Annotated in this window: 52 protein-coding genes, 1 other RNA gene and 2 pseudogenes (2 of these 55 cut by a window edge); 20 read left to right on the top strand and 35 right to left on the bottom strand. The window is 60.6% G+C overall.

The features are described from left to right. The 7 genes from mhpT to ACOI7Z_RS21820 all read right to left on the bottom strand — a co-directional run. A protein-coding gene (gene mhpT, locus ACOI7Z_RS21850) for a 3-(3-hydroxy-phenyl)propionate transporter MhpT (RefSeq protein ID WP_065881353.1) crosses the window boundary here: on the bottom strand, positions 1 to 915 show its 5' portion. Its footprint begins 282 nt before the window's first position; only the first 915 of its 1197 coding nucleotides appear in the window; it begins with the start codon at positions 913 to 915; its stop codon lies beyond the left edge, outside the window. Between the two features lie 71 nt (positions 916 to 986). Further along, positions 987 to 2003 (bottom strand): 4-hydroxy-2-oxovalerate aldolase, encoded by a 1017-nt coding sequence (gene mhpE, locus ACOI7Z_RS21845; RefSeq protein WP_087849314.1) that lies wholly within the window; start codon positions 2001 to 2003, stop codon positions 987 to 989. Continuing rightward, positions 2000 to 2950, bottom strand: a complete 951-nt coding sequence (mhpF, locus tag ACOI7Z_RS21840) for an acetaldehyde dehydrogenase (RefSeq protein ID WP_087849315.1) — start codon at positions 2948 to 2950, stop codon at positions 2000 to 2002. Before mhpF ends, mhpE begins: the two co-directional genes overlap by 4 nt. Next, positions 2943 to 3749, bottom strand: a complete 807-nt coding sequence (gene mhpD / locus ACOI7Z_RS21835; RefSeq protein ID WP_087849316.1) for a 2-keto-4-pentenoate hydratase — start codon at positions 3747 to 3749, stop codon at positions 2943 to 2945. The genes mhpF and mhpD overlap by 8 nt, the downstream gene beginning before the upstream one ends. A 9-nt stretch (positions 3750 to 3758) precedes the next feature. Further along, positions 3759 to 4625, bottom strand: coding sequence for a 2-hydroxy-6-oxonona-2,4-dienedioate hydrolase (gene mhpC / locus ACOI7Z_RS21830; RefSeq protein ID WP_048297720.1), 867 nt, complete (start codon positions 4623 to 4625; stop codon positions 3759 to 3761). Positions 4626 to 4642: 17 nt separating this feature from the next. Beyond that, positions 4643 to 5587, bottom strand: a complete 945-nt coding sequence (gene mhpB, locus ACOI7Z_RS21825; protein ID WP_087849317.1) for a 2,3-dihydroxyphenylpropionate/2,3-dihydroxicinnamic acid 1,2-dioxygenase — start codon at positions 5585 to 5587, stop codon at positions 4643 to 4645. Between the two features lies 1 nt (position 5588). Then, positions 5589 to 7253 (bottom strand): bifunctional 3-(3-hydroxy-phenyl)propionate/3-hydroxycinnamic acid hydroxylase, encoded by a 1665-nt coding sequence (locus ACOI7Z_RS21820; protein WP_087849318.1) that lies wholly within the window; start codon positions 7251 to 7253, stop codon positions 5589 to 5591. A 177-nt stretch (positions 7254 to 7430) separates the two neighbouring features. Between ACOI7Z_RS21820 and ACOI7Z_RS21815 the strand changes: the two genes are divergently transcribed. Further along, the gene (locus ACOI7Z_RS21815; RefSeq protein ID WP_087849319.1) at positions 7431 to 8243 is read left to right on the top strand and encodes a DNA-binding transcriptional regulator; all 813 of its coding nucleotides are present in this window, start codon (positions 7431 to 7433) and stop codon (positions 8241 to 8243) included. An 87-nt stretch (positions 8244 to 8330) separates the two neighbouring features. Here ACOI7Z_RS21815 and ACOI7Z_RS21810 read toward each other — a convergent pair whose 3' ends face one another. The 3 genes from ACOI7Z_RS21810 to ACOI7Z_RS21800 all read right to left on the bottom strand — a co-directional run bounded on the left by ACOI7Z_RS21810 (position 8331) and on the right by ACOI7Z_RS21800 (position 12430). After that, a complete protein-coding gene (locus ACOI7Z_RS21810; RefSeq protein WP_032453232.1) occupies positions 8331 to 9167 on the bottom strand; it encodes a shikimate dehydrogenase family protein in 837 nt (278 codons plus the stop codon). 15 nt (positions 9168 to 9182) lie between these two features. After that, positions 9183 to 10505, bottom strand: a complete 1323-nt coding sequence (locus tag ACOI7Z_RS21805; RefSeq protein ID WP_087849320.1) for an MFS transporter — start codon at positions 10503 to 10505, stop codon at positions 9183 to 9185. Between the two features lie 71 nt (positions 10506 to 10576). Continuing rightward, complete coding sequence (locus ACOI7Z_RS21800) at positions 10577 to 12430, bottom strand: bifunctional sugar phosphate isomerase/epimerase/4-hydroxyphenylpyruvate dioxygenase family protein (RefSeq protein ID WP_087849321.1); 1854 nt, start codon at positions 12428 to 12430, stop codon at positions 10577 to 10579. A gap of 126 nt (positions 12431 to 12556) precedes the next feature. Here ACOI7Z_RS21800 and ACOI7Z_RS21795 point away from each other — a divergent pair, with 126 nt between their 5' ends. Further along, the gene (locus tag ACOI7Z_RS21795) at positions 12557 to 13195 is read left to right on the top strand and encodes a TetR/AcrR family transcriptional regulator (protein ID WP_044523813.1); all 639 of its coding nucleotides are present in this window, start codon (positions 12557 to 12559) and stop codon (positions 13193 to 13195) included. A 17-nt stretch (positions 13196 to 13212) separates the two neighbouring features. Here ACOI7Z_RS21795 and fumD read toward each other — a convergent pair whose 3' ends face one another. Together fumD and ACOI7Z_RS21785 are read right to left on the bottom strand one after the other, a co-directional pair. After that, positions 13213 to 13425: a fumarate hydratase FumD gene (gene fumD / locus ACOI7Z_RS21790; protein WP_004203074.1), complete on the bottom strand. Its 213-nt coding sequence runs from the start codon at positions 13423 to 13425 to the stop codon at positions 13213 to 13215. Positions 13426 to 13661: 236 nt separating this feature from the next. Continuing rightward, positions 13662 to 13793: a hypothetical protein gene (locus ACOI7Z_RS21785; protein ID WP_032428887.1), complete on the bottom strand. Its 132-nt coding sequence runs from the start codon at positions 13791 to 13793 to the stop codon at positions 13662 to 13664. Between ACOI7Z_RS21785 and ACOI7Z_RS21780 the strand changes: the two genes are divergently transcribed. From ACOI7Z_RS21780 to ACOI7Z_RS21770, 3 genes are all read left to right on the top strand, one after another. Beyond that, positions 13738 to 13923 (top strand): hypothetical protein, encoded by a 186-nt coding sequence (locus ACOI7Z_RS21780; protein WP_420702439.1) that lies wholly within the window; start codon positions 13738 to 13740, stop codon positions 13921 to 13923. The two genes, ACOI7Z_RS21785 and ACOI7Z_RS21780, sit on opposite strands and share 56 nt — an antisense overlap. Positions 13924 to 13930: 7 nt before the next feature. Beyond that, positions 13931 to 15343 (top strand): pyruvate kinase PykF, encoded by a 1413-nt coding sequence (gene pykF / locus ACOI7Z_RS21775; RefSeq protein ID WP_023290071.1) that lies wholly within the window; start codon positions 13931 to 13933, stop codon positions 15341 to 15343. Between the two features lie 313 nt (positions 15344 to 15656). After that, a complete protein-coding gene (locus ACOI7Z_RS21770; protein WP_002908860.1) occupies positions 15657 to 15893 on the top strand; it encodes a major outer membrane lipoprotein in 237 nt (78 codons plus the stop codon). Positions 15894 to 15954: 61 nt separating this feature from the next. Here the strand turns inward: ACOI7Z_RS21770 and ldtE are convergent, their stop codons facing one another. The 8 genes from ldtE to ACOI7Z_RS21730 all read right to left on the bottom strand — a co-directional run bounded on the left by ldtE (position 15955) and on the right by ACOI7Z_RS21730 (position 23242). After that, positions 15955 to 16941 carry a L,D-transpeptidase LdtE gene (gene ldtE / locus ACOI7Z_RS21765; protein ID WP_023290072.1) on the bottom strand — a complete coding sequence of 329 codons (987 nt, stop codon included), beginning with the start codon at positions 16939 to 16941 and terminating at the stop codon, positions 15955 to 15957. Between the two features lie 99 nt (positions 16942 to 17040). Next, positions 17041 to 17457: a cysteine desulfuration protein SufE gene (gene sufE, locus ACOI7Z_RS21760; RefSeq protein ID WP_048297729.1), complete on the bottom strand. Its 417-nt coding sequence runs from the start codon at positions 17455 to 17457 to the stop codon at positions 17041 to 17043. Between the two features lie 11 nt (positions 17458 to 17468). Further along, entirely contained in the window at positions 17469 to 18689 is a 1221-nt protein-coding gene (gene sufS, locus ACOI7Z_RS21755) for a cysteine desulfurase SufS (protein ID WP_044523815.1), read from the bottom strand. Then, positions 18686 to 19960, bottom strand: a complete 1275-nt coding sequence (sufD, locus tag ACOI7Z_RS21750; protein ID WP_087849322.1) for a Fe-S cluster assembly protein SufD — start codon at positions 19958 to 19960, stop codon at positions 18686 to 18688. Before sufD ends, sufS begins: the two co-directional genes overlap by 4 nt. Next, positions 19935 to 20681 (bottom strand): Fe-S cluster assembly ATPase SufC, encoded by a 747-nt coding sequence (sufC, locus tag ACOI7Z_RS21745; RefSeq protein ID WP_032453238.1) that lies wholly within the window; start codon positions 20679 to 20681, stop codon positions 19935 to 19937. The genes sufD and sufC overlap by 26 nt, the downstream gene beginning before the upstream one ends. Before the next feature lie 16 nt (positions 20682 to 20697). Further along, positions 20698 to 22185, bottom strand: a complete 1488-nt coding sequence (gene sufB, locus ACOI7Z_RS21740; protein ID WP_023290077.1) for a Fe-S cluster assembly protein SufB — start codon at positions 22183 to 22185, stop codon at positions 20698 to 20700. A 2-nt stretch (positions 22186 to 22187) separates the two neighbouring features. Beyond that, positions 22188 to 22565: a Fe-S cluster assembly scaffold SufA gene (gene sufA, locus ACOI7Z_RS21735; RefSeq protein WP_004143232.1), complete on the bottom strand. Its 378-nt coding sequence runs from the start codon at positions 22563 to 22565 to the stop codon at positions 22188 to 22190. 479 nt (positions 22566 to 23044) lie between these two features. Then, positions 23045 to 23242: a hypothetical protein gene (locus tag ACOI7Z_RS21730; RefSeq protein WP_004203090.1), complete on the bottom strand. Its 198-nt coding sequence runs from the start codon at positions 23240 to 23242 to the stop codon at positions 23045 to 23047. Between ACOI7Z_RS21730 and ACOI7Z_RS21725 the strand changes: the two are divergent. Next, positions 23241 to 23330: pseudogene (locus ACOI7Z_RS21725) on the top strand (hypothetical protein); the annotation flags it as partial. The gene ACOI7Z_RS21730 and the pseudogene ACOI7Z_RS21725 sit on opposite strands and share 2 nt — an antisense overlap. Before the next feature lie 290 nt (positions 23331 to 23620). Further along, positions 23621 to 24805 (top strand): FMN-dependent L-lactate dehydrogenase LldD, encoded by a 1185-nt coding sequence (gene lldD / locus ACOI7Z_RS21720; RefSeq protein ID WP_087849323.1) that lies wholly within the window; start codon positions 23621 to 23623, stop codon positions 24803 to 24805. A gap of 49 nt (positions 24806 to 24854) precedes the next feature. On the opposite strand, the gene ACOI7Z_RS21715 is transcribed toward lldD, so the two are convergent. The 4 genes from ACOI7Z_RS21715 to ACOI7Z_RS21700 form a co-directional block, all read right to left on the bottom strand. Continuing rightward, positions 24855 to 27956: an efflux RND transporter permease subunit gene (locus tag ACOI7Z_RS21715; protein ID WP_087849324.1), complete on the bottom strand. Its 3102-nt coding sequence runs from the start codon at positions 27954 to 27956 to the stop codon at positions 24855 to 24857. Further along, positions 27953 to 29062 carry an efflux RND transporter periplasmic adaptor subunit gene (locus ACOI7Z_RS21710; protein ID WP_087849325.1) on the bottom strand — a complete coding sequence of 370 codons (1110 nt, stop codon included), beginning with the start codon at positions 29060 to 29062 and terminating at the stop codon, positions 27953 to 27955. The genes ACOI7Z_RS21715 and ACOI7Z_RS21710 overlap by 4 nt, the downstream gene beginning before the upstream one ends. A gap of 74 nt (positions 29063 to 29136) precedes the next feature. Continuing rightward, complete coding sequence (locus tag ACOI7Z_RS21705) at positions 29137 to 29751, bottom strand: TetR/AcrR family transcriptional regulator (protein ID WP_032453245.1); 615 nt, start codon at positions 29749 to 29751, stop codon at positions 29137 to 29139. A gap of 97 nt (positions 29752 to 29848) precedes the next feature. Then, positions 29849 to 30844, bottom strand: a complete 996-nt coding sequence (locus ACOI7Z_RS21700; RefSeq protein ID WP_087849326.1) for an NAD-dependent epimerase/dehydratase family protein — start codon at positions 30842 to 30844, stop codon at positions 29849 to 29851. Between the two features lie 96 nt (positions 30845 to 30940). On the opposite strand from ACOI7Z_RS21700, the gene ACOI7Z_RS21695 reads away from it, so the two are divergent. The 5 genes from ACOI7Z_RS21695 (at position 30941) to ACOI7Z_RS21675 (ending at position 36050) form a co-directional block, all read left to right on the top strand. Continuing rightward, positions 30941 to 31852 carry a LysR family transcriptional regulator gene (locus ACOI7Z_RS21695; protein WP_065881311.1) on the top strand — a complete coding sequence of 304 codons (912 nt, stop codon included), beginning with the start codon at positions 30941 to 30943 and terminating at the stop codon, positions 31850 to 31852. Positions 31853 to 32009: 157 nt separating this feature from the next. Continuing rightward, entirely contained in the window at positions 32010 to 33008 is a 999-nt protein-coding gene (locus ACOI7Z_RS21690; RefSeq protein ID WP_065881309.1) for an ABC transporter substrate-binding protein, read from the top strand. Beyond that, the gene (locus tag ACOI7Z_RS21685; RefSeq protein WP_032453250.1) at positions 33008 to 34045 is read left to right on the top strand and encodes a FecCD family ABC transporter permease; all 1038 of its coding nucleotides are present in this window, start codon (positions 33008 to 33010) and stop codon (positions 34043 to 34045) included. The genes ACOI7Z_RS21690 and ACOI7Z_RS21685 overlap by 1 nt, the downstream gene beginning before the upstream one ends. Beyond that, a complete protein-coding gene (locus tag ACOI7Z_RS21680) occupies positions 34045 to 34806 on the top strand; it encodes an ABC transporter ATP-binding protein (RefSeq protein WP_087849327.1) in 762 nt (253 codons plus the stop codon). The genes ACOI7Z_RS21685 and ACOI7Z_RS21680 overlap by 1 nt, the downstream gene beginning before the upstream one ends. Positions 34807 to 34817: 11 nt before the next feature. Beyond that, positions 34818 to 36050 (top strand): MFS transporter, encoded by a 1233-nt coding sequence (locus tag ACOI7Z_RS21675; protein ID WP_032453255.1) that lies wholly within the window; start codon positions 34818 to 34820, stop codon positions 36048 to 36050. Between the two features lie 64 nt (positions 36051 to 36114). On the opposite strand, the gene ACOI7Z_RS21670 is transcribed toward ACOI7Z_RS21675, so the two are convergent. Next, positions 36115 to 37146, bottom strand: a complete 1032-nt coding sequence (locus ACOI7Z_RS21670; protein WP_087775611.1) for a methionine synthase — start codon at positions 37144 to 37146, stop codon at positions 36115 to 36117. Positions 37147 to 37169: 23 nt separating this feature from the next. Then, entirely contained in the window at positions 37170 to 38147 is a 978-nt protein-coding gene (locus ACOI7Z_RS21665) for a DUF1852 domain-containing protein (RefSeq protein WP_087849328.1), read from the bottom strand. A 598-nt stretch (positions 38148 to 38745) separates the two neighbouring features. On the opposite strand from ACOI7Z_RS21665, the gene ACOI7Z_RS21660 reads away from it, so the two are divergent. Continuing rightward, positions 38746 to 39066 carry a hypothetical protein gene (locus ACOI7Z_RS21660; protein ID WP_064154444.1) on the top strand — a complete coding sequence of 107 codons (321 nt, stop codon included), beginning with the start codon at positions 38746 to 38748 and terminating at the stop codon, positions 39064 to 39066. A gap of 98 nt (positions 39067 to 39164) precedes the next feature. Here ACOI7Z_RS21660 and ACOI7Z_RS21655 read toward each other — a convergent pair whose 3' ends face one another. From ACOI7Z_RS21655 to ACOI7Z_RS21645, 3 genes are all read right to left on the bottom strand, one after another. After that, complete coding sequence (locus ACOI7Z_RS21655; RefSeq protein WP_004203110.1) at positions 39165 to 39413, bottom strand: GlsB/YeaQ/YmgE family stress response membrane protein; 249 nt, start codon at positions 39411 to 39413, stop codon at positions 39165 to 39167. A 203-nt stretch (positions 39414 to 39616) separates the two neighbouring features. After that, complete coding sequence (menI, locus tag ACOI7Z_RS21650) at positions 39617 to 40027, bottom strand: 1,4-dihydroxy-2-naphthoyl-CoA hydrolase (RefSeq protein ID WP_023290099.1); 411 nt, start codon at positions 40025 to 40027, stop codon at positions 39617 to 39619. After that, positions 40024 to 43080: an FAD-binding and (Fe-S)-binding domain-containing protein gene (locus ACOI7Z_RS21645; RefSeq protein WP_087849341.1), complete on the bottom strand. Its 3057-nt coding sequence runs from the start codon at positions 43078 to 43080 to the stop codon at positions 40024 to 40026. Before ACOI7Z_RS21645 ends, menI begins: the two co-directional genes overlap by 4 nt. A gap of 218 nt (positions 43081 to 43298) precedes the next feature. On the opposite strand from ACOI7Z_RS21645, the gene ydiK reads away from it, so the two are divergent. Further along, the gene (ydiK, locus tag ACOI7Z_RS21640; protein WP_023290101.1) at positions 43299 to 44411 is read left to right on the top strand and encodes an AI-2E family transporter YdiK; all 1113 of its coding nucleotides are present in this window, start codon (positions 43299 to 43301) and stop codon (positions 44409 to 44411) included. Between the two features lie 189 nt (positions 44412 to 44600). Beyond that, an RNA gene (gene rprA, locus ACOI7Z_RS21635) (antisense sRNA RprA) lies at positions 44601 to 44708 on the top strand. Positions 44709 to 44794: 86 nt separating this feature from the next. On the opposite strand, the gene ppsA is transcribed toward rprA, so the two are convergent. Then, positions 44795 to 47173, bottom strand: coding sequence for a phosphoenolpyruvate synthase (gene ppsA / locus ACOI7Z_RS21630; RefSeq protein ID WP_087849329.1), 2379 nt, complete (start codon positions 47171 to 47173; stop codon positions 44795 to 44797). Between the two features lie 75 nt (positions 47174 to 47248). On the opposite strand from ppsA, the pseudogene ACOI7Z_RS21625 reads away from it, so the two are divergent. From ACOI7Z_RS21625 to hemP, 4 genes and pseudogenes are all read left to right on the top strand, one after another. Then, positions 47249 to 47365: pseudogene (locus tag ACOI7Z_RS21625) on the top strand (hypothetical protein); the annotation flags it as partial. A 147-nt stretch (positions 47366 to 47512) separates the two neighbouring features. Continuing rightward, positions 47513 to 48346, top strand: a complete 834-nt coding sequence (gene ppsR, locus ACOI7Z_RS21620; protein ID WP_002909061.1) for a pyruvate, water dikinase regulatory protein — start codon at positions 47513 to 47515, stop codon at positions 48344 to 48346. Positions 48347 to 48500: 154 nt separating this feature from the next. Beyond that, positions 48501 to 49547, top strand: a complete 1047-nt coding sequence (gene aroH / locus ACOI7Z_RS21615; protein ID WP_032453261.1) for a 3-deoxy-7-phosphoheptulonate synthase AroH — start codon at positions 48501 to 48503, stop codon at positions 49545 to 49547. Positions 49548 to 49702: 155 nt separating this feature from the next. Beyond that, complete coding sequence (gene hemP / locus ACOI7Z_RS21610; protein ID WP_086076121.1) at positions 49703 to 49882, top strand: hemin uptake protein HemP; 180 nt, start codon at positions 49703 to 49705, stop codon at positions 49880 to 49882. A gap of 29 nt (positions 49883 to 49911) precedes the next feature. On the opposite strand, the gene selO is transcribed toward hemP, so the two are convergent. The 4 genes from selO to ACOI7Z_RS21590 form a co-directional block, all read right to left on the bottom strand. After that, positions 49912 to 51354 (bottom strand): protein adenylyltransferase SelO, encoded by a 1443-nt coding sequence (gene selO / locus ACOI7Z_RS21605; RefSeq protein WP_087849330.1) that lies wholly within the window; start codon positions 51352 to 51354, stop codon positions 49912 to 49914. A 113-nt stretch (positions 51355 to 51467) separates the two neighbouring features. Next, positions 51468 to 51932 carry an NlpC/P60 family protein gene (locus ACOI7Z_RS21600; protein ID WP_002909082.1) on the bottom strand — a complete coding sequence of 155 codons (465 nt, stop codon included), beginning with the start codon at positions 51930 to 51932 and terminating at the stop codon, positions 51468 to 51470. 81 nt (positions 51933 to 52013) lie between these two features. Beyond that, positions 52014 to 52763, bottom strand: coding sequence for a vitamin B12 ABC transporter ATP-binding protein BtuD (btuD, locus tag ACOI7Z_RS21595; protein ID WP_023290105.1), 750 nt, complete (start codon positions 52761 to 52763; stop codon positions 52014 to 52016). Beyond that, positions 52763 to 53314, bottom strand: a complete 552-nt coding sequence (locus ACOI7Z_RS21590) for a glutathione peroxidase (RefSeq protein WP_004203124.1) — start codon at positions 53312 to 53314, stop codon at positions 52763 to 52765. Before ACOI7Z_RS21590 ends, btuD begins: the two co-directional genes overlap by 1 nt. Before the next feature lie 236 nt (positions 53315 to 53550). On the opposite strand from ACOI7Z_RS21590, the gene ACOI7Z_RS21585 reads away from it, so the two are divergent. Beyond that, a complete protein-coding gene (locus tag ACOI7Z_RS21585) occupies positions 53551 to 54351 on the top strand; it encodes a MetQ/NlpA family ABC transporter substrate-binding protein (protein ID WP_004203125.1) in 801 nt (266 codons plus the stop codon). Between the two features lie 45 nt (positions 54352 to 54396). Here ACOI7Z_RS21585 and btuC read toward each other — a convergent pair whose 3' ends face one another. After that, positions 54397 to 54513, bottom strand: partial view of a vitamin B12 ABC transporter permease BtuC gene (gene btuC / locus ACOI7Z_RS21580; RefSeq protein WP_065881301.1) — the 3' end only. It continues 861 nt past the right edge of the window; only the last 117 of its 978 coding nucleotides appear in the window; its start codon lies beyond the right edge, outside the window; it ends in the stop codon at positions 54397 to 54399.

Raw genomic sequence — 54513 nt, 5'->3', positions numbered from 1 at the left:
CAGCATCCCGCTCAGCGACGACGCGCTGCCCAGCGCCAGCAGCGACGCCAGAATGCCGCTGTATATCAGCAGCGACATGCGCAACGGAGTAAGCTTATCCATCAGCGCCCCCAGCAGCAGGGTGCCGCAGGCGGCGCCGATCTGCAGAGAGAACATCACCCCCGCCGCCTGGCTGGCGCTGAATCCCTGGCCTACCAGCAGCATCGGCAGCCAGTTGATCAGCATATAGACCACCAGCAGAGTGAAGAAATAGCCCAGCCACAGCAGCAGCGTGGCGGCGGCATGCCCCGGGGCAAACAGGGTGCGCAGCGGCACGCTGGTCTCCACGCGTTGAAACGCCTGCGATTCCGGCAGCCAGCGCATCAGCAGCGGGATCAGCAGCAGCGGAACCACGCCGCCAATCCAGAAGATGGTCTGCCAGGCCGCGGCAAGGCCAGAGAACCCCAGCGCTGCCGCCAGCGCGGCGCCAATGGGCACCCCGCAGTACATCAGGCTCACCGCCCGGCCGCGAAAACGCGGGCCAGCGGCTTCCGAGGTTAAGGCAATCAGGTTCGGCAATGCCGCCCCCAGCCCGACGCCGGTGAGCAGGCGCGCCAGCAGCAGCGTCGGGAAGCTCCAGGCCACCGCGGTGGCCAGCGAGAACAGGCCAAACAGCAGCACCGAGCCCAGCAGGATGCGTTTGCGCCCGTGGCGGTCCGCCAGCATGCCGCCCACCAGCGCGCCGGGCAGCAGGCCGAGGATCCCGGCGCTGAAGATCCAGCCCATCTGCATTTTATCCAGCGCAAAGGCCTGCGCCATGCCGACGGCGGCGATCCCCGCCGCCTGCAGATCCAGCCCCTCCATCAGGGCCACCATAAAACAGAGCCCGATGGTGACCATCAGGCGCGAGGAGTTTGCGGTCGTTATCTTGGTCATAGGGTACCTTTGCGATAGCCGGACAAACGGAGCAGGTGATGGGCGGCTGATGCATGGTCAGCCGCCCGTTGTTATTTTTGGCGGTTAAGCAGATCCAGCGCGACGTCGACGATCATATCCTCCTGGCCGCCGACCATCCGCCGTTTGCCCAGCTCGACGAGAATATCCACCGCGCTGAGGCCATAGCGCGCCGCCGCCGCTTCGCTGTGGCGCAGGAAGCTGGAGTAGACCCCGGCGTAGCCCAGCGCCAGCGTTTCGCGGTCGACGCGCACCGGGCGGTCCTGCAGCGGCCGCACCAGCTCCTCGGCGGCATTCATCAGCGCGTAGAGGTCGGTGCCATGCCGCCAGCCGAGCTTGTCGGCGGCGGCAATAAATACCTCCAGCGGCGCATTGCCCGCCCCCGCCCCCATCCCGGCCAGGCTGGCGTCGATCCGGTCGCAGCCCTCTTCCACCGCGGCGATAGAATTAGCCACCCCGAGGCTCAGGTTATGGTGGGCATGCATCCCGGTGGCGGTCTCCGGCTTCAGCACCGCCTTCAGCGCGCGGAAGCGATCGCGAATGTCATTCATGTTCATCGCTCCGCCGGAATCCACCACGTAGATGCAGGTCGCCCCATAGGATTCCATCTTCAGCGCCTGCTGCGCCAGCGCCTGCGGGGAGATCATATGGCTCATCATCAGAAAACCGACGGTGTCCATCCCCAGCTCGCGGGCAAAGGCAATATGTTGCGCCGCGACGTCCGCTTCGCTGCAGTGGGTGGCGACCCGCACCACCCGCGCCCCGGCCTGATACGCGGCTTTCAGGTCGTGCAGGGTGCCGATGCCCGGCAGCAGCAAGGTGGCGATTTTCGCCTGGCTGACCGCCTCCGCCGCCGCTTCAATCCAGGCGATATCGCTGTGGGCGCCAAAGCCGTAGTTGAAGCTCGATCCCTGTAGCCCATCGCCGTGGGCGACTTCGATAGAGTCCACCCCCGCCTTATCCAGCGCGCCGGCAATCTGCTGCACCTTCGCCAGGGAATACTGGTGACGAATCGCATGCATACCATCGCGCAGCGTCACATCCGAAATGTAGAGTTTTTTACCATTCATGCTGTCGCTCCCGCCGCGCTGTTCATTGCCCCGGCCATTTGCTCCGCCGTCGCCAGCGCCGCCGAGGTCATAATATCGAGGTTGCCGGCGTACGCCGGCAGATAGTGCGCCGCCCCTTCCACTTCGAGGTAAACCGCGGTTTTCAGTCCGGAAAAACGGCCCACGCCGGGCAGGTTGACCGGATTTTCCTCGGGGATAACCTCAAACTGCACCTGCTGCTTCAGCCGGTAGCCAGGCACGTAAGCCTGCACCGCCGCCGCCATCTCGGCGATCGAGGCGGCAATCGCCTCCTGAGACGCCATCTCGCTCAGCACATACACGGTATCGCGCATCATCAGCGGCGGCTCCGCCGGGTTCAGCACGATAATCGCCTTGCCCTTGCCCGCGCCGCCGACCTTTTCAATCGCCTGCGAGGTGGTTTCAGTGAATTCGTCAATATTCGCTCGCGTCCCCGGCCCGGCGGATTGACTGGCGATGGAGGCCACGATCTCCGCGTAATGCACCTTCGCCACCCGCGAGACCGCGGCGACCATCGGGATGGTGGCCTGCCCGCCGCAGGTCACCATATTGACGTTGCCCTGGTGGAGATTGGCCTCAAGGTTGACCACCGGCACGCAGTACGGGCCAATCGCCGCCGGCGTCAGGTCGATGACGCGGATCCCTGGCTTCGCTTCGCGCAGCGCGGCATCGTTTTTGACGTGCGCGCCGGCGCTGGTGGCGTCGAAGACAAAGTCGATATCGGCAAACTCCGCCATCTGCATCAGGCCGCCCACCCCTTCGTGGGTGGTCGCGACGCCCATGCGCCGGGCGCGGGCCAGGCCATCCGACTGCGGATCGATGCCGACCATCACCGCCATCTCCAGTTGCTGGCCGTGGCGCAGAATTTTAATCATTAAATCGGTGCCGATATTCCCGGAGCCGATAATGGCGACTTTACGTTTACGCATCACGATGTCCTTCTCCGGCGGCGACGAAGCATGCCGCGACTGAGCCAATACCTTCAATATGGGCGACAAAGCTGTCCCCCTCGTTAATCGCCACCATCGGGCCTAACGCCCCGGTCAGCACGATATCCCCCGCCCGCAGCGGTTCTCCGAGGCTGGCCATCTTGCGCGCCAGCCACACCGCGGCGTTCAGCGGATGCCCCAGGCACTCGCTGCCCCGGCCGCTGGAGACCAGCTCCTGGTTGCGGGTCATCTGCATGGCGCACGCTTTCAGATCCAGACCCGCCGGTCGCTGCGCCGGGCCGCCGATGACGTACAGGCCGCAGGAGGCGTTATCGGCGACGGTGTCGACAAAGCCGATTGACCAGTCGCGAATGCGGCTGCCCACCACCTCCAGCGCCGGCAGCACCCATTCGATGGCGTTATACAGCTCATCAAAAGTGGTATCGGCATGGGGCAGATCATGTTTCAGCACCAGGGCGATCTCGGCCTCCACCTTGGGCTGCAGCACGCGGCCAAACGGCACATCGGCGTTGTCGCCGTAGCACATGTCGGCAAACAGGGTGCCGAAATCCGGCTGGTTGACCCCCAGCTGCTGCTGCACTTTGGGATGGGTCAGGCCTACCTTGCGGCCCACCACCCGCCGGCCATGGGCCACGTGGTGCTGAACGTTCAGGCGCTGGATAGCGTAGGCGGCGTCGGCGTTGTCGACGCCGAGGATATCGCGCAGCGGGGCGATCGCCTGGCCGGTTCGTTCGGCGTCGCGCAACAGCTGCGCCAGCGCGTCAAGAGAAATAGTCATCATCACTCCTTAAGCCCGTGCGAGGAAATTGAGCACCAGCTGATTAAAACTGTCGGCATGTTCCCACTGCGCCCAGTGGCCGCAGTCGCGGTAAATGTGCAGCTCAGAGCCGGCGATCCCGGCGAGCAGGCGTAGTCCGGCGTCCATCGGCACGAAGCGGTCATTGCGTCCCCAGACGATGAGAGTTTGCGCAGCGATCTCGCCAAGCCGCGGGCCAAAGTCAGGGAATTGTTTCGGGTTGGCTTCGAGGCTCTTGACGAAGTTGTCCAGATGGTCGCGGCGCGACAGCATATTGTTCAGCCGCGCCTCGAACAGCGCGTCGGTGAGGTCACGGGTGTCGAAGACGAAAATGCTCATCATCTTCTTCAGGTTTTCAATGGTCGGCTCGCGGTACAGGGCGTTCAGCAGTTTGATGCCTTCCGTCGGCATCGGCGTGAACAGGCTCATGCCGCCGGTTCCCCCGCCCATCAGCACCAGCTTCGCCACCCGCTCTGGCCAGCTCAGGGTGAAGGCCACCGCGCTGTGACCGCCCATCGAGTTGCCCAGCAGATGGACTTTATCGATCCCCAGCTGATCGACCACGCTTTTCAAAATGCGGGCGTTAAGATCCGAACGCGAACCGCTGTTGACGATCGAATCGCTCTTCCCCCACCCCGGACAGTCCAGGAGCAGCACGCGATAGCCCGCCTCGACCAGCGGGTCAATGTTGCGGCTGAAGTTGGCCCAGCCGGTGGCCCCCGGCCCGGAGCCGTGCAGCATCACCACGGTCTCTTCCCCGTCGCCGCAGTCATTGATATGGATGCGCAGCGTGCGGCCTCCCTCGTCGACGTTGAGGAATCGGCTGGTGGCGTCTTCGGTTTGCGGTTGATAGCTCATGTTAGTCTCCCGGTTAATCAAATCTCGGTGGTGGCGCTCAGCGAGCCGAATCCGGCGATCCACTCGGGGATCGGCCGGTAATAGCGGCCTTCGCTGCGCCAGTGGCCAAAAGCGGATAGCGCGGCAAAGGCGGCCACCCAGGTCTTAATTTCGTGCGTCGATTTGCCGGCCATCGCCGACAGCTCGTCGTTGCCGATCGCGTCCAGTTCGCTCAGCCGCCCCTGCTCCAGCAGGCTCATAAAGCGGTTGTCCCAGACCGGGTTGAGGGGATGGAGCGAGCGCTGGTCTTCGGTAAACCGTCGGGCGGCGCTGATCACCCGCTGCTGGCGCAGCTCGCGTTCGTCCGGCGGCAGCTGTTTGCCGCTGCCGAGCAGGCGGTCGCGCAGATGGGCGTCCGCCTTCGCCAGCTCCGGCACCGGCGGCTGGTGCGAAAGCCCGCCAGAGCCGAGGATCAGTACCCGCTTATTGAGGGTGTTGAGGAAGCGGCCCATCGCCTCGCCCAGCAGCCGGGTGCGTTGAAAACCCGGCAGCGGCGCGGCGACGCCGTTAATAAACACCGGCAGCACCGGCAGGCGATCCAGCCCACCCAGCAAAAACTCCAGCGGCTGGGCGAAGCCATGATCCACCTGCATGTTGTACGACACCGCCAGGTCGATGCCGCTGTTGATCACGGCGTGGGCGCAGGCTTCCGCCAGCTCGGTGGGCACCGGCAGGTCGCCGGCGGCGCTGGCGAAGTCGCCGATGGCGGTGGCGCCGACGCCCAGGCAGAACGGCGGCATCACGTCATAGAAAAAACCGTTGTAGTGATCGGGGGCGAAGAGCACCACCAGCTCGGGATCGAATTCAGCGATCCGCCGCCGGGCGTCGGCAATCACCCCGTTCACCTCATCGAGGACCGCCTGCTCCGGGTCAACGAATCCCACCAGCGGGGTGTGCGACAGACAGTGTACATAGGCATGCATATCAGGCCACCTTCTCTTCAGCGTGGCCGGTATCCCCGGCCGCAAGGGTCATTTTTTCCGCCAGGGCGGTCAGCTGCGCGCCGAGGGTTTGCGGGATAGCGAGAGCGGCGACAAAGCGGTCCGGCCTGACCACGGCGATGGCGGTGTTATGTTGCGCAAACCAGCTCTTCAGACGGTTTTGCTTATCCCCCACCCGCAGCGTGCCCGGGGCGTTATCCTGCTCGCGATGGATCTGCACCTCCGGCACGACCTGGATAAAGCGCACCCCTATCGCGCGCCAGCGGGCGATCTGCACGGCGTCGAGCCCCCACTGCGGGTTGCAGCCCCAGCCGATAATGGCGAAATTCGCCCCGATAACCTCATCGAGCAGGAGACTCTCACCGTTCTCCAGCGTCACCTGCGGTTGAATAAACATTTTGCCCACCGGCGAGGCTTTGCCTGCGCCGTCGGTCAGCAGCGCCCCTTCGCGATACTGCGGCATCGGCTTAAAGCGCATTTCGAGGAAGTAACGTTTCACCGGCGGCAGGTAGTTCAGCAGCCAGGAGAGGCCATCGCGCGCCGCGCCCTGCCAGCGCTTCGGCGGCGCCAGCACGTGACCGGCGGTGACCGACAGGTCAATCATCGCCTTCGCGTGGTCGCGACGCTCCTGCTGGTAGCTGTCAAGCAGCGCCTCTCCCGCTTTGCCGTTGACCACCAGCGCCAGCTTCCACGCCAGGTTGAAGGCGTCACGCATGCCGCTGTTGTATCCCTGGCCCTGCCAGACCGGCATGATGTGCGCGGCGTCGCCGGCCAGCAGCACCCGGTCAATGCGAAAGCGCTCGGCAAGGCGCGCGTTATGGGTGTAGACCCGCTGGCGGATCAGCTCGACGCGATCCGGGTCCGGCAGCACTTTGCTCAGCAGACGGCGCATATTGTGCGGCTCGCTGAGCTGGGCTTCGGTTTCCCCGGGCATCACCATAAATTCAAAGCGGCGCACGCCGTGGGGCAGCGCGGCGGAAACATAGGGCCGCACCGGGTCGCAGCACAGGTAGACGTGCGGGGTGGCCAGCGGATCGTTGGCGATATCGATGACGATCCACTGGTTCGGCGCGGTCTTGCCTTCGAAAGGGACGTTCAGCGTGCGGCGAATAAAGCTAGCGCCGCCGTCGCAGGCCACCAGCCAGTCAGCGCGCACTGTCTCCCGCTCGCCGTCCGGTCCTTTGATATTTAACGTGACACTGTCACTGCTCTGGCTAAAGGCTTCCACTTCGCGGGAGAAGAGGCAACGGACCTGTGGGAAACGCTGCAGGCCGTGATACATCACCGCATCCACCTGCGGCTGAATAAAGGCATTGCGCCGCGACCAGCCAAACTCATCGGTCATCGGCTGGATGTCGGCAAAGCAGCGGCCCTTCGGGGTCAGAAAGCGCATGGCGTGCCACGGCGTGGTGTGCGGCAGCACGTCATCCACCAGCCCCACCGCCTGCATCGCCCGCAGCGATTCATCGTCAATACCGATGGCCCGCGGGTAATCGATCAGTTTGTCGAGCTTTTCCACCAGCAGCACGCTGATGCCCATCTGGCCAAGGTAGTTGGCCATCATCAGGCCTACCGGACCGGCGCCGGCGATGGCGACCTGGGCGGTATGCTGCACGGCGGGTTGAATATCGGGTGTAGATGTTGTCATTCTCAGCGACCTCACGACTCGGAAACTGCCCGGCTGACAGGCAATTTGTTAATCATGTGTAAACGTATTTTTATAATGGGCTGAGTATAGGGCGGGTGTTTTCGGCTACAATCAAAACATCGCTGAATGTGCACCAGGTGCACATCGCTGTTTATAAAGCATTTTAAGGAAGGATTTATGCGTGATGATGGGGCCACTGAGTACAAAACGGTGCGCGGATTAAGCCGGGGTTTATTGTTATTAAAATTGTTAAATAAATTCGACGGCGGCGCGACGCCCGGCCTGCTGGCGGAGTTTAGCGGCCTGCATCGCACCACCGTGCGCCGGCTGCTGGAGACGCTGCAGGAGGAAGGTTTTGTCCGCCGCAGCCGCTCCGATGACAGCTTTCGTCTGACCATTAACGTCCGCCAGCTGAGCGACGGATTTCGTGACGAACATTGGATTTCTGCCCTCGCCACGCCGCTGCTCGGGGAACTGCTGCGCGAGGTCCAGTGGCCGACGGATATCACCACCCTCGACGTCGACGCCATGGTGGTGCGCGAAACCACCCACCGCTTCAGTCGGCTGTCGTTTCACCGGGCGATGGTAGGACGTCGACTGCCGCTGCTGCTCACCGCCTCCGGTCTGACATGGCTGGCCTTTGCCCCCGACGCGGAGCGCGACGCCATACTCAGCATGCTGGCCGCCCGTCCGGAAGCGGAATATCAGCTGGCTCGCGAACCGGAACGGCTGGCGACGATCCTCGCCCGCACCCGCCAGAACGGCTATGGCGAAAATTTCCGCGGCTGGCGGCAGGAGGAGAAAATCGCCTCTATCGCCGTGCCGGTCTGCAGCCAGCAGCGGGTCATCGGCTGCCTCAACCTGGTCTATATCGCCAGCGCCATGACCATTGAGCAGGCGGCGCAGAAGCATCTCTCCGCGCTGCAGAGGGTGGCGGGCCAGATAGAAGCCCGCATGGAGGATGAAGAAGTGTGGTACGAAATGCCCTGAACGTCCGCTGGCGTGTGAGAAACCGCCTGCAGATAACGTGATGATAAACCCGGCCACACTGCGCGGTGCGGCCGGACGGGCGTCGCGTCAGTAGCGAATTTCCGCCAGCGCCCGCAGCTGTTCGGGGGTGGCTACCGGCAGGTCGAAAAAGCGCAGATAGGCAGGGATCATTTCAAACAGCATGTCGGTCCCGCGCTGGATGTGGCACTGTCGCGCCTGGGCGGCTCTCAGCAGCGGAGTATACTCCTGGGTCATCACCACCTCCCCCACCCAGGTGCCTGGCGCCAGACGGTCAACGTCCAGCGGCAGCGGATCGCTGACCTTCATCCCCAGCGGCGTGGCGTTGACCACCAGCTCGTGTCCGGCAGGATCGTGCTGCATCAGAGTGATATCGAGCTGTGGATAGTGCTGATGCAGCCGTCCAGCGAGGGCGTGCGCCACCTCGGGACGGGTATCGTACAGGGTCAGGGCGCTGACCCCTGCAGCCGCAAGGGAGGCGGCGATAGCCGACCCCACCCCGCCGCTGCCGACCACCAGCGCCCTCGTCCCCTCAGGCTGAAATCCCTTACGGCGCAGGCCCAGCACAAAGCCGTCGCCATCGAACATGTCCCCGGAGAGGCTGCCGTCCGCCTCGCGACGGATGGCGTTGCAGGCGCCGGCGATAGCCGCCGTCGGGCTCAGGCGTTGCACCAGATCGCAGGTGGCGATTTTATGCGGCATCGTCACCAGCGCGCCGATGATATTGGTCATCGTAAACAGCGGCGGAATAAACGCGGCATAGTCCTCCGGCCTGACGCCCATTGGCACCACCTTCACGTCCACCTGCTGGTCGACAAACCACGGGTTGTAGATCATCGGCGCCTTAAAACTGGCGGTCGGATAGCCAAGATGCGCTATCAGCCGCGTATTCCCACTAATCACCATGCCTTGCTCCTTTGCTTACTGCGATAACTCGATACGTTTGACGTCGCCGAGGATAAACAGATAGGCCGCCACGCCCAGCAGCGCGGCGCCGCCGATGTAGATCAACGCGTAGAAGAAATTGCCGAACCCGGCGACGATAAAGCCGATCACCAGCGGAGTGAGGATCCCCGCGAGGTTGGCGCAAAAGTTGAACAGGCCGCCGGTGAGCCCGCCCAGCCCCTTCGGGGCGATGTCGGAGATCAGCGTCCAGCCGAGGCCCACCATCCCCTGGCCAAAAAAGGCAAACGACATCACCAGGATCACCGCCAGGTCGCTCTGCAGCCAGTTGGCGGTGATGATGCAGCTGGCCATCAGCAGGCCGGCGACGATCGGCAGCTTACGCCCCAGGTTGGCCGACCCGGTGGCTTTAAGCAGCTTGTCGGAGATCCAGCCGCCAAACATCACCCCGCCGGCGGCGGCGACAAACGGCAGGATGGAAAAGAAACCGACCTTCAGCCACGGCATATGGCGTTCGGTGGCCAGCCAGGTGGGAAACCAGGTGAGAAAGAACACCAGCACCGTATTGCCGGCAAACTGGCCGATACTGGCGCCGATGATCTGACGTTTGCTTAGCAGCTGGCGGACCAGCGGCCAGCTGAACGCCACCTGCTGGTCGGCTGGGGCGCTCAGGCCGCCGCCGTTTTCGATATGCTCGCGCTCCTGCTGGCTGAGACGAGGGTCTTCATGCGGTTCGCGATAGCAGCGCCACCACACCAGGGCGAACAGAATGCCCACCACGCCGACGCTGACGAACAGCGCCCGCCAGCCGAAGCCGTCCATGATCCAGAACAGCAGCGGGGCAAAGCAGGCCAGCCCGAGGTATTCCCCCACGGTGTACACCGCCGTGGCCTTCGCGCGCTCCTGCTGCGGGAACCAGGCGCTGACCACCCGGCTGTTCACCGGAAAGCACGGCGCTTCGCTGACGCCAAGCCCGAAACGGCACAGCAGCAGCGTCTTCAGCCCCACCGCCATGCCGTGGAACAGGGTAAACAGCGACCACAGGGTCAGCGACAGAAAATAGGTCACTTTGTTGCCAAAACGGTCGAGAAACAGCCCGCCGGGGATCTGCGCCAGAGCGTAGGTCCAGGCGAAAGCGGAGAAGAGGATCCCCATGAGCGCAGGGTCGATCCCCAGCTCACCGGTCAGCTTTGGGGCGGCGATCCCCAGCACGGTGCGATCGAGGTAGTTGATCATGGTGCCGATGGCCAGCAGCGCAAGAATGCCGATGCGCCGCCGGGAGCGGCGCGCGGTGACGGCTGGCTGGGCGGCGGCCGTCGGGTTAGGGCTATATGAGCTCATAGTCGGTTCCTGTCTCGGGTACAGAGGGTGTTGTTATTGTGTTTCAGGCATAATGAACCATTTGATTCAGGCTAACAATACTGCATCGCCGCCAGACGAACGGCCGCATTCGCCGCGCCATAGAGCGCGTAGCCTGCCCGTCGTTCGGTTAATTCAAAGAAGAAGCGCCCGGCGATGAAGGGCCGGGTATACAGATGCAGGAACGCTCCGCCCTGCGGATCGCGGTCGTAGAGGAGCTGCCGCCGCTGGAGCTGCCCGACGTCCAGCTCGCCGCCAAAGCGCGCCAGCAGATCGTCATAGTAATTGGCCGGGATCGGCAGCGCATGATCGGCAACCGCGGCGAGCTGGTCGCAGGTGGCCGGCAGATCGCGGCAGGCAAAGGCGGCATGCTGCAGCCCCGCCCCCTGGTAGCAGGCGACCGAGCGGGCGATCTGCGTCGCCCGGCTCTGGGAGATATTCAGCGCCAGGCGGATCTCCCCCTGCGGGCTGCGCACCGCCAGACTACGCACCAGCCCATAGGGATCCGGCAGCGTCTGCTCATGTTCGAGCGTAAACCCAAACACCGTGCGGAAGAACATTACCCAGTTGTCGCGGCTGTCGGCTTCCATCCCCAGCGCCAGATGGTCGATGCCGAGGTAATCTTCGCGCACCGTCACGCCATCGCGCAGGAGAAAGTCGCGCTCGTAGATCGCCTCCCCGGCGTCGATGAGATAGACCAGGCTGCCGTCAGGGGCGCAGATCGCCGGGATCGGCGTTTCGTTCGGCCCGGCGTCGCCCTGCCAGGTGGCATACCCCAGCGCGCGGGCGCGAGCGACAATCGGCGCACTGCTGTCGACCCGCAGCGCCATCGCGCAGAGCGATACCCCGTGGCGTTGATAAAAGTGATCGGCCCAGCTGTGGGGCTGATGGTTAATCACGATCCGCGCCCCGCCGTTGCGCCACAGCGTGACCTGTTTGGAGCGGTGGCTTCCCTCGTGCTGAAAACCCAGCGCCTGCAGGTGCTGCCCCAGGCGCTGCACCTCGGCGACGCTGGCGGCGAATTCGATAAACTCCAGCCCGTGACAGACCGGCGGTGGCGGCGGTGAAAACAGATCGGCATCGCACGCCGGGAGCCGGCGACGAGTCTGCTCCTCCAGCCACAGCAGCGAACGATAGCCATCTTTGGCCGTCGCGCCGTTCGGCGAGGCGCGAAAACCGTCATTAAAGATCTCCAGCGACCAGGGGCCGCGATAGCCGCAGCGGGTGATCTGCTCGGCAAACGCCTCCAGCGGCAGCTCCCCCTGCCCGGGGAAGCAGCGGAAATGGCGACTCCACTCCAGGAGATCCATTTTCATATACGGCGCATCGGCGAGCTGAACGAAGGTGATTTTCTCCACTGGCACCGATGGCAGCGCGTCGAGGGTGTCGCCCCGGGCCAGGATATGGAAGCTGTCGAGCACCAGGCCCAGCGCCGGGCTGTCCACCCGCTGCACCCGCTCCCAGGCCTGCTGCCAGCGGTTCACATGGGTTCCCCAGGCCAGCGCCTCATAGCCGATAGCGATCCCCTCCTCTTCCGCCAGCGTGGCCAGCGCCCGCAGGTCCGCCACCTGCAGTTCGCTATCCGCCGAGCAGTCCGGCTGCACATTGCTGCACAGCAGCAGCGTGTCGCAGCCCAGCTCGCGCATCAGCGCAAATTTGCGTCTGGCGCGGGCCATATTGGCCGCAAACTGCGCCCGGCTGGCGCCTTCAAAATCGCGAAAGGGTTGAAAAAGCGTGATTTTTAACCCTAAATCGGCGGCCAGCTGGCGGATTTCCGCCGGCGTCCCCGTATAATAGAGCAGATCGTTCTCGAAAATTTCCACACCCTGATACCCCGCCGCCGCAATAGCGTGCAGCTTCTCTGGCAGGGTGCCGGAAATCGAAACGGTGGCGATAGAGCGCAGCATAAGGTCCTCGGGTCAACAGCTGACGTGAGCCTTGAATATGTATCATTTGGTTCATTTGCGCCATACCAGGTTGCTAAATTGTGATCATTATGTGTATTTTTTGTCACCCAAGAAAAAGGAGTTGCCATGACCGCCGTTGCTCATGATGAAGCACAATCTCTGAAGGAGCGGATCTTCAGCGCCGCTATCGCCGTCTTTGCCGAACACGGGCTGTCAGGCGCCCGCATGGAGCAGATCGCCACCGAGGCGCAGACCACCAAGCGCATGGTGGTCTACTACTTCAAAAGCAAAGAGCAGCTCTATCAGGAGGTGCTGCAGCATGTGTATGCGCGGATCCGCGAAACCGAGCAGCAGCTGGGGCTGGAGAATGTACCGCCGGTAGAGGCGCTGGTGCGGCTGGTGCGCTGGAGCGTGCGCTATCACGCCACCCACGCGGACTATATGCGGGTGATTTGCATGGAGAACATGCAGCGCGGCAAGTGGCTGAAGACCTCGGGAGAGCTGAAGCCGCTGAATCGTACCGCCCTGTCGATTCTGGAAGACATTTTGCAGCGCGGCCAGCAGCAGGGGGTCTTTCAGACGGGGCTGGAAGCGCGCGATGTTCACCGGTTAATCAGCAGCTTTAGCTTTTATCAGGTGTCGAATTTCTACACCTTCAGCAGTCTGTACCTTGACGATCCGCTGCCCGCCATTGACGATGAAGCGATGGTGGCCCACCACTGCGACATTGCCGTCCGGGCGGTGGTCCGCTTCGTGATTTCCTGACCCGCCGGCGAAAGGCGTCAGTGTCCGGAGAGGGCGTGAATGACCTTCGCCATTGCCTCCTCGGTGAGCGGTGAACGCTGGATTTTGCTGTTCGCCAGCGAGGTGCGCAGAACGCCGGCGATGACAATGTGTTTCGGCTCCTGGCCAAGGTCACGCATCTCCAGCACCACTTTGCCCACCACGCGGCACATTTCCTGGTACAGCTCGTCGTCTTTCGCTTTATTTCCCATTGAGTCTGGCTCGCATTTTCTCATTATCAATCAAATCATTATTGATAGATTTTTCCGGCAACGCAAATCATCCTCCCGTTACCGGGTCAATGGCGCATTTTACCGCCTCATAACGGGAGAAAATTCCCTTTCCGCCGCCCCTTTTCATCCCGCCTGTTGAAAAAATGTGTTGCATAGTTTTATGCATAACGTGCCGGTTTTGTTACGCGTTTTGTCCATAATTTGAAACGAGGTTTTTATTTTCCTTTTTGATTTCGCCAGCGTATAATGCGCTTCGATTCTTTCTTGAATGGTTTCAGCGCATTGGACTGCATGATAAAACGCATAACACCTTGCCACATTTCATGGGCTGAACCGCCAGCACACATTCTTCTGCACGCTTCGGAGTTGTCACCTATCCTTAGGGCGTGGCTTAGCAACTTTCGTAATACAGGTTTGGCTCCCCGGCAGTGCGCCCGCGGAGCGAGAATTCCATATCCTTCACAACTTAAAGACTAAAACTGTCATGAAAAAGACCAAAATTGTTTGCACCATCGGTCCGAAAACCGAATCTGAAGAGATGCTGACCAAAATGCTGGAAGCCGGCATGAACGTGATGCGTCTGAACTTCTCCCACGGTGACTATGCGGAACACGGTCAGCGCATCCAGAACCTGCGCAATGTGATGAGCAAAACCGGTAAGAAAGCCGCTATTCTGCTGGACACCAAAGGACCGGAAATTCGTACCATCAAGCTGGAAGGCGGCAACGACGTCTCCCTGAAAGCGGGCCAGACTTTCACCTTCACCACCGATAAATCGGTCATCGGCAACAGCGAAATCGTTGCGGTAACCTATGAAGGCTTCACCTCTGACCTGAGCGTCGGCAACACCGTTCTGGTGGACGATGGCCTGATCGGCATGGAAGTGACCGCTATCGAAGGCAACAAAGTTATCTGTAAAGTGCTGAACAACGGCGACCTTGGCGAGAACAAAGGCGTGAACCTGCCGGGCGTCTCTATCGCCCTGCCGGCGCTGGCGGAAAAAGACAAACAGGACCTGATCTTCGGTTGCGAACAGGGCGTGGACTTCGTCGCGGCCTCCTTCATCCGTAAGCGTTCCGACGTCGTCGAGATCCGTGAGCACCTGAAAGCCCACGGCGGCGAAAACATCCAGATCATCTCCAAAATCGAAAACCAGGAAGGCCTGAACAACTTCGACGAAATCCTCGAAGCCTCTGACGGCATCATGGTTGCTCGTGGCGACATGGGCGTTGAGATCCCGGTTGAAGAAGTGATCTTCGCGCAGAAAATGATCATCGAAAAATGTATCCGCGCGCGCAAAGTGGTTATCACCGCGACCCAGATGCTGGACTCCATGATCAAAAACCCACGTCCGACCCGCGCTGAAGCCGGCGACGTGGCCAACGCCATCCTCGACGGCACCGATGCGGTAATGCTGTCCGGCGAATCGGCGAAAGGTAAATACCCGCTGGAAGCGGTCACCATCATGGCGACCATCTGCGAACGTACCGACCGCGTCATGACCAGCCGTCTGGATTTCAACAACGACAACCGTAAACTGCGCATCACCGAAGCGGTGTGCCGCGGCGCGGTAGAAACCGCTGAGAAACTGGAAGCGCCGCTGATCGTGGTCGCCACCCAGGGCGGTAAATCCGCACGCGCTGTGCGTAAATACTTCCCGGATGCCACCATCCTGGCGCTGACCACCAACGAAACCACTGCTCGCCAGCTGGTGCTGAGCAAGGGCGTTGTGCCGCAGCTGGTGGAAGAGATTGCCTCTACGGATGATTTCTATCACCTGGGTAAAGATCTGGCGCTGAAGAGCGGCCTCGCGCGCAAAGGCGACGTGGTGGTGATGGTCTCTGGCGCATTAGTCCCGAGCGGCACCACTAATACCGCTTCCGTGCACGTGCTGTAATAATTTACAGGTTAATTGGTTTTTTTTTAATAAAGCGCCTCTCGGGGCGCTTTTTTTTATTCATCGACTAGCTCTTCCTATTAAAAATGCAAATCGGAATTTACTATTTAATAAGAGATTATCTAAGATGAATCCGATGGAAGCGCGCTGTTTTCACTCGCCTTTTTCAGCGATTTTGACCAATTCGATGCTTCTTTGAGCGAACGATCAAAAATAAGTGCGTTCAGGTAAAAAAAATATTCTCATCCCAAAAAAGTTTGTGTAATACTTGTAACGCTACATGGAGATTAACTCAATCTAGAGGGTATTAATAATGAATCGTACTAAACTGGTACTGGGCGCGGTAATCCTGGGTTCTACTCTGCTGGCTGGTTGCTCCAGCAATGCTAAAATCGATCAGCTGTCTTCTGACGTTCAGACTCTGAACGCTAAAGTTGACCAGCTGAGCAACGACGTGAACGCAATGCGTTCCGACGTTCAGGCTGCTAAAGACGACGCAGCTCGCGCTAACCAGCGTCTGGACAACCAGGCTCACTCTTACCGTAAGTAAGAGTTCTGGTAATAAAAATGGCGCACTCTGTGCGCCATTTTTTTTGCCCTCGCGCTGAGGGCTACTGGGTGAGCAGGCCGTTGTCAGACGAACTGTTCTGCGCCGACAGCGACGTCGCCGCGCTACCCGCCCCCGTCGATACCACCACCGGATAGCCCGCCCTTCTCGACATCGCTTTTTTCAGCTGCAGGTCATCCACCGCTTTATCCTCTGCGAAGGCGTGAAACGCCGCTGGCAGCGTGTAAGCGATGGTCCGGGTGTTTTCCCCTTCCGTCTGCGACAGCGGCCTGTGGACCTCTACGTAACGTTTACCATCCGGCTCGACGGCAAACTTCACCGGCTGATTGATAATCCGCACCGGCGTCCCGGTTTTCACCTGACTGAACAGCGCCTTGATGTCATCGGCGTTCATCCGCATACAGCCCGAGCTGACGCGCAGCCCAACGCTGTCCGGCGCGTTAGTCCCGTGGATGAGATATTCGCCGTTACCGTAGGCAAGACGCAGCGCATAGCGGCCCAGCGGGTTATTCGGCCCGGCCGGCACCACCGCCGGGAGCGTCACCCCTTTCTCCAGCGAGCGCGCGCGGATGCCGGCGGTGGGTGTCCAGGTCGGGTTAGGGATCTTCTGCCCGACGCGGGTGGTCATCTCCGGCGTTTCCAGCCCTAACTGGCCGATGCCCAGGGGATAAACCTGGACCTGATTCTCTCCCGGCGGGAAGTAGTACAGCCGCAGCTCCGCGAGGTTGACGACAATCCCCTCCCGCGGCACGTCGGGCAGCAGCATCTGAGAAGGGATCAGCACCTGGGTCCCGGGCTTCGGCTGCACCGGCGCGATGGTATCGTTGGCTTCAAGGATCAGCATCGCCGCGGTATCGAAATGGCGGGCAATCGCCTGCAGGTTGCGATCGCTCTCCTGAACCGTCCAGTACTGGTTCTGGCCAATCAGCCGGCTGTTGGCCGGAGGCAGCGGGTAATCGACGGCCCAGGCGGCCGGGGTGGCGCCAAGGGCGCCGAGAAGGGCTAAAGCGATCATCGTTTTGCGTTTCATACTGAGATTCCTTCTTTCGCTGATAAAACGCCAGGAGACTGAACGGCGGCAGGGGCAGCGCCCTGCCGGACGTAACAGAATGAAATCTACCTGTTTATTCTAGCTAATATTTGCGGCTTTCGCGCGTATCGCGCGGATCATGGCTTCGAGGCCCTGCGAGCGGGAGGGGGTAAGATGCTGGGTGAGGGCCATTTTTTCAAACCACGGGCGGACGTCGAACTCGGTGATGTCCTGGGCGGTCATCCGGTCATAAAGGATAAACACCACCGCAATCAGCCCTTTGACAATCGCCGCATCGCTGTCGCCGCGCAGGGTGACAACGCCGGAAGGCTCCTGCGCCATCACGATCCACACCTGGCTTTGACAGCCCTGAATAATGTTCTGCGGGCTGTGCTCCTCGGCGCTCAGCGGCGGCAGCCGCTGGCCCAGCTCAATGATATAGAGATACTTCTCTTCCCAGTTGGCGCAACGGCTAAAATTGCGCAACAGTTTGTCTTTGTCCGGTAATGCCGCCATCGTCACGTCCTTTACCCTAATAGTTTGTGGATCCGCTGGAGGCCGGCCACCAGGCGGTCCACCTCTTCCGTGGTATTGTACATCGCCAGCGACGCCCGACACATGGCCGGTACCTGATAGCGGGCCATCAGCGGCATGGCGCAGTGATGCCCGGTCCGCACGGCGATCCCGTAGTTATCGAGGAAGCTGCCGACGTCATAGGCGTGATGCTGGCCGAGGTTAAAGGCAATCACCCCTTTGCGCTGCGCCGGACCGTAGAGGATCAGATCCGGCACCGCGCGCAGGGCCTCCAGCGCGTAGCGCATCAGCGTCTGCTCGTATTCGGCGATCTGGGTCAGTCCCAGCTGGCTGACGTAGCTCAGCGCCGCGCCGAGGCCAATGATCCCCCCGGTATTCGGCGTGCCGGCCTCAAAGCGCCAGGGCGCCTGGTTCCAGGTGGTGCCCTCCGTCAGGCTGACGGTGGCGATCATCGACCCGCCCCCTTCCCATGGCGCCATTGTCTGCAGCAGCTCGGCCCGGGCGTAGAGCACGCCGATCCCGGTCGGGCCGTACAGTTTATGGCCGGAGAAGACATAAAAATCGCAGCCCAGCGCCTGAACGTCCACCGGGTGGTGCATCACCGCCTGGGCGCCGTCCACCAGCACTTTCGCGCCATGCTGATGCGCAAGGGCAATCAGCGCCGACAGCGGGTTTTCCGTCCCCAGCACGTTGGAGACTTCGGTTATCGCCAGCAGGCGGGTACGCTGGTCAAACAGCCCGGGAACCACGTCCAGCTGCAGGGTGCCGTCCGGGTTGAGGGGGATCACCCGCAGCTCAGCCCCTACCCTGGCGCAGAGCATCTGCCACGGTACGATGTTGGCGTGGTGCTCCATCTCGCTGATGATGATGTTATCCCCGGCGCCGACGTTGGCGTTTCCCCAGCTGTTGGCCACCAGGTTAATGCCCTCGGTGGTGCCGCGCACGAATACCAGCTCCTCCGCCGAGCCGGCGTTAAGGAAGATGGCCGCCTGCTGGCGCACCGCCTCCATCCGCGCGGTGGCTTCCGCGCTGAGGGTATGGATCCCACGATGCACCGCCGCGTAGCCGTGGCGATAGAATTCCGCTTCGGCGCCAATCACCGCCTCCGGTTTCTGGGCGCTGGCGGCGCTGTCAAGATAGACCAGCGGCTGGCCGTTGACCTCCCGGCTCAGTACCGGAAAATCGGCGCGAACCCGTTCTACTGAAAATGTCATGCTGTGCCTCCCGGCAAACGCTCTCCAATCCGCGCCAGCACCTGCTCTCTGAGCGCGTCGCTGCGGATAGCTTCGGTAAGCTCGGCGGCGAAGGCGTAGAGGATCATCTGCTGCGCCGCCTGCTGTTCAATCCCGCGCGAGCGCAGATAGAACAGCTGTTCTTCGTCAATGCGCCCTACCGTCGCCCCGTGGCTGCATTTCACGTCATCGGCGTAAATCTCCAGCTGCGGTTTGGTGTCGACCTCCGCCAGCCGCCCGAGCAGCAGATTGTTGTTGGTCATCTGGCCGTCGGTTTTCAGCGCATGCGGCGCGACGTTGATCAGCCCGTTAAACACCGCCCGGCCCTTATCGCTGACAATGGTTTTGTGCAGCTGGCGGCTGGTGCAGTACCCCACCTGGTGGTCCAGCCAGGTGCGGCTATCGCAGACCTCATTTTTCACCGGCATCGCCAGCGAGTTAAGACGCAGGTCGCTGTTTTCGCCGCCCAGACGCGTGCTGGTGTGATGACGCAGCACCTGACCGCCGAGCAGGAAACTGCTGCTGAAAGCCGAGGCGTCGCGGCCCAGCAGCAGGTCGTTATGGGCGAAGTGGTAGCTGTGCGCGTTCTCGAACGCCAGCTTGATGTGCTGCAGGCGCGCGTTGTCCGCCACCGTCATGGTCAGCCGCCCGCCGGTGAAGTGCGGTTGCTCATCAAGGCTAAGATAGTGCTCGACAATCGTCGCCTCCGCCCCGCTCTCCAGCGCCAGATGGTGACGATAGTGGGCGGTATTCAGCGCATCGCCAGCCAGGCCGCGGGTGATATGCATCAGCAGCAGCGGCTTATCCAGGCGGCGGTTGCGCGGCACGCGAAGGCGGGTCACCGTCTGCGCCAGGCTTTCGGTCAGATGGAGAAACACCTCCGGCTGGAGGGCATCCGGCAGATGCTGGCGCTGGTTATCGACACTGACCTCCACGCCACTGGCGGCGAGATCGTCGCTCAGCTCAGGATGATAGCGACCGTCGATAAACACCAGTCGCCAGGCGTCCAGCGGCAGCGCCAGCGCGTCACGCTGTTCGGCGCTGATCGACGCTCCCTCATCGGCGACGAAGCGGCCGTTAATCAGCGCGTCCAGCGGGGTGTATTTCCAGTCCTCCTGCTTGCGCGTCGGCAGACCCAGGCGCAACAGCTGCTGCAGATGCTGGCTGGCCTCCGGCGTACGCTGGTCGCCCTGCGCTTCAAACAGATGGTGCCACTGCTGCAGCGCATTACTGCTGTTCGGTAAGCCAGCCATAGCCCTGCTCCTCCAGCTGTTTGACGAGAGTGAAATCCCCCGACTTCACAATCCGCCCCTGATACAGCACATGGACATAGTCCGGCTTGATATAGTCAAGGATGCGCTGATAGTGAGTGACGATGATGAAGGCGCGTTTGCCGTCGCGCAGCGCGTTCACGCCCTGGGAGACGATTTTCAGGGCATCGATGTCGAGCCCGGAATCCGATTCATCGAGAATGCACAACTCCGGCTCAAGCACCGCCATCTGCAGAATGTCGTTGCGCTTTTTCTCGCCGCCGGAGAAACCCACGTTCACCGAACGGGTCAGCAGATCTTCCGGCATCTGCAGCAACCTGATTTTCTCTTCCATTAAATCCTGAAAGTCGAAGCGATCCAGCGGCTCCTGGCCGCGATAGCTGCGCACGGCATTCAGCGCGGTCTGCAGGAAGAACTGGTTGCTGACGCCGGGGATCTCCACCGGATACTGGAAGGCCATAAAGATGCCTTCCCCGGCGCGATCTTCCGGGGCGAGCTCCAGCAGGTTTTTGCCCTTAAATTCGACGCTGCCGCCGGTAACCTCGTAATCTTCGCGCCCGGCCAGGGTGGCCGAAAGCGTGCTTTTCCCCGAGCCGTTCGGCCCCATAATGGCGTGGACCTCCCCCGGACGCACCTCAAGGTTCAGCCCGCGCAGGATCGCTTTATCTTCGACGGCGACGTGTAAATCTTGAATACTTAACATCTTTTTTCCTTAATTATCAGCCGACGCTATGCTCAAGGCTAATGGCCAGCAATTTTTGCGCTTCGACGGCGAACTCCAGCGGCAGTTCGGAGAAGACGTCTTTACAGAAGCCGTTGACGATCATCGAGATGGCATCATCTTCGCTGATCCCGCGCTGCAGGCAGTAGAACAGCTGGTCCTCACCGATCCGCGAGGTGGTCGCTTCGTGCTCCAGCTGGGCGCTGTTGTTGCGACATTCCACATACGGGAAGGTATGCGCCCCGCAGTCCGGGCCGATCAGCATCGAATCGCACTGGGTGAAGTTGCGGGCGTTAGTCGCGGTCGGCATGATTTTGACCAGCCCGCGATAGCTGTTCTGGCTGTGTCCGGCGGAGATCCCTTTCGAGATAATGGTCGAGCGGGTGTTCTTGCCGATATGGATCATTTTGGTGCCGGTGTCCGCCTGCTGATGGCCGCTGGTCAGCGCCACCGAAAAGAATTCGCCGATTGAGTTATCGCCGCGCAGGATGCAGCTGGGGTATTTCCAGGTGATGGCCGAGCCGGTTTCCGACTGGGTCCATGACATTTTGCTGTTCTCCCCTTCGCATAGGGCGCGCTTGGTGACAAAGTTGAGGATCCCGCCGGTGTTGTTATCCCCCGGGAACCAGTTCTGCACCGTGGAGTATTTCACTTCCGCGTCTTTATGAATGATGACTTCCACCACCGCGGCGTGCAGCTGATAGCTGTCGCGCACCGGCGCCGAGCAGCCCTCAATGTAGCTGACGTAGCTGCCTTCATCGGCCACCAGAATGGTGCGTTCAAACTGGCCGGTCTTTTCGGCGTTGATGCGGAAATAGGTCGACAGCTCCATCGGACAGCGGACGCCCTTCGGCACATAGATAAAGGTGCCATCCGAAGCCACCGCGGCGTTCAGCGCGGCAAAGAAGTTGTCATTGCCCGGCACCACGGTCCCCAGATACTTTTTCACCAGTTCCGGATGGTCGTGGATCGCCTCGCCGAAAGAGCAGAAGATGATCCCCTGCTCCGCCAGCTTTTCACGGTAGGTGGTCGCCACCGACACCGAGTCGAAAATCGCGTCCACCGCCACCTCGCGCCCTTCGCGCACCGGCACGCCCAGCTGGTTAAAGGCTTCTTCCACCTCGCTGGTCAGGAAGGTGTTGGCCCCGGTCTGCTGCACCGCGCCGGGCTCGGAGGCGCAGGTCTCATCGCAGTTGCCGCAGGAGGGGGCGGAATAGTAGCTGTAATCCTGATAATTCAGCTTATCGTAATGCGCCTTCAGCCAGTGCGGCTCTTCCATCTCCAGCCACGCCCGGTAGGCATTGAGCCGGAACTCCAGCATCCACTGCGGCTCATTGCGACGGGCGGAGATGGCGCGAACCACCTCTTCATTAATGCCTTTGGCCAGCTCATCGGTCTGCAGGCGAGTGAAAAAGCCCTCTTTATAATTGAGTGGGCCGCCGGTCCAGGTTTTGACATCGTCTGTTGCTTCAGTATTACGCGACATAGTTACTCCGCCTGCACCCCAAAACTTTCGCCGCAGCCGCACTCGTGCTGCGCTTTCGGGTTATGAAATTTAAAGATTTCATTTAAACCTTCCCGGACGTAATCCAGCTCCGTGCCGTCAATGAACGGCATCGCCTGCAGCGGCGCAAACAGCTTCGCCCCGTCAGATTCAAAGAGCAGATCGTCTGGCGCCGGCTCGGCAATCATTTCGAGCACATAGCCAAAACCGGCGCAGCCGCTGGTTTTGATACCCAGCCGTAGCCCCTTTTTATCCGGCTGCTTACGCATCAGATCGCGAATATGCGCGGCAGCGGCCGGCGTCATGGTCAGTCCCTGCCAGCTGAAATCGGCGGGATTAAAGGTTCCTGCTTGTACTTCCATCGATAGACCTCCAGGTTGGCGCCATCAAGGCATACCGCCATGTTAGTGATAATGATTATCACTTCAACCCTTCTCCAGCAGGGGTATTGCCTCATTTAGCGCTTTTTATAAGCATAGACCCTTGCCCGGGGATTATCAGGGTACGCAAGTGGAACCTAATCATATGATTTATAATATGTTATTCTGATATTGTTCTGTTACCGCACGCAATGGCAAAGATGTATCGAAAATACCGATTTATGCGATAGCAGCAGACCACCTTCCTGATTCACCCTGGTGCAGAAACGGAAAAAGTGACGGCGTCACTAAGCAGCCAGCGCGCTGAACAGGCGCTGGTCTGCGAAATGAGAAAGCGTGAGAAGAAAGCGTCAAGGCGCGACGCTTTCGGCAGGGGCGGTCGCGGCCTGGCGGGGACGTGGCCGCGATCGGGGGGGATGTAAACCGCGATGAAACGGGTAGTCAGGAAGGCTATCGGTTGGCTAGGTCCCTTTTCTCACCAGGCGGGCGGCCTGGACAAAGACCTCATCCTCCACCCCATCCCCCTTCTGTCTGCCCAGCCGCACCAGTTCATCCACGATACTCCCCTGATTAATCTGCTTTTGGGTCGCCACTAAGCTAATGACCGCCGCGCCGATAGCCATGCCAATCAATGCCGTTTGTTCATCTTTATCTTTCATGGTGTCGCTCCGTCTGTCCTCCTCAGAAAGGCTAGCAAAAGATAGCCACTGCTCCATTTCAAATTCACTTTCTTTACGCTTGCTGGAAAAGTCAGGCGCCGCGCTGACCACGCTTCCTTGCTATGGCGATAGCGCATAACGCTATCGCACCACGTCGGGTCTTTTATTTGGCCGAATTCACGCTTCGCGGAAATAAATAAAAATAACGCGCGTGCCTGAGGCAAAAAAAAGAAATAACCCTTTAAGCGACGAATCCAGATTATTCCATTAGGGAATGGCTGAGATGCTAATATTTCATTTCCCCAACGATTTTAAGAAGCCTATAGTTTTTTTGCCTGCAGAACATCCACTTAGGTTAAAAGACGTAAGGATATAATTATGATTGTTTCAGCCCCCAGCGATTATCGCGAAGCCGCTCGTCGCCGTCTGCCCCGTTTCCTTTTTGACTATATTGACGGTGGCGCGGTGGCAGAAAATACCATGAACGCCAATGCCGCCGAGCTCGCCTCGGTCGCCCTTCGCCAGCGCGTGCTGTGCGGGGCGGGTGAACCGACGCTGGCCACCACCATCCTTGATGCCCCATGGGCGATGCCCGTGGCGCTGGGGCCGGTCGGCGCCACCGGCATGTATGCCCGCCGCGGCGAAGTCCAGGCGGCCCGCGCCGCCTCCCGCGCCGGGATCCCTTACACGCTGTCCACCGTGTCGGTCTGCTCCATTGAGGAGGTGGCGAGCCACGCCAGCGGCGCGCTCTGGTCCCAGCTGTACGTCCTGAAAGATCGCGGCTACATGCGTAACGCGCTGGAGCGCGCCTGGGCCGCCGGCATGAAAACCCTGGTATTCACTGTCGATATGCCGATCCCCGGCTCACGGTATCGGGACAACCGCTCAGGAATGTCCGGGCCGCACGCCACCTTGCGACAGTATCTTCAGGCCTGCACCCACCCGCGCTGGGCAATGAACGTCGGCCTGGCGGGCAGGCCTCTGTCGTTCGGTAATATCGAAGCCTATACCGGCCACAAAATGACCATGGACGACTATATGGGGTTCATCAGCAACAACTTCGACCCGTCCATCGCCTGGCACGATCTGGAGTGGATCCGCGACAGCTGGCCAGGAAAGCTGATCATCAAAGGGATCCTTGATGCCGAGGATGCGCGCAATGCCGTGCGGCTGGGCGCCGACGGCATTGTGGTCTCCAATCACGGCGGCAGACAGCTCGATGGCGCCATCCCCACCGCCCGGGCGCTGCCGCGGGTGGCGGAGGCGGTCGGCGACGATTTGACGGTCCTAGCCGACTCCGGAGTGCGCTCCGGCGTGGACGTTATTCGCCTGCTCGCCCTCGGCGCGAAGGGGGTCCTGCTTGGTCGGGCCTATATTTATGCCCTGGCCGCCGCGGGCGAAGCGGGCGTGGCGCACCTGCTGCGCTTATTTGCCGAGGATATGAAGGTCACCATGACCCTCACCGGCGCCACCTCCCCCTCGGCCATCAGCCTCGATTGCCTCGACCGGCTGGAAAAAGATCAACAGTGCAGCCGTGCGGTCCCGGTATCCCTATCTGCCTGACGCAGCCCGGGGCCGGGCCTGACCGCGTGCCTTGGCCCGGCAACCGAAATTACCCCTGCGGGTCCAGCGCCGGCCGTTGCGCTGCGTCAGCCGGGCGCTCCGGGAGGATGCGGAACCAGATCGCATACGTGGCCGGCAGGAAGATAAGGGTCATGATGGTTCCCCCCAGCGTCCCGCCAATCAGCGTATAGGCGAGCGTCCCCCAGAAAACCGAATGCGTCAGCGGAATGAACGCCAGGATCGCCGCCAGCGCGGTCAGCAGAACCGGGCGGGCTCGCTGCACCGTCGCCTCCACCACCGCGTGGAACGGATCGAGCCCCGCCTGCTGGTTATGGTGGATTTGACCAATCAGGATCAGCGTATTTCGCATCAGGATCCCCGACAGGGCGATCAGGCCCACAAGGGCATTGATGCCAAACGGCTGATTGAACAGCAGCAGCGTCGGCACCACGCCAATCAGCCCCAGCGGGGCGGTCAGGAAGACCATGACCATCGCCGACAGGGAGCGCACCTGCAGGATAATGATCAGCAGCGTGAGGGCGATCATGATCGGAAATAACGGCACCATCGCCCGGGTGGCTTTGCCGGACTCCTCGATTGACCCCGCCGTCTCGATGCGATACCCCGGCGGCAGGGAGTCGATAATGGGCTGCAGCGACGTCATCAGCGTGGTGGAGACATCCGGCGGCTGCAGGTTATCCGCGACATCGCCCCGGACGGTAATGGTCGGCGTGCGGTCGCGACGACGCAGCAGGGGTTCTTCCATCCTGATCTCGACTTCACCGATCTGCGACAAGGGAACTCGCTGCCCGTCGCTGCCCACCAGGGTGAAATCGGCGATTTTCGCCGGATCCAGACGGATATCCCCCGCCGCGCGGCCGATGACCTGCACGGCGCGAATATCTTCCCGGACGGTGGTGATGGGGATCCCTGACAGCAGGAACTGCAGCTGCCGGGCGACGGCCTGGGAGCTGAGCCCACTCGCCTGCAGCCGGTCCTGATTGAGGCTGAAATGCATCACCGGCACGCGCGAACCCCAGTCGCTATTGACGGTGCGCATCAGCGGACTGGCCTGCAGCACCGATTTCACCCGATCGGCGATGTCGCGCAGGGTATGCGGATCGGGCCCCATCACCCGCCAGGCGACCGGATACGGCGAATAAGGACCAAAAACCAGCTGCGTGACGCGCACCCGCGCCTGCGGCGCCAGGCCATTGGCCACCGCCTCCCGCAGCCGCAGCTTAAGCGCCTCGCGAGAGGCCGGGCCGTCGGTCAATACCACCAGTTTGGCAAAGGAGGGGTCCGGCAACTCCGGGGCCATCGCCAGGTAAAAGCGCGGCGCGCCCTGGCCGATATAGCTGGTGACAATCTTCGCCTCCGGCTGCTGCTGCAGCCAGCGCTCAATATTCGCCGTCGCGGCGCTGGTCTGAATAATCGACGACCCGTAAGGCATCTGCACCTCAACCAGCACTTCCGGGCGATCGGAGGTGGGGAAAAACTGCTTTTTCACCACGCTCATTCCCAGTAACGCCACCATAAACAGCACCACCACCCCGGCGGCCACGCGCCATTTGCGGGCGATAACCCGGGTCAGCAGCCGGCGAAAGCGCTGATAGCGTGGGGTGTCGTACAGCGCGGCGTGGCCCGCCGCCGCGGACTTCCTCTCCGGCAGCAGGTGCACGCCCAGCCAGGGGGTAAAAATCACCGCCACAATCCAGGAGGCAATTAGCGCGATACCGACGATCCAGAACACATTGCTGGCATACTCCCCGGCGGTGGATTGCGCAAACCCGTTGGGCATAAAGCCCACCGCCGTCACCAGGGTGCCGGCCAGCATCGGCGCCGCGGTATGGCTCCAGGCATAAGCCGAGGCTTTGAGGCGGTCGTACCCCTCCTCCATTTTGACCACCATCATTTCGATGGCGATAATGGCATCATCCACCAGCAGCCCCAGGGCGAGGATCAGCGACCCGAGGGTGATGCGGTCGAAGTTTTTGCCGGTGGCCGCCATCACCACAAACACTACGGCCAGGGTGAGCGGCACCGCCGCCGCGACCACCACCCCCACGCGCCATCCCATGCTGACAAAGCACACCGCCATCACCACCAGCAGGGCGACAAAAAATTTGATCATGAACTCATCGACCGCGGCGCTGATATTCACCGACTGATCGGTCACTTTCGTCAACGACATGCCGAGCGGCAGGCTCTGATTGATGCTGGCCGTTTCGGCGTCCAGCGCTTTCCCCAGCGCCAGTCCATTCCAGCCCTCGCGCATCACCACGCCGAGCAGCAGCGCTGGTTCGCCCTGATTGCGGATCAGGAAGGTGGCGGGATCTTCATACCCCCGCTCAACCGTGGCGACATCGGCGAGCTTCAGCGTTCTGCCCCCGGCAATTATCGGCGTGTCGCGGATCTGCTGCAGGCGGTCGAACGCCCCGTCGAGGCGGATAAAGATCTGCCCGCCGCGGGTCTCGATAGCCCCGGCCGCGGTCAGCACATTCTGACTGTTCAGCGCGGCAAAAATCGCCTCCGGCGAGAGCCCCAGGGTGGCGAGACGGTCATGAGAAAACGAGAGATAAATGCGCTCCGCCTGTTCGCCGAGAATATTCACTTTTTTCACCCCGGGAACATGCAGCAGCTGCTGGCGCAGGGTTTCGGCGTCACGCACCAGCTGCCGGGGCGGCTCTCCCCGCGCCTTCAGCGCAAAAAGGGCAAAGGTGACATCGGCGAATTCGTCATTCATCATCGGACCGGAGACGCCGGCAGGCAGGTTTTTCGCCTCATCGCCCAGCTTCTTGCGCGCCTGATAAAACTGCTCCGGCACCTCGGAAGGCGGGGTCTGATCCTGCAGCGATAAGGTGATTAGCGCCATCCCGGGGCGGGTATAGGTCTCGGTGCGATCGTACCACTTCAGCTCCTGGAGCCGTTTCTCCAGCGGCTCGGCGACCTGATCCTGCATCTCCTGCGCGGTGGCGCCCGGCCAGACGGTGATGACCGTCATTTGCTTGACCGTGAAGGGCGGATCTTCCGCCCGCCCGAGCCCGAAGAAGGCCACCAGCCCGGCGACCGAAATAAGGATAATCAAAAACAGGGTCACCGACCGCTCGCGGACGGCCAGCGCGGAGAGATTAAAACGTCCGTCGCTCATGGCTGGCTCCCGGCGGCAGTATGCTCGCGTCGTTCCGCCAGCCGCACCGTCTCGCCCTGGTGCAGAAGATGGGCGCCCAGAGCGACGATCGGCTCCCCGGGCTTCAGCGGACCGGTCACCCGCGCCGTTTCATCATTCAGGCCGATCACCGTCACCGGTTGCCAGGAGACGGTGGCCGGGCGGGAGGCAACGCGCCAGACGCCAGGGCCGTTGCCCGGATCGTAGACCGACGCCAGGGGCACCTCCAGCACCTCGCCTGGCCCCTGGTCGTTGCCGATGCGCAGGGTTACGGTAGACCCCAGCGGGGCGTTCGCCAGCGCGCCGTTCAGCACATAGCGCGCTTCAAAGGTGCGAGTGGCGGCGTCAGCCGCGTCCGAAAGCAGGCGCAGGGTTGCGGTGACCGGCTGAGATTCGCTGCCATAGCGTGTCGCCAGCGCCTCGCTGCCGACCGCCGGGCGCAGCGTCTCCGGAAGCTGCACCCGCGCTTCGCGCTGCCCCGCCCGGGCCAGGCGGATCACCACCTGCCCGGCGCTGACCACCTGCCCCGGCTCGGCGAGCGTATCCACCACCACGCCGTCAGCATCCGCCAGCAGTCCAGCATAGCCGGTGGCGTTTTGCGCCACGTTTGCCTGCGCCTGGGCCGCGCTGAGGTCGGCTCTCGCCGCCTCTGCCGCCGCGTTGATCTGATCGAACTCCGCCGCCGAGACGGCGCCGCTGGCCACCAGGCCGCGATAGCGGGCCAGATCGTTAGCCGCCTTTTTGGCTCGTGCCCGCGCGGCGTCGACCGCCCGCTGTTGGGACTGCGCCTGCAGGGCAAGATCGGCCGGATCCAGGCGCAACAGCAGTTGACCGCGCCGGACGCTCTGCCCGGTCTCTACCAGCCGCTCAAGGACTTTTCCCGCCACCCTGAAGCCGAGGTCGCTTTGGGTACGAGCTACCACCACGCCGGTAAAGGCCCGCGAGCTGGCCTCCGCGCGCTCAACGGTGGCCACCCGCACCAGCGGCGGCCGCGTGCGGGGATCGTCATGGTCGGCAGGTTCGCCGCAGCCCGTGAGGGCCAGCGGCAGGAGGCAGACGGCAAAATGGACGGCGTTGAGCCTGAGCATGGGTCACCTTAATGAAAAGACCGGTTGGTGAGCGCATTCTCAGACGAGTGACCAATAAAGTCAATAGTCACCAATCAGGGGGAGAGACTTCTCAGGATGAGGGAGGCAAGCAGCACCGCCGCGGTAGGCGCGGTGTCGAGATTGTATTGCAGCTGCACCGGGTTGATGAAAGGACACATCACCATATAGACCGCCAGGGTCGCCTCATCCAGCGGAGTTTTGCGCTCGAACTCGCCCGCCTGGCGGCCTTCGACAAGAATTTGACCAATCAGCTGCTGCAGATGACCGGCGTACTGCTCCGTTGATGGCCATTTATCGCGCGCCGCGACGGCAGCGATATCGTACAGTTTGCGATCCTCGAAAAACAGTTCACTGCCGGCCTCGGTCAGCGCCCGGAAGAGGCGGCGCAGCTTTTCGCTGGCGGAGGGGGCATCGGCGATGGCCTCGCTGACGGCCACCATGATCTTCTCCAGCCGGCTGGCGCAGATTGCCTCGCCAATCGCCTGCTTGGAGTCGAAAAACTTATAGATATAGGCTTTGGAAAAGCCTATTGCTTTGGCGAGATCGGTGACCGTGGTCTTTTCATAGCCATAGCGACTAAAGTGCGCCATGGCCGCGTCAAGAATCTGGTCGCGAACGCTGTGGTCAAGGGGGCCACGGCTTGCTGGGGTGGGGGTATTTTTCGTCATCCGTTTAGCTTAATGCGATCGCTATCGTTTGACAACGAGTGACGTTATTATGATTTAGTCACAATAACGCCCCGTTCTGATCCTCTCTCTCGCCGCGTTACGCCTCACGCGCCTCATTATTTATCGCGCCGGCGGGCAGACAGCCCAGGCCTTGCAGCGTCATATGTACGGCACGATCGAGCGGGGTATGCGGCTCCGCGCCTAAAAAAGCCACCAGCTTATCGTTGCGCAGGCGTACCGGCAGACGCCAGAGATAGTGCATCTCGACCATTTCGCGCAGGGTGGCGTTGAAGGGCGCCGCCAGCTTCACCAGCCACCAGGGAAAGGACTTTACTACCGCCCTGCCGCCATAGCGGGTGACCACCCGCTGGATCGCCTGGCTCATTTCGCTGCCGTCCGGGTCCCAGTGGCCCTGCATATGGAAGCGGGCAAACGGCTCAAGCTCATGCCTGCGGGCCAGCAGCGCGGCGATGGTGGCGGCGACGTCGGGCAGCCAGGCCCACTGATGCCCCACGCCGATCGCCCCCGGGCGGCGAATGACGCCGGGAAGCTGACCGGGCTTGATCAGCCCCTGGGAAAACCAGCTATTCCCGGCGCGCGGCCCAAAAAAATCCCCCGCCCGGACAATCAACGCCCGGCCGCCGCGCTGCACGTAATCCTCCAGCGCCTGCTCCATCTCCACCCGGATGGCGCCTTTGCGGGTCACCGGCTGTTGTGCGGCCTCTTCCGCAATCAGCGGAAAGGCATCCGGTCCATAGTTATAGACCGTGCCGGGCAGGACAACTAACGCCCGCTGCTGTTCGGCGGCCTGCAGGGTGTTGCGCAGCATAGGCAGTACCTGCTGCCGCCAGTGCCTGTAGCCCGGCGGATTGACCGCATGGACGATCACGTCGCAACCGGCAGCCGCCGCCACCACCTGCCCGGCATCCAGCGCGTCGCCGGCTATCCACTGCATCCCCTCCTCGGGGCCGCGCACCTGGGCGCCGCGCTTCAGCGCCCGAACCTGCCAGTTGTCCGCCGCCAGCCGGCGGGCCACTTCCCCGCCGATGCCCCCGCTTGCTCCCAGAATAAGGACCTTGCCGCTGCTGTTCATCGTCTTTCCCAGTTCGCTAATGGATGCTTGACAGCCTACCTGCGGCTCATATCAAATGAAATTGCATATCATCATCGAGCGGCTATACATTTTTGTATGAATACCTCTATTCCCTGGGAGTGGTACCGAACCTTTCTCGCCGTCCTGCAGGAAGGCTCTTTATCGGGCGCATCGCGCACTTTGAACATCACCCAGCCGACGGCGGGGCGCCATATCGCCGGGCTGGAAGCCGCCCTCGGCCAGGCCTTATTTACCCGTTCGCAGACCGGCTTGCTGGCGACCGACGCGGCGCTGGCGCTGCGGGTGCACGCCGAGGCGATGGCCAACACCGCCCGGGCGCTGGCACGCACGGCGGCCAACTTTAGTCGCGACAGAACCGATCTGCGTGGCGTGGTGCGCGTGGCCGCCAGCGAGGTGGTCGGCGCCGAGGTGCTGCCGCCGCTGATTGCCCGGCTCAGGCAGGTCTGCCCGAATATTGTCATCGAACTGATGCTCTCCAATCGGTTTCAGGATCTGCTTCACCGGGAGGCGGATATCGCGGTGCGGATGGTCGCTCCGCAGCAGGAGCAGCTTATCGCGCGGCGTCTCGGCAGGATCGAACTCGGGCTGCATGCCGCCGATGCCTATCTGACCCGCCGGGGTCGGCCCGCTACGCCTGAGGAGCTTGACGGCCACGCGCTGATTGGTTTCGACAGCGCCACGCCCCTCGTTCGCCGGGCGCTTGAGCGCTACCCCCGTTTCCAGCGCGAGGCGTTCGCGATGCGCACCGATAGCGACCTCGCCCAGCTGAGCCTGATCCGCGCCGGGGCGGGGATCGGCATCTGCCAGGCGCCCCTTGCCGACGGCATCATTCCCCTGCGGCGAGTGCTGGCGGCCGACTTTTCTCTGTATCTCGAGACCTGGCTGGTGATGCATGAGGACCTGCGCCATAGCCCCGCCTGTAAGCGAGTATTTGATTTCCTCGCCGAAGGGTTGCAGGCGTATATTCGCGGCCCACTGGCGCGCTGAGCCACCCGCCTCGCGGGTAACTCCTTCCCTGCTGAAATAGTCACTCATTGACACTGTAAATACGGCATTGTATAAAACCCCGCCTCAATAATGAGTTTCATTTGCATTACTTCCATTTGCTGGTCATCCACTCGCCTGTTTACAAGGATAGCGTTTAATGAAGAAGGTCCTCTGCGCGTTAGGCTTGATGTTCACCGCCGTCAGTTCCGCGCTGGCAACAACCTACCCCCTGACGATTGAAAACTGTGGCTATCAGGAGACCTTCACCCGGCCGCCGGAGCGCGTGGTCGCGCTGGGGCAAAATACGGTCGAAATCCTGCTGCTGCTTGGGCTGCAAAAGCAGGTGGTGGCCAGCGCCTTCTGGCCGACCAGGGTATTACCGCAGCTGGCTGAGCAAAACGCGAAGATTAAAACCCTGACGGTGGAAATCCCGAGCCTGGAATCCGTACTGGCGCAAAATCCCGATTTCGTTCCCGCCCAGTTGCCGCTGCTGCTGGGGCCGGAAAGCAAAGTCGCCAAGCGTGAAGATCTCGCGACCGTCGGCGTGAACAGCTACGTGTCGCCGGGGATGTGCGCCACCAAAAAGGCTACCGGCGATATGTACGGCAGCCGGCAGAAGCTGTGGGACATGACCTGGCTGTATCAGGAAATTAGCGATTTTGCCCGCATTTTCAACGTGGAAGATCGTGGCCAGGCGCTGATCGCCGATTTCAAAAAACGTGAAGCCGACCTGCGTCTGGAGTTCGGTAAAAGCAAAAAAGATCTCTCCTTCGTCTTCTGGTTCTCCAGCGCCTCGCCGTCGGCCGATGCCTATGTCGGCGGCAAAAACAGCGCCTCCGGCTTTATCGCCAGCGTGCTGGGCGGACATAACGCCATTACCGCCGAAACCGAATGGCCCACGGTGAGCTGGGAGAGCATCATTGCCGCCAACCCGGACGTGATCGTGGTCTCAAGCCTGGATCGTAACCGCTGGGCGCTGGATAAGGCCGAGGAGAAGATCAAATTCCTCAAAAGCGATCCCGCCGTCAGCCAGCTGGAGGCAGTGAAAAAAGGCCATATCGTGGTGATGGACGGCCAGGCGATGAATCCGACCATCCGCACCCTCTACGGCGCGGAACAGGTGGGCGAACAGCTGAGAAAAATGGGGCTTAACTGATGAGCGTCGCCGTGCTTCAGACGCGCCGCAGCATGCTGCTCACCGGCTGGTGCGTCGTGGCAGTGTTCGTGCTGGCGCTGGTGATAGCGGTAGGCGTCAGCGTTGGCGAACTGCCCATCCCGCTGCACAACGTCTTTTACGCTATCAGCAATAAAACCGGCTTAACCGCGGTGCCTCTCAATCGTATCTACGAGAGCGTCATCTGGGACTTCCGCCTCAGCCGCGCCCTGGTCGCCGCCTGCTGCGGCGCCGGCCTGGCTATCTGCGGCGCCGTGCTGCAAAGCCTCCTGAAGAACGCCCTCGCGGAGCCCTACGTCCTCGGCGTCTCCGCCGGGGCCTCCACCGGCGCGGTATCAATCGTGGTGCTGGGCCTTGGCGCCGGGGCGATCTCCCTCTCCGCCGGGGCGTTTGCCGGAGCCTTCGCCGCCTTCGCCTTTGTCGCCTTTCTGACCAACGGCGCGCGCGGCGGCAATGAGCGCACCATCCTGGCGGGCGTCGCCGCCTCGCAGTTATTTAACGCTCTCACGGCCTACACCATCAGCACCTCCGCCAGCGCGCAGCAGGCGCGCGATGTGATGTTCTGGCTGCTGGGCAGCTTCAGCGGCGTCCGCTGGCCCGAATTCCAGCTGGTCCTGGTGGTGGTTCTCGCGGGCCTGGCGGTCTGCCTGTGGTATGCCCGGGCGCTGGACGCGTTCACCTTCGGCGACGATGCCGCCGCTTCGCTAGGCATTGCCGTGCCGCGCGTGCGCCTGATCCTCTTCACTACTGCGGCGGTGATCACCGCCACCATCGTCAGCATGGCCGGCTCGATCGGCTTTGTCGGCCTGGTGGTGCCCCACGTGATGCGCTTCTTCTTTGGCCCGTTGCACCGGACGTTGCTGATCGCCAGCGCGCTGGCGGGGGCGATCCTGATGGTGCTGGCGGACATTGCCTCGCGCCTGCTGATTGCCCCGCAAAGTCTGCCGGTCGGGGTGGTGACCGCTCTGGTTGGGGTGCCTTTCTTCGCCGTGATTATCTACCGCTCAAGGAATAAGTGATGAGTATTTGCGCTGAAAATATCACCTGGAAGGCAGGCAAAAAGGTCATCGTCAATACGGTCTCGCTGCGGGTGTCGCGCGGCGAAACGGTGGGACTGCTGGGGCCCAACGGCTGCGGCAAATCCTCGCTGCTGCGGGTTCTGGCGGGCCTGCGCCGCCCGGATGCGGGTCGCGTCACCCTCGACGGCCAGGACATCGCCAGGATGGCGAAAAAGCAGCTCGCCCGCCGGGTGGCGTTCGTCGAGCAACACGGCATGACCGAGGCCAATATGCGGGTGCGCGACGTCGTGCGCCTGGGGCGTATTCCTCATCACTCGCCGTTCTCAAACTGGAGCGCTCAGGATGACGAGGCGGTCACCGCCGCGCTGCAGCGGGTGGCGATGCTGGAGAAAAGCGACCAGGGATGGCTGAGCCTCTCCGGCGGCGAGCGGCAGCGGGTGCATATCGCCCGCGCCCTGGCGCAGAACCCGAGCGAGATCCTGCTGGATGAACCCACCAACCATCTGGATATTCACCATCAAATGCAGCTGATGCAGTTGATCAGCGAGCTGCCGGTGACCAGCATTGTGGCCATTCACGATCTTAATCATGCCGCGATGTTCTGCGATTCGCTGATCGTGATGCAGCAGGGGCAGATCCTCGCCAGCGGGACGCCGGAGGAGATTTTGTCCGAAGCGCTGCTGTGGGACGTTTTCCGGGTGAAAACCAAAATCGAGCTCTCCCCGTACCACGGTAAAAAGCACATTCATTTCATCGTTTAGGTTTGGCGTATATGCCTCTCTTCTCCCTGCGCCCTGCGGCGACCCTCTGGCCTCCCGTTTTACTGGGAAGCCAGTTCGTTTTTAATATTGGCTTTTATGCGGTCGTCCCTTTCCTTGCCCTCTTCCTGCGCGACGAGATGCTGCTCTCCGGCGGGCTTATCGGCCTGATCCTCGGGCTGCGCACCTTCTCCCAGCAGGGCATGTTTATCATCGGCGGGACGCTGGCCGACCGCTATGGCGCTAAGGCGATCATCCTCGCCGGCTGCGTGGTTCGCGTCGCCGGCTATCTGCTGCTGGCGTGCGGCACAACGCTGGAGCCTATTATCCTCGGCGCCTGCCTGACCGGCGTCGGTGGAGCGCTGTTTTCTCCGTCGATCGAGGCCCTGCTGGCGCGGACCGGTACCCACAGCCAGGCCAACGGAAAACGCAGCCGCGCCGAGTGGTTTGCGCTGTTTGCAGTGTGCGGTGAACTGGGGGCGGTTATCGGCCCGGTGGCCGGAGGGTTGCTGAGCGGGATCGGCTTTCGACATATCGCCCTCGCCGGCGCGGGGCTATTTCTTCTGGCGCTGCTGGTGCTCTTTTTCTGTCTGCCCGCCGACGGGCAGCGGACACAAACGCGCAGCCGGGTGCCGTGGTGGACCCCTTTGCGTCAGCCGCGCTTTGTCGCGTTTATTATCGCCTACAGCTCATGGCTGTTGAGCTATAACCAGCTGTATCTCGCCCTGCCGGTGGAGATCCAACGCGCCGGCGGCCGTGAGCAGGATCTGGCGCCGCTTTTTATGCTGGCCTCGCTATTGATTATTACCCTGCAGCTTCCTCTCGCCCGTTTCGCCCGACGTATTGGCGCCGTGCGCATTCTGCCGGTGGGCTTTCTGCTGCTGTCGGCTTCTTTTGTCAGCGTGGCGTTATTCGCCGCCTCGTCGCCCGCCGAAGGCTGGCTGCGATTATTGCCGTCGGCCTGCTTTGTCACGCTGCTCACCCTCGGCCAGATGCTGCTGGTGCCCTCAGCCAAGGATCTGATCCCGCTGTTCGCCGAGGAGTCGACGCTGGGCGCCCACTACGGGGCGCTTGCCACGGCGGGGGGTTGCGCGGTGTTAGCCGGGAATTTGCTGCTCGGCCATATGCTGGACCAGGCGCTCACCCCCTCGCCGCAGGCGGTCTATCCCTGGCTTCTGCTGGCGCTGTTTCCGTTGTGCAGCGCCGTGGCCCTGCGGGCGATCTGCCGCCCGCTGGCGGCAACCTGACGCTGAGCGGGCAACGGCCCGCTCAGGAAGTTAACCGGGGGAAGCGCACGGAGGCCAGCCCGCCTTATTGTGCCGCCAGCTCGCGGCGAACGATCTCGGCGCCGGCGCTTAAGGCGTGCAGTTTGCCGGTCGCAACCTGGCGCGGCAGCGGCGCCATACCGCAGTTGGTGGACGGATAGAGCTTGTCGGCATCGACGAACGCCAGCGCCTTGCGCAGGGTAGCGGCCACCTCTTCCGGGGTTTCGATAGCATGGCTGGCCACATCGATGGCTCCGACCATCACCTTTTTACCGCGGATCAGTTCCAGCAGATCCAACGGCACCCGCGAGTTGTGGCACTCGAGAGAGATAATATCGAGGGACGATTTCTGCAGCTGTGGGAAGGCCTCCTCATACTGACGCCACTCAGAGCCCAACGTTTTTTTCCAGTCGGTATTGGCTTTGATGCCGTAGCCGTAGCAGATATGCACCGCCGTCTCGCACTTCAGCCCTTCGGTGGCTCGTTCCAGCGCGGCGATCCCCCAGTCGTTCACCTCATCGAAGAAGACGTTGAAGGCCGGCTCATCGAACTGAATAATATCGACCCCGGCGGCCTCTAACTCTTTCGCTTCCTGATTGAGGATTTTGGCGAACTCCCAGGCCAGCTTTTCCCGGCTTTTATAGTGGTTGTCATACAGCGTGTCGATCATGGTCATTGGGCCCGGCAGCGCCCATTTAATCGGCTGACTGGTGAGCTGACGCAGATAGCGCGCGTCCTCAACGAAGACCGGTTTCTGGCGCTCCACGGCGCCCACCACGGTTGGAACACTGGCCTCATAGCGGTTACGAATTTTCACGATCTCGCGTTTGGCAAAATCAACGCCGCTGAGGTGCTCAATAAAGGTGGTGACAAAGTGCTGCCGCGTTTGCTCGCCGTCGCTGACAATATCGATCCCGGCCCGCAGCTGGTCGTCGAGGGACAAACGCAGGGCGTCGCGCTTGCCGGCCAGTAATTCTTCGCTGGACAGTTTCCAGGGCGACCACAGGGTCTCTGGCTGCGCCAGCCAGGAAGGTTTCGGTAAACTGCCGGCGGTCGATGTCGGAAGCCATGTTTTCATAATCAGTAGCCTTTTATTTTGGTTTAGCAAAGCGCGAAGTTAGCAGACCATTGCTCAAGCAACGTCTTGTGCGGGTTGATAAAATGTTGTTGTGTAAATTTACCCTGCTCTATCGCCAACAGGCTGCGCTCTTCCCGGTCATAAACAATTTTGGTGACGGAATGATCCAGGTGATTGAGATTGGGCTGATAGTATTGCCCCGCCGCAGAATTCGCGTTGTAGATCTCCGGTCGGTATATTTTCTGAAACGTCTCCATCGTGCTGATGGTCGCGATCAGCTCCAGGCTGGTGTAATCGCTGAGCAGATCGCCGGAAAAATAGAAGGCCAACGGCGCGACGCTATGTTTTGGCATAAAATAGCGCACCTGCAGCCCCATTTTGCTGAAATAGCGCTCGGTCAGCGAGACGCCTTCCTGGGCATATTCAATGCCGAGGACCGGGTGTTCGTTGCCAGTGCGACGGTAAACATCTTTGCTGGATACGCTCAGGCAAATCACCGGCGCCTTGCTGAAGCTGGTCTTATAGGCGCTGGATTGCACGAAATCCTTAAAGATATTGCCGTGCAGGTCGCCAAAGTTTTCGGGCACGCTGAAGCGGTTCTGGTCTTTATTATGCTCCAGCAGCAGCACGCTAAAATCATAATCCCGCACATACGAAGAGAAGTTATTGCCGACGATACCGGCATGGCGCTCACCGGTTTTTTTATCGACAATATGCGTTTGCAGGATCTCTATCACCGGAAAACTGGCGGCATCAGCAATATTCATCTCGACAGAAATAATATCCAGTTCCACCGCATAGCGGTCGTTGTAGGGATTATCCCAGTGCGCCAGGGTATTAAACCGGTTATTCATCATGATTAACGTATTGCGCAGATTGTCCTGACGGCTCTCCCCTCTGGCCAAATTGGCAAAGTTGGTGGTAATACGCGTATTTTCCGCAGGGTTATAATTTTCATCAAACCGGCTGCGCTTAATCGTATAGGTAAATTCGTTATTCATGGCGATTGTCCATCCTGGTGTCGGGCATAAAGCGGAATAAGCGGAGTATTTTCCCCAGGCGACGCAGAGTCAGACCTGGCGCGCTTCAACCGGTAAATGTTGTTGATTCGTTAATGGGTCTATTTTTGCCAGAGTCGGTGATGGAGGGAAAGCGACTTAAATTCATTGCAACATGAGCTATCCTCATGTTGCTCCGCTAAGCGCCAGGTGTACTCGAGGTATCGTCATGATGCCATGGTCAGGGGCGGCAGTTCAGGCCACGTCAGCCTAATAATCGTTTGTCGTGTGAATGTATGCCAGGGTACAATCTTTAACCACTATAATACGTGCTTTAACATAGCCGTCGTACCCGTTTAGCTGGAGCTTTTGTCGTACAGAATGATTGTTGATATCAGTATTATGTCGATGTGCATGGCCGTGCTGCTGATTATGAGCGTACTGCTGAATTAAGAGGCTCCCGAACACAATGACACCCGCACTCATCTGACCTTCACATTCGCGAGGAATAAAGGAGATTCAGAGGATTCGCGCCGCACGGGATTGTCCCGCCTGCCGCCGCCCTCTACTCTTTTGGTACTTGTTAATCGAGGAATACCAGATGAAAAAAGCTCTCCTTGCCCTGTTCGCTATCGCCGCCGTGGCCGCCGCCAGCGCGTTTGCCGCCGATAAAACCGACGCCCCGACGCCCGTTGTCGACAACGGCGGTCGTCCTCCGCTGGAGATGGGTCATGGCCCCCAGCCGCCGTTCCCGCCACCGTTTCCGCCGCGCAAGCCGGTGCTGTTTTCAGCAACGGTCGCGACCGATACGCCGGCGGAAACCATTAACAAACTGACCGCCCTGATCCCCACCGGTCAGGCGAAGCACTACGAAGTTCACGTTGAGGTGGTGCCGGTTGCGGAGGATGCCGACGGGAAATAGCCCTGGCGTGGGCGCTCTGCCTGAGTCCTGCGATAATAAAAAAGCTGCCGCTTATCGCGGCAGCTTTTGTTAGCTTGAATAAAACAGAATGCAGAAAATTAGCTACGCACTTTACGGTAGATAAACAGCACGACCAGCGCACCGATTACCGCCACCACGAAGCTGCCGAAATTAAACCCGTCGACTTTGCCAAAACCAAAGAAGGTACTGATCCAGCCGCCGACCACGGCGCCGATGATCCCCAGAATAATGGTTACAATAAACCCGCCGCCGTCTTTCCCCGGCATAATCCACTTGGCTAAAATACCGGCAATAAGTCCAAAAATGATCCAGGAAAGAATACCCATGGTTAACCGTCCTCTTGTTACCTTTAAGCATTTCGTATTGAAAAGAGTAGCATATATAACGAGATTGGATCGGTAATAATCTATTTATTAGATAATTTCTTGCCGCCGCGCGGTAGCGCTGCTGGCCTGATGTTTCGCGCTGGCGGACCCGCCCCCGCTTATTCCCCTGAAAAAAGGGAGGCTATTCGCCTCCCGGTTACGACTTATATTACCGCGGTAGTGAGCCGCGATGAACAGCATAATCGCGACTGTTCGTCGAAGATTTCAATTTGCCAGACCTGGTGGCGAGTCCCGACGTGCAGCGCTTTGCACACGCCCCGCACCCGGCCCCCGCGCGCCGAACGAATGTGGTTGGCGTTAACCTCCAGCCCCACCACCTTCTGTTCGCCTTCGCTGCACAGATAACCCGCCACCGACCCCAGCGTCTCCGCCAGCACCACCGACGCCCCGCCGTGCAGCAGGCCAAACGGCTGCTGTGTGCGCCCATCCACCGGCATGGTGGCCTCCAGCGTATCGTCGGTAAAGGTCTCAAAGCGAATATCCAACAGCCCTACCATGTTTCCCTCACCGAGCCGGTTGAGCTGCTCCAGCGTGGCCTGACGTTTCCAAATCATCCGATTATCTCCAGTAACGCCTGCAGCGGATGGCGAACGCCGCTGCCTTCAATGCGCTTCACCTGGCTGCGGCAGGAGTAGCCCGTCACCAGACAGCGGTTACGCGGCAGCCGCTGCATCGCCTGCTGCCAGGAGAGCGCGTAAATGGCCAGCGAGTTGGCATGGTTTTTCACTTCATGACCATAGGTGCCTGCCATCCCGCAGCACCCGACGCTGACGTTTTCCAGCTTCGCGCCGAAGTGGGCAAAAATCTCTGCCCACTGCTTCGTCGCCGCCGGCAGCGCGGTCACTTCCGTACAGTGACCGAACAGGTACCAGGGCTCGCCGCCCGGATCGGGACGGGCGTCGGCGGTCAGGACCTTCGGCAACCACTCATGGACTAACAGCACCTGAAAATCGCCGCGCTTGTCGCCAAGCGTTTGCTTGTATTCATCGCGGTAGCAGAGCACCAGCGCCGGATCGACGCCGACCAGCGGCATACCCAGCTGCGCCACGCGGTTAAGGAAGTCTGCCGTTTTCTGCGCGGTGCGCGCGAAGCGGGTCAGGAATCCTTTAATATGCTGCGCCTTGCCGTTCGGCGAGAACGGCAGCAGCACCGGCTGATAGCCTAAGGCCTCAACCAGACGGATAAAGTCAGCCACCACCTGGGCGTCGTAATAGCTGGTAAAGGGATCCTGTACCACCAGCACCATCTTCGCTTTCTGCTCGGCGCTCAGCGCTTCGAGCTGCTCAAGCGTCATGTTGGCGGAGCGGTGGCCGGCCATCTGCTGCTTCAGCGACGGCGCCGAGAGCAGCGGCAGATCGACCATCCCGATATGCTTCTCCGACAGCTTTTTCAGCCACGGCTGGTTCATGAAGAAGTTAAACGTCTTCGGCGCCTGGGCCATCAGCGGCGCATAGGATTCCACCGACGCCACCAGATGATCGCGCACCGGCCGCAGGTAGCGGCTGTGGTACAGCTGCAGGAAGCGTGAGCGGAACTCCGGGACATCGATTTTGATCGGGCACTGGGTCGAACAGGCTTTGCAGGCCAGACAGCCGGACATTGCCTCTTTGACCTCGTGCGAGAAATCATATTCCCCTTTGCGCGCATGCCAGCTGTTGCGCGTGCGCGCCACCAGCGAGCGCAGGCTAACGCCCTGCTCCGGCAGCGCCTTCTCCAGCTGATTGGGATCGACGCCGCGATCCGCCAGCAGACGCAGCCATTCGCGGACCAGCGTCGCCCGCCCTTTCGGCGAGTGGATGCGCTGGTTGCTCACCTTCATCGACGGACACATCGGGCTTTTTACGTCAAAGTTGAAGCACAGCCCGTTGCCATTACACTCCATCGCCCCGCGCCAGGCGCTGCGCACCGCGATAGGGATCTGCCGATCCCAGGTGCCGCGCTTCACCGCGTCGACTTTCATCATCGGCGCGTCAATCCCTTCCGGCGGACAAATTTTCCCCGGGTTCAGTCGGTTATCCGGATCGAAGACCGCTTTGATCTTCCGCAGCTCGCCGTACAGCGCCTCGCCAAAGAATGCCGGGCTGTACTCGGCGCGGAAGCCTTTGCCATGTTCCCCCCACAGCAGACCGCCATATTTCGCCGTCAGCGCTACCACATCGTCGGATATCTGCTTCATCAGCACCTCCTGCTGCGGATCGCACATGTCCAGCGCCGGGCGCACGTGCAGCACCCCGGCGTCGACGTGGCCAAACATACCGTAGCTCAGGCCGTGGCTGTCGAGCAGCGCGCGAAACTCGACGATATAATCTGCCAGGTGTTCGGGCGGGACGCAGGTATCCTCGGCAAAGGGGATCGGCTTGGCGGCGCCTTTGGCATTACCCAACAGGCCTACCGCCTTCTTGCGCATGGCGTAGATGCGCTCCACACCATCAAGATCGTGACAGACCTGCCAGCCGATGACCCCCGCCTCGCTGCGGGCCATCAGCTCGTCCAGACGCTGGCACAGGGTGGTGACCTGCTGGTCAATCAGCGCCGCGTCATCCCCGGCGAATTCGACGATATTGAGCCCGAGCATCTCTTTATCCGGTACGTCGGTGATCAGTTCGCTCACCGAGTGCCAGACGATATCCTCGCGCGCCAGATTGAGGACTTTAGAGTCGACGGTCTCCACCGACAGGGCCTTGGCCTCCACCATAAAGGGCGCATTACGCAGCGCAGAGTCAAAGGAGTCATATTTGACGTTGACCAGCCGGCGCACCTTCGGCAGGCGGGTAATATCCAGCCGCGCTTCGGTGATAAACGCCAACGTCCCTTCCGAACCGGTTAAAATACGCGTCAGGTCGAACTCGCTCATCTCATCGTTAAAGACGTGGCGCAGATCGTATCCGGTGAGGAAGCGGTTGAGTTTGGGAAACTTATCAATGATTAGCTCGCGCTGCGCCTTGCAGCGCTGGTAGACCGTATTGTAAATCCGGCCGATCGTCGAGGGCGTATTGCCCAGCGTCTCCGCCAGCGCCACCGGCACCGCCTGGGTATCGAGGATATCCCCGCCCATCAGCACCGCCCGCAGGCCAAGCACGTGATCCGACGTTTTACCATACACCAGCGATCCCTGTCCGGAGGCGTCGGTGTTTATCATCCCGCCCAGGGTGGCGCGGTTGCTGGTGGAGAGCTCAGGCGCAAAGAAGTAACCATAGGGTTTAAGAAACTGGTTCAGCTGATCTTTGATGACTCCGGCTTCGACGCGCACCCAACCCTCTTCGGGGTTGATTTCAATAATGCGGTTCATATAGCGGGACATATCGACGATAATTCCGCCGTTCAGCGCCTGGCCGTTGGTGCCGGTGCCGCCGCCGCGCGGGGTGAAGATCAGCGATTTAAAGCGTGGTTCGGCGGCGACCCGCGCCAGTAACGCTACGTCTGCCGTGGAACGTGGAAACAGGACCGCATCCGGCAGCAGCTGATAGACGCTGTTGTCGGTGGCCATCGTCAGCCTGTCGGCATAGCTGGTGGCGGTATCGCCGGTAAAACCCTGTTGCTCCAGTACCTGCAAAAAATTCAGCACCAGTTGAACTACCCCTGGCGCCTGAGAAATTTGTGGGATCATCACACTTGACCCTGCCTGACTATGTTGTGTTTGAAAATATTGTGTTGGTGCTAACTAAACGTTTGCGTAGCGCATTCAACTTTTTATCACATTTTTTTCATATGCGCCCACGTGTTTTCTGTGCAAAATCAGCCCGGCAAAATTATTGATATTATTATCAGTACATGGATTTACGCAGCGCCAGCTTTTTGGCGCGACTGGAAAGGTAAAAATTCTCTATGATTAACCCCCATCAGCCTCGGGACATACCGCAAATACTGCTGTCGGTGCTGTTCCTGGCCCTGATTATCATATCCTGCCTGTGGGTTGTGCAGCCGTTTATTCTGTCCTTCGCCTGGGCCGGCACCGTGGTGATCGCCACCTGGCCGGTGCTGCTGCGTCTGCAGCGCGTGCTGTTCGGCAAACGGATGCTGGCGGTGCTGGCGATGACCCTGCTGCTGTTTTTGCTATTCGTGATTCCTATCGCTCTGCTGGTTAACAGCCTGGTGGATAACAGCGTTCCGCTGATCAAACTCATCAGCAGCGGAAATGTGACGCTGCCGGATTTCGCCTGGCTCAACAGCGTGCCGCTGGTCGGCGATAAACTCTACGCCGCCTGGCATGGCCTGCTGGATATGGGCGGCTCGGCGATTATGGCCAAGGTTCGCCCCTACATTGGCACCACCACCAGCTGGTTTGTCGGTCAGGCGGCGCACATCGGCAAGCTGCTGGTCTACTGCGGCCTGATGCTGTTATTCAGCGCGCTGCTTTACTGGCGCGGCGAGCAGGTAGCCTACGGTTTTCGCTATTTCGCCACGCGCCTGGCGGCTAAACGCGGTGACGCCGCCGTGCTGCTGGCCGGCCAGGCCGTGCGCGCCGTGGCGCTGGGCGTGGTGGTGACGGCCCTCACTCAGGCGGTGCTGGGCGGGATCGGCCTTGCCATCTCCGGCGTGCCCTACGCCGCCCTGCTGACCGTGGTGATGATCTTTACCTGTCTGGTCCAGCTCGGGCCTTTGCTGGTTCTGGTGCCGTCGATTATCTGGCTATACTGGAGCGGGGACACCACCTGGGGCACTGTGCTGCTGGTGTGGAGCTGCGTGGTCGGCACCATGGACAACGTTATCCGTCCGGTGCTTATCCGTATGGGCGCCGACCTGCCGATGATCCTCATTCTTACCGGCGTCATTGGCGGCCTGATCGCCTTCGGCATGATCGGCCTGTTTATCGGTCCGGTGCTGCTGGCCGTCTCCTGGCGCCTGTATGACGCCTGGGTGCACGAAGTGCCACCGCCGCCGAAAGACCCCGATGTCGTGCTCGAAGAGCTCAGCGAGCTGGAGGCCGGGCGCAAGTAATGCCCTGTCAGGCGGGGGGCCCCGCCTGTCTCCCCCCAGGACAATTGTTAAGCAAAATTAATTGATCGCCGGCAAAACGCCAGCCTTGTATGCCCCGCACCCGCTTTTACCCTCCTGGTCCTTCACAACAATTTAACTATTGAGAGGAATCTGATCGACGGCAAAGGCCCCGCTGCCTACTATTAGCTCACGGTTATAAATCAACACCTTGATTTATAAGCATGGAAATCCCCTGAGTGAAACAACGAATTGCTGTGTGTAGTCTTTGCCCATCTCCCACGATGGGCTTTTTTTTGTCCTGCGCATCGCGACGCCGGGCGGCCTGACACCGGCAAAAAAAATCCCCGGCATCGCTGCCGGGGATCTGTACTGTCAGGGCGAACTTATTTATTCAGTTCCGCCAGACCTAACCAGGTTTGCACCACGGTATCCGGGTTGAGGGACAGGCTATCAATCCCCTCCTCCATCAGCCAGGCGGCGAAATCTTCATGGTCAGACGGCCCCTGGCCGCAGATGCCGACGTATTTACCCTGCTGCTTCGCCGCGCGGATCGCCATCGACAGCAGCGCTTTCACCGCGTCGTTGCGTTCATCAAACAGCTCAGAGACCACGCCGGAGTCGCGGTCCAGACCGAGCGCCAGCTGGGTCATGTCGTTCGAGCCGATGGAGAAGCCGTCGAAGTACTCGAGGAACTGCTCGGCCAGCAACGCGTTCGACGGGATCTCGCACATCATGATGACCTTCAGCCCGTTCTCGCCGCGCTTCAGCCCCTGACGCTCCAGCTCTTCGACCACCGCTTTCGCCTGGGCGACGGTACGGACGAACGGCACCATCACTTCGACGTTGGTCAGCCCCATGTCGTTACGCACGCGCTTCATCGCTTCACATTCCAGCGCGAAGCAGTCGCGGAAGCTTTCGGAAACGTAGCGTCCGGCGCCGCGGAAGCCGAGCATTGGGTTCTCTTCTTCCGGCTCATAGCGCTCGCCGCCCACCAGGTTGGCGTATTCGTTCGACTTGAAGTCAGAGAGGCGCACAATCACCCGTTTCGGATAGAAAGCGGCGCCAAGGGTGGCGATCCCTTCGGTCAGGCGGCCAACGTAGAACTCTCTCGGCGAATCGTAGCCTTTCATCAGCTCGCGAATTTCGTTCTGCAGGCCCGGCTCCTGGTCGTCAAACTCCAGCAGCGCGCGCGGGTGAACGCCAATCATGCGGTTGATGATAAATTCCAGCCGCGCCAGACCCACGCCTTCGTTCGGCAGGCAGGCGAAGTCGAAGGCGCGATCCGGGTTGCCGACGTTCATCATCACCTTCAGCGGCAGATCCGGCATGTCGCCGACGCTGGAGCTCTTGACGCTGAAGTCCAGCAGCTCGGCGTAGACATAGCCGGTGTCGCCTTCGGCGCAGGAGACGGTCACGTTCTGGTTTTCCTGAATGCGATCGGTGGCATCGCCGCAGCCGACCACCGCCGGAATACCCAGCTCACGAGCGATGATCGCCGCGTGGCAGGTACGTCCGCCGCGGTTGGTGACGATCGCCGAGGCTTTCTTCATGATCGGTTCCCAGTCCGGGTCGGTCATATCGGTAACCAGCACATCGCCTGGCTCAATGCGGTTCATCTCGCTGATATCGTGGATCACCTTCACCGGACCGGCGCCAATGCGGTGGCCGATGGCGCGCCCTTCGGCGATGATCTGCCCCTGAGCGTGGAGGGTATAACGCTCCATCACCTGGCCGCGGGAACGCACGGTTTCCGGACGCGCCTGGACGATAAACAGCTTACCGGTGTGGCCATCTTTCGCCCACTCGATATCCATCGGACGGCCGTAGTGCTTCTCGATCTGCACCGCCTGCTTCGCCAGCTCCTGCACCTCCTCGTTGGTTAACGAGAAGATATCGCGCTGCGCCTGCGGCACATCTTCGATACGCACCTGCTTGCCGTGCTCCTGAGTCGGCGCGTAAACCATGCGGATCTTTTTCGACCCCATGGTGCGGCGCACGATCGCCGGGCGGCCAGCGGCCAGCGTCGGTTTGTGGACGTAGAATTCGTCCGGGTTCACCGCGCCCTGCACCACCATCTCGCCCAAACCCCACGCCGAGGTGATAAACACCACCTGGTCAAAGCCGGATTCGGTATCGATGGAGAACATGACGCCGGAGGAGGCCAGATCGGAGCGGACCATCCTCTGCACCCCGGCGGAGAGCGCCACGCCGCGGTGATCGTAACCCTGATGCACGCGATAGGAGATCGCGCGATCGTTAAACAGTGAAGCAAACACGTGCTTCACGGCAACGAGCACGGCGTCAAAGCCCTGCACGTTGAGGAATGTCTCTTGCTGCCCGGCGAAGGAGGCGTCCGGCATATCTTCCGCGGTGGCGGAAGAGCGCACGGCGAATGAGGCCTCGGCGTCATCGGCGGACAGCAGGTCATAAGCATCGCGAATCGCGTTTTCCAGTTCGCTCTGGAAGGGGGTATCGATGATCCACTGTCGGATCTGCGCGCCCGCTTTCGCTAATGCGGAAACGTCGTCAATGTCGGTTTCATCCAGCAGCGCATAAATGCGCTGGTTAACACCGCTTTGGTCCAGGAACTGATTGAAAGCATCAGCGGTGGTGGCAAACCCGTTAGGTACGGACACACCCATACCGGACAGATTCGTAATCATTTCACCAAGGGAGGCATTTTTGCCCCCAACTCTGTCTACATCATTCATGCCGAGTTGGTTATACCAAAGCACCAGCGGTGACGAGCCATTGTTGGACATCGAGACAATCCTTTTGTGATTTAATACCAGTGAAAAAAATTTCACGATCGACTGCAAGATTATCCTGACATATTTATGGTGCTGAAAAAAACGGTGAATCGTTCAAGCAAATTATTTTTTCTTTTTTCGGACTGTTCCCGCGATATAGATAACTTAATGATTTTTAGGAATTATGACGAAAAACGCTGGAAATTACGGCAAAAAAAAGAAAATGAACCACCCTTTTCATAAAAAACAAAAATAGCGTTTCAATTTTAAGAAGAGACAAATCAAACAGGGATATGCTTAAATTTAATATCCGCTTTCAGGCAATTAAACTCATTATACCGGATGGTCAAAATGGAAAGTGCTGTAGATCGCCACGTATTTTATATTTCTGACGGTACCGCCATTACGGCGGAGGTGCTGGGGCATGCCGTCATGTCGCAATTCCCGGTCGCCATCAGCAGCGTGACCCTGCCGTTTGTGGAAAATATCAGTCGCGCGCGGGCGGTGAAAGAGCAGATCGACGCCATTTATCAGCAAACGGGCATCCGCCCGCTGGTGTTCTATTCCATCGTTATTCCGGAGATCCGCGATATCATTCTGCAAAGCGAGGGCTTTTGTCAGGATATCGTTCAGGCGCTGGTGGCCCCGCTGCAGCAGGAGCTCAACCTCGACCCGACGCCAGTGGCCCACCGCACCCACGGCCTGAACCCCGGGAACCTGATCAAATACGATGCGCGCATCGCCGCCATCGATTACACCCTCGCCCATGACGATGGCATCTCGCTGCGCAACCTTGACCAGGCGCAGGTGATCCTCCTCGGCGTGTCGCGCTGCGGCAAGACGCCCACCAGTCTGTACCTCGCTATGCAGTACGGCATTCGCGCCGCCAACTATCCGTTTATCGCCGACGATATGGACAATCTGGTTCTGCCGGCGTCGCTGAAACCCCTGCAGCATAAGATGTTCGGCCTGACCATCAATCCGGAGCGTCTGGCGGCGATCCGCGAGGAGCGCCGGGAGAACAGCCGCTACGCTTCGCTGCGCCAGTGTCGGATGGAAGTGACCGAAGTGGAGGCGCTGTATCGTAAGAATAAAATCCCCTGCCTGAACAGCACCAACTATTCCGTTGAGGAAATAGCGACAAAAATCATGGACATCATGGGACTGAATCGCAGGATGTACTAATACACTAGTACATTATTAAAAATTTGTTTATGCTATCACCCGTGGCCTATACAGGATCATGCCCTGCTCTTGCAATAAGCAGGGATTGGTTTATCGTGATGCGCATCACTTCCCGGCATTTTCGCTGGCGAAGAAACAGATTTTTGAGACCCCAATGAATAAAACAGACGAATTGCGTACCGCGCGTATTGAAAGCCTGGTAACGCCCGCGGAGCTGGCCCAGCGCCATCCCGTCACCGCCGACGTGGCCGCCCACGTCTCGGCCTCCCGTCGCCGCATTGAAAAAATCCTCAACGGCGAAGACCGCCGCCTGCTGGTGATTATCGGCCCCTGCTCCATTCACGACACCGACGCGGCGATGGAGTATGCCCGCCGCCTGCAGACCATGCGCGAGCGCTACCAGCCGCAGCTGGAGATCGTGATGCGCACCTACTTCGAAAAACCCCGTACCGTGGTGGGCTGGAAAGGCTTAATCTCCGATCCGGACCTCAACGGCAGCTATCGGGTCAACCACGGTATTGAACTGGCACGGCGCCTGCTGCTGCAGGTTAATGAGCTGGGGGTGCCGACGGCCACCGAGTTTCTCGATATGGTGACCGGTCAGTTTATCGCCGATCTCATCAGCTGGGGAGCCATCGGGGCGCGCACCACGGAAAGCCAGATCCACCGTGAAATGGCCTCGGCGCTCTCCTGCCCGGTCGGGTTTAAAAACGGTACCGACGGCAATACGCGCATCGCCGTAGACGCCATCCGCGCCTCCCGCGCCAGCCATATGTTCCTCTCTCCGGACAAGCAGGGGCAGATGACGATTTACCAGACCAGCGGCAACCCGTACGGGCATATCATTATGCGCGGCGGCAAACGGCCGAACTATCACGCCGAGGATATCGCCGCCGCCGGCGAGGCGCTGCGTGAATTCAATCTGCCGGAGCAGCTGGTGGTCGACTTCAGCCATGGCAACTGCCAGAAGCAGCATCGCCGTCAGCTGGAGGTGTGCGCCGATATCTGTCAGCAAATTCGCGCGGGCTCTACCGCCATCGCCGGCATTATGGCGGAGAGCTTCCTGCAGGAAGGGACCCAGAAAGTGGTTCCCGGCCAGCCGCTGGCCTGGGGCCAGTCGATCACCGATCCCTGCCTGAGCTGGGAAGACAGCGAACGTTTATTGAGCGAACTGGCGGCCGCCACGGCCACTCGTCTGTGACCGCTCCGCCCGCCGCGCCTGCGGTGGGCGATCCCCTTCTGCCATTCCCCTACCAAATTCGGTAACACGATAAATAACGCTTGCCGTCAAAAACAACATTATTGATAATGATTATCATTGTTGCTTTGATTTTTATTTTGAGAGCTATGACGCGTATGGATAACACTGCCACAGCTGAAAAACCAAAAGACAATGCCCCCTATCCCATGGCGACGGACAGACAGATCAGCAGTCGGGTTCTGTTAGGCAGCGAAGGACGGGTAGTCATTGAGCATGGCGGCCAGCGCTATCTGCTGCGCCAGACCCACGCCGGGAAGTTGATCCTGACCAAATAATCGCCCCGCAGCGCGCGGGGCGAGGCGAGTTAGCTCGAGCAGCTGACTTCCAGACGTTTACCCCAGTCCGGCGGCCGGCGGACGTAGTCGTCCTCGCGATCGGTGAAGGGATCGGCCAGCGCGGCATGCAGACGTTCCAGCTCCCCCATATCGCCAGCCTCAGCCTGCTCGATCGCCCGCTGCGCCAGCCAGTTACGTAACACCAGCGCCGGGTTGACGCCCTGCATCCACTGCTGGCGCTGGGTATCCTCCACCTGTTCATCACGAAGCCGCGTGCGATAGCTGGCGAACCAGCTGTCGAATGCCGCACGGTCGATAAACTCGTCGCGCAGCGGCGAGGCCGCGCTGAGCTGTTCGCTGTGGCTCAGCAGGCGGAACGTTCGGGTATAGTCGCTTCTCTCGCGGATCATCAGGGCAAACAGACCGTCGAGCAGATCATTATCCCCTTTCTGCTGAGTGAACAGGCCAAGTTTGTCGCGCATCCGCTGGCCATAGGCGGTCAGCAAGGCGTGCTGATACTCATCCAGCGCCGCGTTCAGCGCTTCGGCGCTGATAAACGGCGACAGCGACTGGGCCAGACGCTGCAGATTCCACAGCCCCACCGCCGGCTGGTTTTCAAAACTGTAGCGCCCCTGGTAATCGGAGTGGTTGCAGATAAAGTCCGGCTGAAAATCGTCAAGGAAGCCATACGGCCCGTAGTCGATGGTCAAACCGAGAATCGACATGTTGTCGGTATTCATCACCCCATGGGCAAAGCCCACGGTTTGCCAGCTGGCGATGGTCTGCGCGGTACGCGTGACAACGTCACGGAACCATAACAGGTACTTGTCCGCTTCATCCTGCAGCTGCGGCCAGTGGTGACGAATGACATAATCGGCCAGCTGCTGAACCTTCTGCGGCTCGCGACGATAGTAAAAATGTTCGAAATGACCAAAGCGGACATGGCTCTCGGCCACCCGCATCAGCATCGCGCCAGGCTCCACGCGCTCGCGGTAGACCGGGGTATCGCTGGTGACCATCGCCAGGGCGCGCGTCGTCGGGATCCCCAGGGCGTGCATCGCCTCCGACGCCAGGCTTTCCCGGATCGTCGAGCGCAGCACGGCGCGGCCGTCCCCCATCCGTGAATAGGGGGTCAGGCCGGCGCCTTTCAGATGCCAGTCGTAACGGCGGCCATCCGCCAGCTGCTGCTCACCGAGCAGGATCCCGCGTCCGTCGCCCAGCTGGCCGGCCCAGGCGCCAAACTGATGGCCACTGTAAACCTGCGCCAGCGGCGACATGCCCGGGAGCAGCGCTTCGCCGCCCCAGACGCCGGCCCCGCTTTCCGGCGCAAACAGCGCGTCAGGGACGCCCAGCTGTTGCGCCAGCGGAGCGTTGCGCCAGATGAGTCGGGCGTTATCGAGCGGCGTCGGTGACAGGGAAGTGTAAAAGTCCGGCAGTTCATCCCGCCAGTGGGTGGTAAAAGAAAGGGTCATGGTTCCTCCTCTCTCCAGTGTAGTGCCTGGAACAGCGGATTAACACGGGCGGAGTGCAGGGTTATCGGCATAAAAAAGGGAAGCGCTCGCTTCCCTCCGGCCGCTGAATGACGTCAGATACGCCGCGCCTGCCAGAATTTTTTGTTCCAGTAGACGTTATCCAGCGAGGAACGGGTGACGCCCTGACTGGTGGAGGCATGAATAAACTGGTTATCGGTATCGTAGATGCCGACGTGCAGGCCGCTTTCGCCTGAGCCGGTTTTGAAGAACACCAGATCGCCGGGCAGCAGATCGCGCTTATCAATTCGGGTGCCGATTTCCGCCTGCTCGCGGGTTTCGCGCGGCAGCTGGAGGGCAAATTTATCGCGAAACGTGCGCACCACAAAGCCGGAGCAGTCGACGCCGCGCGGCGTCATGCCGCCGTAGCGATACGGTGCGCCGCGCCAGCTGCGCAGCTGCTCGTTCAGATTCGCCACCACCGTAATGGAGTCAGCCAGCCGAGGATTCGGCGGCGGTGCCCGATGGCTGCTGCAGCCGGCTAAAATTAACGCCGCCGCCAACATGAACCAGAAGCGCATTTCAGATGATCCCTCTGTCCCTAGTCTCTTTATCGCAATAATTTAGCTTGTTTATCAATATAGTGACAAGATAACTGCGTGCTACTGTGACGCGATGAGCATAATATGACCGGCCACCTCCACGCGCTGGAACGGGATCGCATAGGCAGCGGTTAAATTTTCCTCGTTCAGCACCTCGGCGGTCTCCCCGCAGGCGATGGCTTCCCCCTGGCAGAGCAGCCAGCTCTGTCCGGCATGGCGCAAAGTGTGGTTGAGATCGTGACTGCTCATCACCACCGCGATTCCCGCCGCGCTCAGCTCGCGTAACAACCGATCCAGCGCCGCCTGCTGGGCCACATCCAGACTGTTCATCGGCTCATCCAACAGCAGCAGCTGACCCGCGGGATTGCTTAAGGGATCGATCTGCAGGATCACTGCCGCCAGCCGCACGCGCTGCCACTCGCCGCCCGACAGCTGATTGACCTGACGGCCCAGCTTATTGTCAAGGCCAAGCCTGGCCGCGATATCGTTCACCCGGGCGCTGTCGCCCTGCTGCTGCCTGTGCAGCGCCAGATAGTGCCACACCGGCATGGCGAACGGCGGGGTCTGCTGCTGGCACAGATATCCGCGGCGGCGCGCCAGCTCCGTCGCCGGCCACTCGTCAAGCAACCGTCCGTTAAAATGAATCGCGCCGGGGCCGTCGGACAGCCCCGCCATGCGGGCCAGCAGCGTGCTCTTCCCTGCGCCGTTCGGCCCCACCAGGTGAACGATCTCCCCGGCGCGAAAGGCCGCAGAAAACGGGGCCAGACGCCCCGCCGCTTCTACATCCTGTAGCTGCATCAGAAACGACATTATTTCGCCAGCGCTCCTTTAATCGCCGCCACCAGCTGCGGATCGTCCGGCGTCATATCCGGAGAGAAGCGCTGAATGACGTTGCCCTGGCGATCGACGAGGAATTTTTCGAAATTCCACAGAATGTCGTCCACGTACAGCGGCGCGCGGCCCTTGCTGGCCATCCGCTCATAAAAACCGCTGCCTTCCGGGGCCACCGCCTTCGGCGCGGCGGCAACCAGCTTTTGATAGAGCGGTGCGCGATGCTCGCCGTTGACGTCAATCTTGCTGAACAGCGGGAAGGTGACGCCGTAGGTGGTGCTGCAGAAGGTCTTAATCTCTTCTTCACTCCCCGGCTCCTGGCCGAGGAACTGGTTGCAGGGGAAGCCCAGCACGCTGAAGCCCTCGCCAGCAAACTGCTTTTGCAGGTCCTCCAGTTGCTCATACTGCGGCGTCAGGCCGCATTTGGAGGCCACATTGACGATCAGCAGTACCTTGCCGGCAAAGGATGCCAGGGTGGTTTTCTCGCCATCAATGGTCGTCACTTCGGTATTCAGAATGTCATGTTGCATAGCCTGTCCTCAATGGATAAACCGGTTTCCGGTGAAGGTGATCCCTATCTACTGTAGCGGATTCAGCGCCCGCCATTCTACTGCCAATCCCCGCGAGTTGTCGCATGATGTAACAGCGCTTCGCTGCCCGTCAGCAACATGAAATCCTCTCAATTGGGCAGGCACCTATTTACGTGTACAGTGTTCCATGAATGTAATATGGTTTCGTTACTTGTTAATTTAAGAGAGTTTTGTTGATGAAGAAGTTGTTTAGCCTGGCGTTAATCGCCGCCTCTGTCGCCCTGCTGAGCGCCTGCTCTCCGGATGAAGATAATAAAGTGAAAGTCGCTATCAACACCGGGCCGGACGAAGCCATCTGGAAAGTGGTGGAGCAAGTGGCGAAGGATAAATATCACCTCGACGTCGAAGTGGTCTCCTTCAATGATTATGTGCTGCCTAACGAAGCGCTGAACAACAAAGATGTGGATGCCAACGCCTTCCAGACTCTGCCGTACCTTGAGGCGCAGTCGAAAGAGCGCGGCTATAAATTCGCGGTGGTCGGTAAAACCTTTGTCTTCCCTATCGCCGCCTATTCACATCGCATCAAAAATATCAGCGAGCTCCCCGAGGGAGCGACGGTGACCATCTCTAATGAAACCACTACCCTGGGCCGCAGCCTGCTGCTGCTTCAGGCGCAGGGGCTGCTCAAGCTGAAACCGGGCGTCGGCTATTTACCCACCACGCTGGATATCATCGACAACCCGAAACAGCTGAAGATTGTGGAGGTGGATACCCCGCAGCTGACCCGCACCCTGGATGACCCGAACGTCAGCCTGTCAATCATTAACACCAACTTCTCCGCCCAGGCGGGCCTGTCGGCCGCCCGCGACGGCCTGTTCATGGAGGGACCAGATTCCCCTTACGTGAATGCGATTGTCGCCCGCGAGGATAACAAGGACAGCAAGAAAATTCAGGAACTGAAAGCCGCCTTCCAGACCAGTGAAGTCGCGGAAAAAGCGAAGGAAGTCTACAAAGGCGACGCGATCAAAGGCTGGTAAGCCCGAGCCGGCGCCGTCCCTGCAGACGGCGTCGCGCTATTCCCGTCACCGCGAGCGCAGCAGCAACCAGATAAAGACCGGCGCGCCCAGCGTCGCCGTCACCACGCCAATCGGCAGCTCAGCGGCGGAAAGCGCCAGCCGGGCGATAATATCCGCCCCCAG

The sequence above is a fragment of the Klebsiella sp. C283 genome (assembly GCF_048822555.1).
Classification (GTDB): domain Bacteria; phylum Pseudomonadota; class Gammaproteobacteria; order Enterobacterales; family Enterobacteriaceae; genus Klebsiella; species Klebsiella quasipneumoniae.
Note: the sequence above shows the minus strand (reverse complement) of the source record. Positions and strands in the feature narration are given on the sequence as shown.

What these genes read in the sequence shown, in the direction of transcription:
- mhpE (WP_087849314.1), bottom strand. Translation starts at nt 2,003, where the DNA reads ATGAATGGTAAAAAACTCTACATTTCGGATGTGACGCTGCGCGATGGT.
- mhpF (WP_087849315.1), bottom strand. Translation starts at nt 2,950, where the DNA reads ATGCGTAAACGTAAAGTCGCCATTATCGGCTCCGGGAATATCGGCACC.
- mhpD (WP_087849316.1), bottom strand. Translation starts at nt 3,749, where the DNA reads ATGACTATTTCTCTTGACGCGCTGGCGCAGCTGTTGCGCGACGCCGAA.
- mhpC (WP_048297720.1), bottom strand. Translation starts at nt 4,625, where the DNA reads ATGAGCTATCAACCGCAAACCGAAGACGCCACCAGCCGATTCCTCAAC.
- mhpB (WP_087849317.1), bottom strand. Translation starts at nt 5,587, where the DNA reads ATGCATGCCTATGTACACTGTCTGTCGCACACCCCGCTGGTGGGATTC.
- ACOI7Z_RS21820 (WP_087849318.1), bottom strand. Translation starts at nt 7,253, where the DNA reads ATGACAACATCTACACCCGATATTCAACCCGCCGTGCAGCATACCGCC.
- ACOI7Z_RS21815 (WP_087849319.1), top strand. Translation starts at nt 7,431, where the DNA reads ATGCGTGATGATGGGGCCACTGAGTACAAAACGGTGCGCGGATTAAGC.
- ACOI7Z_RS21810 (WP_032453232.1), bottom strand. Translation starts at nt 9,167, where the DNA reads ATGGTGATTAGTGGGAATACGCGGCTGATAGCGCATCTTGGCTATCCG.
- ACOI7Z_RS21805 (WP_087849320.1), bottom strand. Translation starts at nt 10,505, where the DNA reads ATGAGCTCATATAGCCCTAACCCGACGGCCGCCGCCCAGCCAGCCGTC.
- ACOI7Z_RS21800 (WP_087849321.1), bottom strand. Translation starts at nt 12,430, where the DNA reads ATGCTGCGCTCTATCGCCACCGTTTCGATTTCCGGCACCCTGCCAGAG.
- ACOI7Z_RS21795 (WP_044523813.1), top strand. Translation starts at nt 12,557, where the DNA reads ATGACCGCCGTTGCTCATGATGAAGCACAATCTCTGAAGGAGCGGATC.
- fumD (WP_004203074.1), bottom strand. Translation starts at nt 13,425, where the DNA reads ATGGGAAATAAAGCGAAAGACGACGAGCTGTACCAGGAAATGTGCCGC.
- ACOI7Z_RS21780 (WP_420702439.1), top strand. Translation starts at nt 13,738, where the DNA reads ATGATAAAACGCATAACACCTTGCCACATTTCATGGGCTGAACCGCCA.
- ACOI7Z_RS21785 (WP_032428887.1), bottom strand. Translation starts at nt 13,793, where the DNA reads ATGTGTGCTGGCGGTTCAGCCCATGAAATGTGGCAAGGTGTTATGCGT.
- pykF (WP_023290071.1), top strand. Translation starts at nt 13,931, where the DNA reads ATGAAAAAGACCAAAATTGTTTGCACCATCGGTCCGAAAACCGAATCT.
- ACOI7Z_RS21770 (WP_002908860.1), top strand. Translation starts at nt 15,657, where the DNA reads ATGAATCGTACTAAACTGGTACTGGGCGCGGTAATCCTGGGTTCTACT.
- ldtE (WP_023290072.1), bottom strand. Translation starts at nt 16,941, where the DNA reads ATGAAACGCAAAACGATGATCGCTTTAGCCCTTCTCGGCGCCCTTGGC.
- sufE (WP_048297729.1), bottom strand. Translation starts at nt 17,457, where the DNA reads ATGGCGGCATTACCGGACAAAGACAAACTGTTGCGCAATTTTAGCCGT.
- sufS (WP_044523815.1), bottom strand. Translation starts at nt 18,689, where the DNA reads ATGACATTTTCAGTAGAACGGGTTCGCGCCGATTTTCCGGTACTGAGC.
- sufD (WP_087849322.1), bottom strand. Translation starts at nt 19,960, where the DNA reads ATGGCTGGCTTACCGAACAGCAGTAATGCGCTGCAGCAGTGGCACCAT.
- sufC (WP_032453238.1), bottom strand. Translation starts at nt 20,681, where the DNA reads ATGTTAAGTATTCAAGATTTACACGTCGCCGTCGAAGATAAAGCGATC.
- sufB (WP_023290077.1), bottom strand. Translation starts at nt 22,185, where the DNA reads ATGTCGCGTAATACTGAAGCAACAGACGATGTCAAAACCTGGACCGGC.
- sufA (WP_004143232.1), bottom strand. Translation starts at nt 22,565, where the DNA reads ATGGAAGTACAAGCAGGAACCTTTAATCCCGCCGATTTCAGCTGGCAG.
- ACOI7Z_RS21730 (WP_004203090.1), bottom strand. Translation starts at nt 23,242, where the DNA reads ATGAAAGATAAAGATGAACAAACGGCATTGATTGGCATGGCTATCGGC.
- lldD (WP_087849323.1), top strand. Translation starts at nt 23,621, where the DNA reads ATGATTGTTTCAGCCCCCAGCGATTATCGCGAAGCCGCTCGTCGCCGT.
- ACOI7Z_RS21715 (WP_087849324.1), bottom strand. Translation starts at nt 27,956, where the DNA reads ATGAGCGACGGACGTTTTAATCTCTCCGCGCTGGCCGTCCGCGAGCGG.
- ACOI7Z_RS21710 (WP_087849325.1), bottom strand. Translation starts at nt 29,062, where the DNA reads ATGCTCAGGCTCAACGCCGTCCATTTTGCCGTCTGCCTCCTGCCGCTG.
- ACOI7Z_RS21705 (WP_032453245.1), bottom strand. Translation starts at nt 29,751, where the DNA reads ATGACGAAAAATACCCCCACCCCAGCAAGCCGTGGCCCCCTTGACCAC.
- ACOI7Z_RS21700 (WP_087849326.1), bottom strand. Translation starts at nt 30,844, where the DNA reads ATGAACAGCAGCGGCAAGGTCCTTATTCTGGGAGCAAGCGGGGGCATC.
- ACOI7Z_RS21695 (WP_065881311.1), top strand. Translation starts at nt 30,941, where the DNA reads ATGAATACCTCTATTCCCTGGGAGTGGTACCGAACCTTTCTCGCCGTC.
- ACOI7Z_RS21690 (WP_065881309.1), top strand. Translation starts at nt 32,010, where the DNA reads ATGAAGAAGGTCCTCTGCGCGTTAGGCTTGATGTTCACCGCCGTCAGT.
- ACOI7Z_RS21685 (WP_032453250.1), top strand. Translation starts at nt 33,008, where the DNA reads ATGAGCGTCGCCGTGCTTCAGACGCGCCGCAGCATGCTGCTCACCGGC.
- ACOI7Z_RS21680 (WP_087849327.1), top strand. Translation starts at nt 34,045, where the DNA reads ATGAGTATTTGCGCTGAAAATATCACCTGGAAGGCAGGCAAAAAGGTC.
- ACOI7Z_RS21675 (WP_032453255.1), top strand. Translation starts at nt 34,818, where the DNA reads ATGCCTCTCTTCTCCCTGCGCCCTGCGGCGACCCTCTGGCCTCCCGTT.
- ACOI7Z_RS21670 (WP_087775611.1), bottom strand. Translation starts at nt 37,146, where the DNA reads ATGAAAACATGGCTTCCGACATCGACCGCCGGCAGTTTACCGAAACCT.
- ACOI7Z_RS21665 (WP_087849328.1), bottom strand. Translation starts at nt 38,147, where the DNA reads ATGAATAACGAATTTACCTATACGATTAAGCGCAGCCGGTTTGATGAA.
- ACOI7Z_RS21660 (WP_064154444.1), top strand. Translation starts at nt 38,746, where the DNA reads ATGAAAAAAGCTCTCCTTGCCCTGTTCGCTATCGCCGCCGTGGCCGCC.
- ACOI7Z_RS21655 (WP_004203110.1), bottom strand. Translation starts at nt 39,413, where the DNA reads ATGGGTATTCTTTCCTGGATCATTTTTGGACTTATTGCCGGTATTTTA.
- menI (WP_023290099.1), bottom strand. Translation starts at nt 40,027, where the DNA reads ATGATTTGGAAACGTCAGGCCACGCTGGAGCAGCTCAACCGGCTCGGT.
- ACOI7Z_RS21645 (WP_087849341.1), bottom strand. Translation starts at nt 43,080, where the DNA reads ATGATCCCACAAATTTCTCAGGCGCCAGGGGTAGTTCAACTGGTGCTG.
- ydiK (WP_023290101.1), top strand. Translation starts at nt 43,299, where the DNA reads ATGATTAACCCCCATCAGCCTCGGGACATACCGCAAATACTGCTGTCG.
- ppsA (WP_087849329.1), bottom strand. Translation starts at nt 47,173, where the DNA reads ATGTCCAACAATGGCTCGTCACCGCTGGTGCTTTGGTATAACCAACTC.
- ppsR (WP_002909061.1), top strand. Translation starts at nt 47,513, where the DNA reads ATGGAAAGTGCTGTAGATCGCCACGTATTTTATATTTCTGACGGTACC.
- aroH (WP_032453261.1), top strand. Translation starts at nt 48,501, where the DNA reads ATGAATAAAACAGACGAATTGCGTACCGCGCGTATTGAAAGCCTGGTA.
- hemP (WP_086076121.1), top strand. Translation starts at nt 49,703, where the DNA reads ATGGATAACACTGCCACAGCTGAAAAACCAAAAGACAATGCCCCCTAT.
- selO (WP_087849330.1), bottom strand. Translation starts at nt 51,354, where the DNA reads ATGACCCTTTCTTTTACCACCCACTGGCGGGATGAACTGCCGGACTTT.
- ACOI7Z_RS21600 (WP_002909082.1), bottom strand. Translation starts at nt 51,932, where the DNA reads ATGCGCTTCTGGTTCATGTTGGCGGCGGCGTTAATTTTAGCCGGCTGC.
- btuD (WP_023290105.1), bottom strand. Translation starts at nt 52,763, where the DNA reads ATGTCGTTTCTGATGCAGCTACAGGATGTAGAAGCGGCGGGGCGTCTG.
- ACOI7Z_RS21590 (WP_004203124.1), bottom strand. Translation starts at nt 53,314, where the DNA reads ATGCAACATGACATTCTGAATACCGAAGTGACGACCATTGATGGCGAG.
- ACOI7Z_RS21585 (WP_004203125.1), top strand. Translation starts at nt 53,551, where the DNA reads ATGAAGAAGTTGTTTAGCCTGGCGTTAATCGCCGCCTCTGTCGCCCTG.